At 54.5% G+C, this 57254-nt stretch carries 50 protein-coding genes, 2 tRNA genes and 1 pseudogene (1 of these 53 running past the window's edge); 32 read left to right on the top strand and 21 right to left on the bottom strand.

Features of this window, described 5'->3' with window-relative positions; all coding sequences use genetic code 11:
• Positions 1-265, bottom strand: a 265-nt coding sequence (locus DPQ25_RS06455) for a hypothetical protein (protein ID WP_207657297.1), incomplete at its 3' end; no start/stop codon positions are given.
• Positions 266-764: 499 nt separating this feature from the next.
• Between DPQ25_RS06455 and rnhA the strand changes: the two genes are divergently transcribed.
• From rnhA to nifU, 3 genes are all read left to right on the top strand, one after another.
• The gene (gene rnhA / locus DPQ25_RS06450) at positions 765-1217 is read left to right on the top strand and encodes a ribonuclease HI (protein ID WP_112332333.1); all 453 of its coding nucleotides are present in this window, start codon (positions 765-767) and stop codon (positions 1215-1217) included.
• A 303-nt stretch (positions 1218-1520) separates the two neighbouring features.
• Positions 1521-2732, top strand: coding sequence for a cysteine desulfurase NifS (gene nifS / locus DPQ25_RS06445; protein WP_112332332.1), 1212 nt, complete (start codon positions 1521-1523; stop codon positions 2730-2732).
• A gap of 194 nt (positions 2733-2926) precedes the next feature.
• Positions 2927-3355, top strand: a complete 429-nt coding sequence (gene nifU / locus DPQ25_RS06440) for a Fe-S cluster assembly scaffold protein NifU (protein ID WP_112332331.1) — start codon at positions 2927-2929, stop codon at positions 3353-3355.
• Positions 3356-3416: 61 nt separating this feature from the next.
• Here the strand turns inward: nifU and DPQ25_RS06435 are convergent, their stop codons facing one another.
• The gene (locus DPQ25_RS06435) at positions 3417-4175 is read right to left on the bottom strand and encodes a helix-turn-helix domain-containing protein (RefSeq protein ID WP_177576876.1); all 759 of its coding nucleotides are present in this window, start codon (positions 4173-4175) and stop codon (positions 3417-3419) included.
• A 220-nt stretch (positions 4176-4395) separates the two neighbouring features.
• On the bottom strand, positions 4396-5442 hold the full coding sequence (locus tag DPQ25_RS06430) for a cadherin-like beta sandwich domain-containing protein (protein ID WP_112332329.1): 1047 nt from the start codon (positions 5440-5442) through the stop codon (positions 4396-4398).
• Between the two features lie 283 nt (positions 5443-5725).
• On the opposite strand from DPQ25_RS06430, the gene DPQ25_RS06425 reads away from it, so the two are divergent.
• Complete coding sequence (locus DPQ25_RS06425; protein ID WP_112332328.1) at positions 5726-6760, top strand: SDR family oxidoreductase; 1035 nt, start codon at positions 5726-5728, stop codon at positions 6758-6760.
• Positions 6761-6936: 176 nt separating this feature from the next.
• On the opposite strand, the gene thrS is transcribed toward DPQ25_RS06425, so the two are convergent.
• From thrS to DPQ25_RS06415, 3 genes and pseudogenes are all read right to left on the bottom strand, one after another.
• Positions 6937-8847 (bottom strand): threonine--tRNA ligase, encoded by a 1911-nt coding sequence (thrS, locus tag DPQ25_RS06420; protein ID WP_112332327.1) that lies wholly within the window; start codon positions 8845-8847, stop codon positions 6937-6939.
• Positions 8848-8952: 105 nt separating this feature from the next.
• A complete protein-coding gene (locus DPQ25_RS15225; RefSeq protein WP_256557054.1) occupies positions 8953-9078 on the bottom strand; it encodes a hypothetical protein in 126 nt (41 codons plus the stop codon).
• 162 nt (positions 9079-9240) lie between these two features.
• A pseudogene (locus tag DPQ25_RS06415) lies at positions 9241-9611 on the bottom strand (VOC family protein).
• Between the two features lie 258 nt (positions 9612-9869).
• Between DPQ25_RS06415 and rny the strand changes: the two are divergent.
• The 5 genes from rny (at position 9870) to DPQ25_RS06390 (ending at position 13956) form a co-directional block, all read left to right on the top strand.
• Positions 9870-11450: a ribonuclease Y gene (gene rny / locus DPQ25_RS06410; RefSeq protein WP_112332361.1), complete on the top strand. Its 1581-nt coding sequence runs from the start codon at positions 9870-9872 to the stop codon at positions 11448-11450.
• A 189-nt stretch (positions 11451-11639) separates the two neighbouring features.
• Positions 11640-12407, top strand: a complete 768-nt coding sequence (locus tag DPQ25_RS06405) for a TIGR00282 family metallophosphoesterase (RefSeq protein WP_112332326.1) — start codon at positions 11640-11642, stop codon at positions 12405-12407.
• An 88-nt stretch (positions 12408-12495) separates the two neighbouring features.
• A tRNA-Gly gene (locus DPQ25_RS06400) sits at positions 12496-12569 on the top strand.
• Between the two features lie 452 nt (positions 12570-13021).
• A complete protein-coding gene (locus DPQ25_RS06395) occupies positions 13022-13285 on the top strand; it encodes a matrixin family metalloprotease (RefSeq protein WP_112332325.1) in 264 nt (87 codons plus the stop codon).
• 17 nt (positions 13286-13302) lie between these two features.
• Complete coding sequence (locus tag DPQ25_RS06390; RefSeq protein ID WP_112332324.1) at positions 13303-13956, top strand: hypothetical protein; 654 nt, start codon at positions 13303-13305, stop codon at positions 13954-13956.
• 485 nt (positions 13957-14441) lie between these two features.
• Here the strand turns inward: DPQ25_RS06390 and DPQ25_RS06385 are convergent, their stop codons facing one another.
• On the bottom strand, positions 14442-15830 hold the full coding sequence (locus DPQ25_RS06385) for a sodium-dependent transporter (protein ID WP_112332323.1): 1389 nt from the start codon (positions 15828-15830) through the stop codon (positions 14442-14444).
• A 273-nt stretch (positions 15831-16103) separates the two neighbouring features.
• Here DPQ25_RS06385 and DPQ25_RS06380 point away from each other — a divergent pair, with 273 nt between their 5' ends.
• Both DPQ25_RS06380 and DPQ25_RS06375 read left to right on the top strand, forming a co-directional pair.
• Complete coding sequence (locus tag DPQ25_RS06380) at positions 16104-16442, top strand: sporulation initiation factor Spo0A C-terminal domain-containing protein (RefSeq protein ID WP_177576874.1); 339 nt, start codon at positions 16104-16106, stop codon at positions 16440-16442.
• 591 nt (positions 16443-17033) lie between these two features.
• Positions 17034-17858, top strand: coding sequence for a helix-turn-helix domain-containing protein (locus DPQ25_RS06375; protein ID WP_112332321.1), 825 nt, complete (start codon positions 17034-17036; stop codon positions 17856-17858).
• A gap of 173 nt (positions 17859-18031) precedes the next feature.
• On the opposite strand, the gene DPQ25_RS06370 is transcribed toward DPQ25_RS06375, so the two are convergent.
• Together DPQ25_RS06370 and DPQ25_RS06365 are read right to left on the bottom strand one after the other, a co-directional pair.
• On the bottom strand, positions 18032-20182 hold the full coding sequence (locus DPQ25_RS06370; RefSeq protein ID WP_112332320.1) for a glycosyl hydrolase: 2151 nt from the start codon (positions 20180-20182) through the stop codon (positions 18032-18034).
• Between the two features lie 184 nt (positions 20183-20366).
• A complete protein-coding gene (locus DPQ25_RS06365) occupies positions 20367-21023 on the bottom strand; it encodes an SGNH/GDSL hydrolase family protein (protein ID WP_177576872.1) in 657 nt (218 codons plus the stop codon).
• A 166-nt stretch (positions 21024-21189) separates the two neighbouring features.
• On the opposite strand from DPQ25_RS06365, the gene DPQ25_RS06360 reads away from it, so the two are divergent.
• Together DPQ25_RS06360 and DPQ25_RS06355 are read left to right on the top strand one after the other, a co-directional pair.
• Positions 21190-21540, top strand: coding sequence for an N-acetyltransferase (locus tag DPQ25_RS06360; protein ID WP_112332318.1), 351 nt, complete (start codon positions 21190-21192; stop codon positions 21538-21540).
• A 114-nt stretch (positions 21541-21654) separates the two neighbouring features.
• The gene (locus tag DPQ25_RS06355; protein ID WP_112332317.1) at positions 21655-22029 is read left to right on the top strand and encodes a desulfoferrodoxin family protein; all 375 of its coding nucleotides are present in this window, start codon (positions 21655-21657) and stop codon (positions 22027-22029) included.
• Positions 22030-22098: 69 nt separating this feature from the next.
• On the opposite strand, the gene DPQ25_RS06350 is transcribed toward DPQ25_RS06355, so the two are convergent.
• The 6 genes from DPQ25_RS06350 to DPQ25_RS06325 form a co-directional block, all read right to left on the bottom strand.
• Entirely contained in the window at positions 22099-23358 is a 1260-nt protein-coding gene (locus tag DPQ25_RS06350; protein ID WP_112332316.1) for a glycosyltransferase family 4 protein, read from the bottom strand.
• Positions 23359-23379: 21 nt separating this feature from the next.
• A complete protein-coding gene (gene wecB, locus DPQ25_RS06345; protein WP_112332360.1) occupies positions 23380-24489 on the bottom strand; it encodes a non-hydrolyzing UDP-N-acetylglucosamine 2-epimerase in 1110 nt (369 codons plus the stop codon).
• 102 nt (positions 24490-24591) lie between these two features.
• The gene (locus DPQ25_RS06340; protein WP_112332315.1) at positions 24592-25695 is read right to left on the bottom strand and encodes a Gfo/Idh/MocA family protein; all 1104 of its coding nucleotides are present in this window, start codon (positions 25693-25695) and stop codon (positions 24592-24594) included.
• 61 nt (positions 25696-25756) lie between these two features.
• Positions 25757-27076, bottom strand: coding sequence for a nucleotide sugar dehydrogenase (locus DPQ25_RS06335; RefSeq protein WP_112332314.1), 1320 nt, complete (start codon positions 27074-27076; stop codon positions 25757-25759).
• A gap of 59 nt (positions 27077-27135) precedes the next feature.
• Complete coding sequence (locus DPQ25_RS06330) at positions 27136-28263, bottom strand: DegT/DnrJ/EryC1/StrS family aminotransferase (RefSeq protein ID WP_330409840.1); 1128 nt, start codon at positions 28261-28263, stop codon at positions 27136-27138.
• 5 nt (positions 28264-28268) lie between these two features.
• Positions 28269-28859, bottom strand: coding sequence for an acyltransferase (locus DPQ25_RS06325; protein WP_112332313.1), 591 nt, complete (start codon positions 28857-28859; stop codon positions 28269-28271).
• A gap of 547 nt (positions 28860-29406) precedes the next feature.
• Between DPQ25_RS06325 and DPQ25_RS06320 the strand changes: the two genes are divergently transcribed.
• The 4 genes from DPQ25_RS06320 to murI all read left to right on the top strand — a co-directional run bounded on the left by DPQ25_RS06320 (position 29407) and on the right by murI (position 32997).
• Positions 29407-30390: an ABC transporter ATP-binding protein gene (locus DPQ25_RS06320; protein WP_112332312.1), complete on the top strand. Its 984-nt coding sequence runs from the start codon at positions 29407-29409 to the stop codon at positions 30388-30390.
• Positions 30387-31205: an ABC transporter permease gene (locus DPQ25_RS06315; RefSeq protein ID WP_112332311.1), complete on the top strand. Its 819-nt coding sequence runs from the start codon at positions 30387-30389 to the stop codon at positions 31203-31205. Before DPQ25_RS06320 ends, DPQ25_RS06315 begins: the two co-directional genes overlap by 4 nt.
• 4 nt (positions 31206-31209) lie before the next feature.
• Positions 31210-31986 (top strand): ABC transporter permease, encoded by a 777-nt coding sequence (locus DPQ25_RS06310; RefSeq protein ID WP_112332310.1) that lies wholly within the window; start codon positions 31210-31212, stop codon positions 31984-31986.
• A gap of 201 nt (positions 31987-32187) precedes the next feature.
• On the top strand, positions 32188-32997 hold the full coding sequence (murI, locus tag DPQ25_RS06305) for a glutamate racemase (RefSeq protein ID WP_112332309.1): 810 nt from the start codon (positions 32188-32190) through the stop codon (positions 32995-32997).
• 93 nt (positions 32998-33090) lie between these two features.
• On the opposite strand, the gene DPQ25_RS06300 is transcribed toward murI, so the two are convergent.
• Positions 33091-33300, bottom strand: coding sequence for a DUF378 domain-containing protein (locus tag DPQ25_RS06300; protein ID WP_177576870.1), 210 nt, complete (start codon positions 33298-33300; stop codon positions 33091-33093).
• Positions 33301-33638: 338 nt separating this feature from the next.
• Here DPQ25_RS06300 and DPQ25_RS06295 point away from each other — a divergent pair.
• Positions 33639-33715: transfer RNA gene (locus DPQ25_RS06295), tRNA-Met, on the top strand.
• Here DPQ25_RS06295 and DPQ25_RS06290 read toward each other — a convergent pair.
• Both DPQ25_RS06290 and DPQ25_RS06285 read right to left on the bottom strand, forming a co-directional pair.
• Positions 33694-35148 carry a recombinase family protein gene (locus DPQ25_RS06290; protein ID WP_112332308.1) on the bottom strand — a complete coding sequence of 485 codons (1455 nt, stop codon included), beginning with the start codon at positions 35146-35148 and terminating at the stop codon, positions 33694-33696. The genes DPQ25_RS06295 and DPQ25_RS06290 overlap by 22 nt on opposite strands.
• 561 nt (positions 35149-35709) lie before the next feature.
• Positions 35710-36240, bottom strand: coding sequence for a helix-turn-helix domain-containing protein (locus DPQ25_RS06285; RefSeq protein WP_112332307.1), 531 nt, complete (start codon positions 36238-36240; stop codon positions 35710-35712).
• Between the two features lie 97 nt (positions 36241-36337).
• On the opposite strand from DPQ25_RS06285, the gene DPQ25_RS06280 reads away from it, so the two are divergent.
• Complete coding sequence (locus DPQ25_RS06280; RefSeq protein ID WP_112332306.1) at positions 36338-36535, top strand: helix-turn-helix domain-containing protein; 198 nt, start codon at positions 36338-36340, stop codon at positions 36533-36535.
• Between the two features lie 5 nt (positions 36536-36540).
• On the top strand, positions 36541-36714 hold the full coding sequence (locus tag DPQ25_RS14635; RefSeq protein ID WP_177576868.1) for a hypothetical protein: 174 nt from the start codon (positions 36541-36543) through the stop codon (positions 36712-36714).
• An 800-nt stretch (positions 36715-37514) separates the two neighbouring features.
• On the opposite strand, the gene DPQ25_RS06275 is transcribed toward DPQ25_RS14635, so the two are convergent.
• The gene (locus DPQ25_RS06275; protein WP_112332305.1) at positions 37515-38132 is read right to left on the bottom strand and encodes a flavodoxin family protein; all 618 of its coding nucleotides are present in this window, start codon (positions 38130-38132) and stop codon (positions 37515-37517) included.
• Positions 38133-38295: 163 nt separating this feature from the next.
• Between DPQ25_RS06275 and DPQ25_RS06270 the strand changes: the two genes are divergently transcribed.
• From DPQ25_RS06270 to DPQ25_RS06220, 10 genes are all read left to right on the top strand, one after another.
• On the top strand, positions 38296-38697 hold the full coding sequence (locus tag DPQ25_RS06270; RefSeq protein ID WP_112332304.1) for a MerR family transcriptional regulator: 402 nt from the start codon (positions 38296-38298) through the stop codon (positions 38695-38697).
• Positions 38698-38997: 300 nt separating this feature from the next.
• Positions 38998-39408 (top strand): Fur family transcriptional regulator, encoded by a 411-nt coding sequence (locus tag DPQ25_RS06260; protein WP_112332302.1) that lies wholly within the window; start codon positions 38998-39000, stop codon positions 39406-39408.
• Positions 39409-39499: 91 nt separating this feature from the next.
• Positions 39500-40066, top strand: coding sequence for a 6-carboxytetrahydropterin synthase (locus DPQ25_RS06255; RefSeq protein WP_112332301.1), 567 nt, complete (start codon positions 39500-39502; stop codon positions 40064-40066).
• Positions 40067-40476: 410 nt separating this feature from the next.
• Positions 40477-42564: an ADP-ribosylglycohydrolase family protein gene (locus DPQ25_RS06250; protein WP_177576867.1), complete on the top strand. Its 2088-nt coding sequence runs from the start codon at positions 40477-40479 to the stop codon at positions 42562-42564.
• A gap of 56 nt (positions 42565-42620) precedes the next feature.
• Positions 42621-43766 (top strand): uroporphyrinogen decarboxylase family protein, encoded by a 1146-nt coding sequence (locus DPQ25_RS06245; protein ID WP_112332299.1) that lies wholly within the window; start codon positions 42621-42623, stop codon positions 43764-43766.
• A gap of 66 nt (positions 43767-43832) precedes the next feature.
• A complete protein-coding gene (locus DPQ25_RS06240; RefSeq protein ID WP_207657296.1) occupies positions 43833-44108 on the top strand; it encodes a nucleoside triphosphate pyrophosphohydrolase in 276 nt (91 codons plus the stop codon).
• A gap of 411 nt (positions 44109-44519) precedes the next feature.
• A complete protein-coding gene (locus DPQ25_RS06235; RefSeq protein ID WP_112332298.1) occupies positions 44520-45734 on the top strand; it encodes a hypothetical protein in 1215 nt (404 codons plus the stop codon).
• 97 nt (positions 45735-45831) lie between these two features.
• On the top strand, positions 45832-46716 hold the full coding sequence (locus DPQ25_RS06230; RefSeq protein WP_112332297.1) for an L-ribulose-5-phosphate 3-epimerase: 885 nt from the start codon (positions 45832-45834) through the stop codon (positions 46714-46716).
• Positions 46713-48236: an FGGY-family carbohydrate kinase gene (locus DPQ25_RS06225; protein ID WP_112332296.1), complete on the top strand. Its 1524-nt coding sequence runs from the start codon at positions 46713-46715 to the stop codon at positions 48234-48236. The genes DPQ25_RS06230 and DPQ25_RS06225 overlap by 4 nt, the downstream gene beginning before the upstream one ends.
• 252 nt (positions 48237-48488) lie before the next feature.
• Positions 48489-49628, top strand: coding sequence for a DUF4317 domain-containing protein (locus tag DPQ25_RS06220; protein ID WP_112332357.1), 1140 nt, complete (start codon positions 48489-48491; stop codon positions 49626-49628).
• A 55-nt stretch (positions 49629-49683) separates the two neighbouring features.
• Here the strand turns inward: DPQ25_RS06220 and DPQ25_RS06215 are convergent, their stop codons facing one another.
• On the bottom strand, positions 49684-50661 hold the full coding sequence (locus DPQ25_RS06215) for a glycosyltransferase family 2 protein (protein WP_112332295.1): 978 nt from the start codon (positions 50659-50661) through the stop codon (positions 49684-49686).
• Between the two features lie 416 nt (positions 50662-51077).
• Here DPQ25_RS06215 and DPQ25_RS06210 point away from each other — a divergent pair, with 416 nt between their 5' ends.
• Positions 51078-54863: a phosphoribosylformylglycinamidine synthase gene (locus tag DPQ25_RS06210; RefSeq protein ID WP_112332294.1), complete on the top strand. Its 3786-nt coding sequence runs from the start codon at positions 51078-51080 to the stop codon at positions 54861-54863.
• 18 nt (positions 54864-54881) lie between these two features.
• The gene (gene alr / locus DPQ25_RS06205; RefSeq protein ID WP_112332293.1) at positions 54882-56072 is read left to right on the top strand and encodes an alanine racemase; all 1191 of its coding nucleotides are present in this window, start codon (positions 54882-54884) and stop codon (positions 56070-56072) included.
• A 254-nt stretch (positions 56073-56326) separates the two neighbouring features.
• On the opposite strand, the gene DPQ25_RS06200 is transcribed toward alr, so the two are convergent.
• Positions 56327-57254, bottom strand: the 3' portion of a protein-coding gene (locus DPQ25_RS06200) for a uroporphyrinogen decarboxylase family protein (RefSeq protein WP_112332292.1). Its footprint extends 134 nt past the window's final position; the window shows 928 of its 1062 coding nt (coding positions 135-1062); the start codon falls outside the window, past its right edge; it ends in the stop codon at positions 56327-56329.

Raw genomic sequence — 57254 nt, 5'->3', positions numbered from 1 at the left:
GCTGCGACGGCTGCTTGGCACGCGGCGCGCGCCCTCTTTGCGGCGCTGATTGCGGCGCTGTGCCGGGCCGGGGGGCCTGCTCGCTCCGCTCCCGCGCCTGCGGCGCCGTTTCGCCGCCAATCACCTGGTCCGCGGGCTTTTCCCGCGGCGGCTTCGCCGCAGGGCGTCTCCTTGTTTGCGTGCCTGTAGACGGGGCCTTTACACGGCCATACAAGCCGGCGCCCTCCTTGCTTTCATTGTTCTTATTATTGTTGTCGTTTGTCAAATAAAAAACCTCCATAATTTGGACATAACCAGCAAAGCCCGCCTGCAAACGGTGCGGCGGACAGGGCATGTCTATCATAAAATATATTTAAATGGTCAAATATCATTCTTTCTAAACAAAGGCCTCGGGCAGCTTCAAGCGGAAGCGCCCCCTCCGCCCAGCCCCCGGCAGCAAAAATCAACGCTCCATTTTTGCCGCTGAACCGGCCTGCCAAGCAACCACAGACGTCCGTTTTCTCATGAAAGAACAATTTCCCATTAAACAAACTAAATAAACTATTGTTTTATTGTACCCTGATTCCCCATGCCTGTCAAGATGTGTGGATCGGACTTCTACACAGTTTCCTGTTCTGTAAAATTATTCTGCCAATCTTTGTAAAACTTTATCCACCCGGATGCAATTCATGCTATAATAAATTATAAAAACCGGTTTGCAGCGGACAGGCCTCCAGCTGTATCCGGCGCTCGAAATTTACATATTATTGGAGGGAAAGCCCCGGATGGCTCTAAAAAACGTAGATATTTTTACCGACGGCGCCTGCTCCGGCAACCCCGGCCCCGGCGGGTGGGGTGCTATTTTGCGCTATAACGGCGCCGAAAAGGAAATACACGGCGGTGATGCCCACACCACCAATAACCGCATGGAGCTTTCAGCGGTGATTCACGCGCTGAAGCTGCTGAAGGAAAGCTGCCATGTAGACCTGTACAGCGACTCAAAATATGTGTGCGACGCGATTCAAAAGGGCTGGGCCCTGGGCTGGCGCCGGAACGGCTGGCGAAAAAGCGACAAATCCCCGGCGCTGAACGCCGACCTGTGGGAGGAGCTGCTAACCCTTTTAGAGCGCCACCAGGTGGCCATCCACTGGGTGAAGGGGCACGCCGGCCACCCGGAGAACGAGCGCTGCGACCAGCTCGCTGTTCTCGGCGCGGAAGAGGCACGCGCTCGCCTCTAACCGGCGCGCGGCGGGCTTAGCGGGCTTAAATTGAAAATTTTCTGAATAAATCACCCGTATGCTATTGAAATGTATACTAAAATGGTGTATATTAAAACCAGCCTTAAAGCTACAGGGTTCTCTGTTCTCGCAGCCAAACCGGCACGCTCCGCGTGAACGCCTTTGCCGGGCCGTACGCCGTACCGCCGGCAGCCCCGCCAGGGTTTTGTCCACGCGAAAAAATCACCTTACTGCTGATATTACGCCTTCCGGTGGTGATAATGAGAAACAGGGGCGTTGAAAATAAAGTTAGGATGTGATTTAATGACAGATCAGGAAAAGATAATCTATGCGGACAATGCAGCGACCACGCCGGTCTCCGCCGCGGTCTTTCGGGCCATGGAGCCCTATCTCACTACTTACTACGGCAACCCGTCGAGCATCTACTCAGTAGGCCGTAAGGCAAAAAGAGCCCTGGAAGAGGCGCGGGACGAGGTTGCCCGCTGCCTGAACGCCGAGCCCGGCGAGATTTATTTTACTTCCGGCGGCAGCGAGGCCGACAACTGGGCCATTAAAGGCGCCGCCCACCAATTAGCCAAAAAGGGCAAACGACATATCATCACCACACAATTCGAGCACCACGCTGTTCTGCATACCTGTGCCGCCCTGGAAAAAGAAGGCTTTGAGGTCACCTATTTGCAGGTGCACAGCAATGGCCTTGTCCGCCCGGAGGAGCTCAAGCAGGCCCTGCGGGACGACACGGCGCTGGTCACGGTTATGTATGCAAACAATGAAATCGGCACGCTGCAGCCCATCGCTGAGATCGGCGCCATCTGCCGGGAGCGCGGCGTACTGTTTCACACCGATGCGGTGCAGGCTGTCACCAACGTGCCCATTGACGTCAAACAGCAGCAGATTGACCTGCTCTCTCTGTCGGCTCACAAATTCCATGGGCCCAAGGGCGTCGGCGTCCTCTATTGCCGCAAGGGAATTCTCCTGCCGAACCTGATTGACGGCGGCGCGCAGGAAAGAGGCAAGCGTGCCGGTACAGAAAACGTAGCGGGCATTGTTGGACTGGCCCAGGCCATGAAAGATGCCTGCGCCGGCATGCAGGAGCGGAGCGAACGCCTCACCCGCATGCGGGACCGCCTTATCGGGGAGGTTCTAAAAATTGAACGCAGCCGGCTAAACGGCGATCCTGACCAGCGTTTGCCCGGAAATGTAAATTTTTGCTTCGAGGGCATTGAAGGAGAATCCCTGCTGCTGTTGCTGGACATGCACGGCATCTGTGCATCCTCCGGCTCCGCCTGCACCTCCGGGTCGCTGGACCCCAGCCACGTGCTGCTCTCCATCGGCCTGCCGCACGCAGTCGCGCACGGCTCGCTGCGGCTGTCCTTCAGCGACCAGAACACCGAGGATGACATCGACGCCATTCTCGCGGTTCTGCCCGGCATCATCTCCCGCCTGCGTGCTATGAGCCCGCTTTGGGAGGAGATCCAGACAGGAGCGGTGCAATACGATATTCAGAAGTTTTAAACCCCACACGGCATCTGCCCGGCAGTCCGCCCGGCAAGCTGCCCGGTAATCCGCCCGAAAGGCCTTCTCGAAAGACTTTATAATTGAGCCGCGCGCCGGATAAGATCGAAAAACATCTATTGTAACAATATGTAAGACTACAAAGCCCTATGACAAAGCGCAGGGCCTTAAACAAAGAGGATGGAGGCAACAGTATGGCATATAGTGAAAAGGTAATGGATCATTTTGCAAATCCACGGAATGTCGGTGAAATGGAAAATCCGAGCGGCGTCGGCGAGGTGGGCAACCCAAAATGCGGTGATATTATGCGCATGTATGTTCGCATTGAGGACGGCGTTATCACCGACGTTAAATTTAAAACCTTTGGCTGCGGCGCTGCCATTGCGACCAGCTCCATGGCTACGGAAATGATCAAGGGCAAAACTATTGAGGAGGCGCTGAAGCTCACCAACAAAGCCGTTATGGAGGCGTTGGACGGCCTCCCGCCCGTCAAAGTACACTGCTCTGTTTTGGCGGAGCAGGCAATAAAGGCCGCAATTGCCGACTATTATAAACGGCAGGGAATTGACCCCACCCCCTTGGTCGGGGAGATCCCGGAGTGTGAGGCCTGTTGTAATCTCTGAACTTTATTAAAGAAATGAGGACCTGCTGAATACGCAGGTCCTCATTCTTTTGCCCCAAAGCTTATTCTTCTCTATTTATTGCCAAGCGCAGCAGTCTTCCCAGGTTTTCCTTATTCAGAAACGGCGCCAGCTCCGCGACGGTCTCCAGCGACGCGCTTCCCGCCTCCACACGGCCTACCAGTTCTCCCAGCTGTCCCTGGTCCAGAAATGGAGCCAGGTCCTCCAATATTTCCCCTGCTATCTCCTCGTCCTTCGAGGCCAGCTCCAGCAGCCTGTTCAGGTTTTCCTTATTCAGAAATGGCGCGAGTTCCGCGACGATCTCCATGGTAACAGTCCCTGCTTCCACCCATCCAACCAGTTCAGCCAGCTGATCCTGGTCCAGAAACGGCGCGAGTTCCTCCAGCACCTCTACATTAATCTTCTTTTTTGGGCCTTCTCCTGCAGTTTCATTGGTCCAGCCCGCGGTATTCACCAAATTATCCACAATTTCTTCCACCTGAGACGGCTTCAGCAACGGCGCGACCTCGGCTATCTCTTCCAAAGGAGCCGCGCTCCTTTGGATATAATCTTCCACATCGCCGCTCAGGACGTGCTGAATCATTTCCTCCCCACTATTCCCCGCCAGCAAACTGTCAACGGACACTCCAAAAATTCCGGCAAGCTCCGGCAGCTTGGAAATATCCGGCATCGAGCTTCCCCTCTCCCAGTTGCTGACCGCCTGATAGCTGACCCCCATCCGGTCCGCCAGCTCCATCTGCGTTAAATTACATTTTTTCCTCAGCTTTCCGATTTTTCTGCCGACTATCTGTACATCAAACATTAGCACTGCCTCCCAATTGACTAATTTAGACCGCGCCCGGGCCTGCCGGTGCATTTCTCCGGCGCCACCCTGTACCGGCAACCTCAGTATAGCAAGAGCGCAAAAAGGAATCAATCAAGCGGCTCTTGAGTTTATTTTTATTTTGCCCCGCAGTCCTGCAAAAAACAGAAGCGCCCGCTCAAGCGTTGCTTGAGCGGGCCGCGGCACAGCCGCTCGGCCTTTAGGGCTGCTTCTTTTTCTTCAGCATGGCATACCCTACAAAAAACAGGGCGGCCGCCAATAGTACCACCGCGCCGACCAGCAGATAGTTGGCCATTGTGTTTCCCTCTACAAAAAGCTCACGGTTTCCACCTGGGCTCTGCACACCAGCTTGACTGCCGGATACCGCGGTGCCCGGCGCCAGGGAGCCGCTTTTCTCCGAATGTTCCTCCCCATCCGTCCGGATACCGGAGGACGCATGCGGCCCCTTCCCCGTATTATGCGAGGCCGTCCCCGCGGGGCCGTTCGCTGCGCGTCTCACTAAAATTTGATAGACCGCTTTATCCTTCTTGTCCGCGCTTAAAACCGTTATGCTGATGTTGGTTTCCTTTCCTGCGGCGCTCAGCTTCTTCCGGCTTGCCTTAACCGTACAGCCGCCGGCTGCCTGTGCCTGAAATTCCACCGTGGAAACATCGCTTCCCACCGAAAGCTCATATGAAAAGCATTCCGGTGAAAAGGGCGGCTGAAGCGCCCCCGCGGATGGTTCCAGCGCCAGCAGCCGAACGCCGGCCGGCGGAATATTGCTGATTTCTACTTCATGAACGGACGAAAAGCTTCCGCCCACCGGATGGACCGCACCGTCATATGCCTGGTCGATTGTAACCGTAATCCTCGCTTTTCCCGGGGCGGGCAGGGCCTTAAACAAATAGACCGCCACTGCGCCTGTTCCCGCCACGGCTTTTCCGCCGGACAAATCCGCCGCGTAGACGCTGCGCACTACGCCGCTGCCGGAGGAATCCGTATAGTAATCCGCCTTAGGAAGCCAGCCCGCAAGCTCAACCCGCTGGAAGGCCAGCTTACCTGCATCATAGGCAATACTTGCCCGAAACCCCGCCAGGTCCGCTCCGTCTTCCATAAAGACGGCAACACGAATTTCCTGCCCCGCCATCGCGCTTTCCGCCGTCTCCACCGCAAAGCAATCCTGGGCACGGGCGGAGACAGCCGGCATAGGCAGCAATAGAATCAGCAGCAATGCCGCTAGGCACAAACGGCGGCACAGGTCTTTCATCGGATTCCCTCCCCCTGCTCTATGGTGCAAAAACAGCCTGTCCTTCTGTATAAAAGAGCCGTTTCCGGCCTAAAATAATAAATCCGTCCCGCTTTGTTCCGTGTTCAGAGCCCGGTGGCCTCTCACCGGCAGCGGACATTTTAAGAATACATATACTAATTTTTAAAATTGTGATATGATACAGACAGGCTTTATTCTCAGATATGGCCTGCTGTCATAGCACAGAGCTGCCAAATGGAAAAATTTACCTTTATTATAATACAGAACAGAAGGAGCGTGCAAGATGAAAGCATTATTTTTAGGCGGCACCGGTACAATCAGTTCCGCCTGTGTTCAGCTCGCATTGTCCCAGGGCTGGGACATCACCCTGATGAACCGGGGCAACCACGCCGGAGACGTGCCTGCGGACGTCGAGCTTCTCAAGGTGGACTGCAATGACTCCGAGGCCGTCCGCCGGGCCGTATGGGGAAAAAGCTACGATGTCATCGCGGATTTTATCGCTTTTACACCGCTACAGGCCAGCCGCGACATTGAGCTGTTCCGGGAAAAATGCGGACAATATATTTTTATCAGCTCCGCATCCGCTTATCAAAAGCCAATGAACCACTACCAAATCCGGGAGGACACCCCGCTGAAAAACCCTTACTGGCAATACTCGCGGGACAAAATTGAATGTGAGGAGCTGCTGACAGCGGCTTACCGCAAGCTGGATTTTCCAGTCACCATTGTGCGCCCCAGCCACACCTATGGGCTCAAAAGCATTCCTGTGCCCATTCACGGCGCTAAGGGAAGCTGGCAGGTGGTTCGCCGTATGCTGGCGGGCAAGCCCATTATTGTGCACGGGGACGGCCTCTCCCTGTGGACCTTCACCTACAACACGGATTTTGCCAAGGGCTTTTGTGGCTTGATGGGCAACCCCAAAGCCATTGGGGAGGCCGTCCACATCACCAGCGACGAATCGCTGACCTGGAACGACGCCTGCCGCTCCATTGGGCGGGCATTTGGGGTAGAGCCGCACTTCGTCCACATTTCCAGCGACTTTCTCGCCGCCTTCAACGCAGACCTCCTCGGCGCTCTGCTCGGCGACAAGGCGCATTCCGTGGTCTTTGACAACAGCAAAATCAAACGCCTGGTTCCCGGGTTTTGTGCCAACATATGCTTTGACGAGGGCGTACGCCGGTGTGCCGCTTATATCCAGGCCCACCCGGAATACCAGGCGGAGGACCCCGGCTTTGATGCCTGGTGCGACAGCGTGATCGCCGCCTATTTTTCGGGGCTGACGGCCCGGCCTTCCACCGGCCCGGCGTCCGGCGCTTAAGCTGCCGCGCGGAAAGCCCGTTTCCTCCCCGGTGAACAGGTAAATCCGTCTTAAAAACTTCATAAAAACAGGCAGGCGAACAAATTCGCCTGCCTGTTTCTTTTAACCCAGCTCACAGCCTGGCCGGTAACTATGCAAAAGCATCCGGTAAGTGAAAGCCGAACGGGCTTTACCGCTTAGTCCACCGCCTTACCGGCAATTTCCTTCCGCGCCTGCTCCACAAAGGCCTCCAGCGCCATGCTGCCGGCATCCCCGCCCTTACGGCGGCGGACGGAAACCGTGCCTTCCTCGACCTCCCGGTCGCCGACCACCAGCATATAAGGCACCTTTTGCAGCTGGGCCTCGCGGATTTTATAGCCAATCTTCTCACTGCGTGAATCCAGCTCGGCACGCAGCCCTGCCGCCGCCAGCCGTTCGCTGATCTCCCTGGCCCTGCCCAGCTGATGCTCACTGATGGGCAGCACCTTGACCTGAACAGGCGCCAGCCACATGGGGAAGGCGCCGGCAAAGTGCTCGGTCAATATGCCGATGAAGCGTTCTATACTGCCAAACACCACACGATGAATCATAATCGGGCGGTGGCGGCCGCCGTCCGCCCCCACATATTCCAGCTCGAAACGCTCAGGCAGCTGGAAATCAAGCTGAATGGTTCCACACTGCCAGGTGCGGCCAAGGCAATCCGTCAGGTGGAAGTCCAGCTTCGGGCCGTAGAAAGCGCCGTCGCCCTCATTGACCTCGTACTCATAGCCCAGCTCCGTAATAGCGGCGCGCAGCGCGTCCGTCGCATGGTTCCAAACCGCCTCGTCGCCCATGTGGTCCTCCGGCATGGTTGAAAGCTCAATATGGTAGCTGAAACCAAAGGTGCTGTAAACCTTATCGATTAAGCGGACAACGCCCTTGATCTCGTCCTTGATCTGGTCTGGCATCATGAAGATATGCGCATCATCCTGTGTAAAGCAGCGCACGCGCATAAGGCCGTGCAGGGCGCCGGAAAGCTCATGCCTGTGCACCAGGCCCAGCTCGCCAATACGCAGGGGCAAATCCTTGTAGGAGTGCATCTTCGTCTTGTAGACCAAAATGCCGCCCGGGCAGTTCATCGGCTTAATGGCGTAGTCCTCTTCATCAATGACCGTCGTATACATATTGTCCTTATAATGATCCCAGTGCCCGCTTCTCTCCCACAGCTTGCGGCTCAAGATGACCGGCGTGGAAATTTCCTGATAGCCGGCCTCTCGGTGGATTTCACGCCAATAGTCGATCAGCAGGTTTTTCAGCACCATACCCTTGGGCAGAAAGAATGGGAAGCCCGGCCCCTCATCCATAATGGTAAACAGCTCCAGCTCACGGCCCAGCTTGCGGTGATCGCGCTTCTTAGCCTCTTCCAGCATGTTCATATAAGCGTCCAGGTCCGCCGCCTTGGGGAAGGAGATGCCGTACACGCGCTGCAGCATTTTATTATTGGCATCTCCGCGCCAATAAGCGCCCGTACAGTTAGTAAGGCGTACAGCCTTGACGTTGCCGGTACTCATCAGATGCGGGCCGGCGCACAGATCCGTGTACTCGCCCTGGCGGTAAAAGCTGATTTTCTCGCCCTTGCCGGAGTGCTCGGCGATTAGTTCCACCTTATAGGGCTGATGCTCCTGCTCCATCAGGGCCGTGGCCTCCTCCGGAGAAAGCTCAAACCGCTCTAGGGGAAGGTTTTCCTTGATGATCTTCTTCATCTCTGCCTCAATGGCCGTCAAATCCTCCGGTACCAGGGTTCTCGGCAGGTCGATGTCGTAATAAAAGCCGTTCTCAATGGCCGGGCCGATTGCCAGCGCCGCCTCTGGGAACAAGCGCTTGACTGCCTGCGCCAGAATATGCGCTGTGGTGTGCCAATAGGCATGCTTGCCCTCCGCGCTGTCAAACGTCAGAATTTCCAGCTTGCTGTCCTCCGTCACCGGGGTCCGCAGGTCCACCGCCTTACCGTTCAGCCGCCCGGCGCATGCCGCCTTATATAAGCCCATGCCCAGCGACTTGGCGACTTCGGCAACCGTTACGCCGCTTTCAAACTCCCTGACATCGCCCTTTAAATCAATTTTTACCATCCTCACGCGCTCCTTTTCTAAAAAATAACAAGCCCCGCCCCTGCAAATGAGGGGCGGGGCTGAATGCTCCGCGGTTCCACCCTGATTTCCCACAAAAAGTGGCTCTCAGCAGCCCTTAACGCGGGCCGGACGGCACACCTTATACTCGGTACGCACTCCAAGGCGGTTTCCTGCTTTCAAAATCTCACCCGCGTTTTCAGCCCATGGCGCAGGCTCTCTGCCAGATTTCATGAAAGAGGCTTCCTTTTCAACATTTTAATGTTATCCAATTTTTTATCAAACGCCACACACGTTCCCGCTGCACGCGCACCGGGCATTGATGGCTTTTGTGCTTGTTATTATCATAGCACGCCGCCGCCGCTTTGTCAAGGCAGCCGGAGGCGCCCGCGGGCGCTACCCCCTGCCGGGAATAATTTCAATCCAATAACCGTCCGGGTCCTCAATAAAATAATACCCCATGGCCTCATTTTCAAAGCAGACGCAGCCCATGCTCTTATGCAGGCGGTAGGCCGCCTCATAATCATCCGCCTGAAAGGCCAGGTGAAACTCATTGTAGCCTAAGTCATAGGGCTCCGTGCGGTCTCTCAGCCAAGTGAGCTCCAACGCACAGCCAGCGGCGCCAGCGCCGAGAAACGCCAGCACAAAGCTGCCGTCCGCCGGTTCCTTACGGCGCAGCTCCCGCAGCCCCAGGGCTTTTGGTAAAATTCCAGCGAGCGCTCCAGGCTGAGCACGTTAAAATTATGATCGTTAAAGGTAAAATGCATAAGATATACACTCCTCTTTTATATAAAATACAGAAATATTTCATTTTTATGATGCCCTCCCTGTCTCCTTTTGCAAGCACTTCACCGCTTCACACCTAGAAAAAACTTCCTTTACCGCCAATTTTCAGGGCTTATATGAGCCGTCTAAATTCCTTGACATCCGGGGTAAAAAAGTAATACAATTAATATTACGGTGCAGCCGGTGCTGCGCCCTGGGAATAACGCGCCCATCAATATTTAAATTTAACATTGATAAAAATGAAAGAAGAGGAGGTGCCAGCAGATTTGGACCCGGTTCTTGTTGTAATAATCGGAGTGGCCTGTGCCGCGGTTGCCGGTGCAATCGCATTTTTCGCAGGGATCCGCTACCGTAAAAAGAAAGCTGAGTTTTCCATCGGCTCCGCAGAAGAAGAAGCCAAACGGATTGTCGGTGATGCCATAAAGACCGCTGAAGCAAAGAAGAAGGAAGCCGTCTTAGAGGGTAAGGATGAAATTCACCGCCTGCGCGACGAAAGCGAACGTGAGCTGAACGACCGCCGCAGGGAAGTCCAGCGGCAGGAACGCCGTATTCAGCAAAAAGAAGAAACACTCGACAAAAAGCTCGAGGGTCTTGAAGCCAAGGACGAGGCGCTGGCCAACAAGGTAAAACAGGCGGAGGAACGTCTCAACGAGGCGGAGGCCGTCAAAAAAAGCCAATTTGAAATGCTGGAACGCATTTCCGGTTTTACTTCCGATCAGGCAAAGGACTACTTGCTTCAAAAGCTGGAAAACGAACTGGCCCATGAAAAGGCCGTTAAAATGATGGAGTTTGAGCAGCAGACCCGTGACGACGCTGAGAAAACCGCCCGCGAGATTATCTCCATGGCCATTCAGCGCTGTGCAGCCGACCATGTGGCGGAGGCCACCATCTCCGTTGTTCCGCTTCCCAACGACGAAATGAAGGGCCGCATCATCGGCCGTGAGGGCCGCAATATCCGTGCGATTGAAACGATGACCGGCGTAGACCTTATCATTGACGACACGCCGGAGGCCATCACGCTTTCCTGCTTTGAACCCGTGCGCCGCGAGGTGGCCCGCATTGCGCTGGAGCGCCTGATCTCTGATGGACGTATTCACCCCGCCCGCATTGAGGAAACAATTGATAAAGCCCGCCGTGAGGTGGAGGCGACGATTAAGCAGGAGGGTGAGCGCGCCGTCATTGAGGCCGGCGTCAATGGAATTCATCCCGAACTGGTTAAGCTTTTGGGGCGGCTGCGTTACCGCACTAGCTACGGCCAGAATGTTTTGAACCATTCGCTTGAGGTTGCCTACCTGGCCGGTATTATGGCCTCTGAGCTTGGGCTTGACCCCACCACCGCACGCCGTGCCGGCCTGCTGCACGACATTGGCAAAGCGCTGGATCATGAAATTGAAGGTTCGCACGTAGACATCGGCGTTGACGTTGCCCGTAAATATAAGGAGAGCGAGACGGTAATCCACGCCATTCAGGCGCACCACGGCGACGTGGAGGCCCGCACCGTGATTGCCTGCCTGGTTCAGGCCGCCGACGCCATCTCTGCTGCACGGCCCGGCGCACGCCGTGAAAACCTTGAAAATTACATTAAGCGCCTTGAAAAGCTTGAGGAGGTCGCCTCTTCCTTTGAAGGCGTGGAACGCTGCTTCGCGATTCAGGCCGGCCGTGAAATCCGTATTATGGTTAAGCCGGATGTCATCACGGACGACAAGATGATCCTTCTTGCGAAGGATATCTGTAAGAAAATTGAAAACGACCTCGAATACCCCGGCCAGATCAAGGTTAATATTATTCGTGAGAGCCGCGCGATTGAGTACGCAAAATAGCAGCCTCACGGCCAGAACCGGCACAGAGATGTGCCGGTTTTTTGTTGCCCGGTTTCGGCACGCGGACATTGCCGGCCCCTATTGTCAAGCCGGCAAAAAGAAGCTATAATAAATAAGGATTAGCGGTGTAACCCTACCCTATTGTAAACGAAGGAGGGATGCGGCCGGGCAGCTACCCCGCCGCTTTTTATGAACTTAATGATGATTGGCGATGTTGTGGGCAGTACCGGCTGTAAATTTCTGCGCGCCCACCTCCCTGCCTTTAAAAAATTAAAACAGATTGACGTGGTGGTTGCCAACGGCGAAAACTCAGCGGATGGCAACGGCATCACGCCCGCCTCCGCCGATTATCTTTTTAAGAGCGGCGTGGACGTCATCACCGCGGGGAACCACACCTTTCGCAGAAAGGAATGCTACGAGCTTTTCGACACCTGCGAAACGCTTCTGCGCCCGGCTAACTTCCCCCCCTCCGCGCCTGGGCGCGGGCTGTGCATCCTCGACCTGGGCCGGCTTCAGGTTGCCGTCATCAACCTGATGGGCGTTGTCTACATGGAGCCCATGGACTCCCCCTTTGATACGGCCGACCGCCTCCTCAGCCAGGATCTCCCCCGAGTGATCCTCGTAGACATACATGCTGAGGCCACGGGCGAAAAACGGAGCTTGGCCTACTACCTGGACGGGCGCGTCTCCGCCGTCATCGGCACCCACACCCACGTGCAAACCGCCGACGAATGCATCCTCGAAAACGGGACCGCCTATCTCTCCGATGCAGGTATGACCGGCCCCCTTCACTCCGTGCTGGGCGTAAAGCCGGAACTGGTCATTCAGAAGATGCGCTCTCACATGCCGGTGCGCTTTGATTTGGCAAGCGGTGACTGTGGGCTGGACGGCGTCTTATTAGACATTGATGAACGGACCGGGAAAGCCCGATCTATCGAGCGTGTACAAATTCGTTGATTTTATAAGAGAGCTAAAAAGCAGGGAGATTTTCTTCTTGCTTTTTTAATTTTGTTATGCTATAATACTTCTTGCAAAATAGAAATCTGCGGGAATAGTTCAGTGGTAGAACATCAGCTTCCCAAGCTGAATATGGGGGTTCGATTCCCCTTTCCCGCTCCACATCGGAACGAGTTGTGCTCGTTCCGATTTTTTATTTCACAAAAAATCAGTCACCCGCTTCACTGTTCTTCCTTTTCCGCAAAAAAGTCACATTGTGCCTTGCTGTTTGCTTGTAAACGCGTTCACAACGCTTCGGCCTGCTGAACAAGTTTTGCGGGGTGCGAGCGTTTAGCCCATCGTCTAAACTATGGAACAGCACGTTTTCGGTTCAGCTTTTTATCGTGAAAAAGACCATTTCCCAGGCAAATAGTCATAAAACGAGCCCAGTGCCAAGCAAAAAGAAAAATTTTTAGAAACTAAAAGCAGGTTACCGTACAACCTGCCCACACAAAATGATTGATAAACAGCTTTAGACAGCAAGGAGATAATGCATAAAAAAAATAAATATGTTTGTATAAAAATGAAATTGAATACTATGCCGAAGAGGTATAAATTAAAAAGAAGGGAGGGCAATGTATTCTTATTCTACCTATGATGCGAATGCTTATTTTGCAAAGGCCACCTGCCATTTGAACATTCATTATACGAACGGATATGTGCAGGCAAAACGCCAATCCGTGGCAATGCATGAAATCGGGCACGCGCTGGGCTTGGCGGATATTCGCGACCCAAACAGCAAAACGATTATGAATTACAGTCCGGCATATCGTTATGATCAGATTAAAATAAGCAGGATACAGCAGGATGATATAAGTGGTATCAATGCGATTTATTAAGAAAGGAGCGATTTTGTATGAAGAGAGGGTTCAAAGCCGCCATGCTGGCCTTGGTGCTGGGATTGTGCAGCTCTTTTGCGCTCAGCGCCTGCTCTGCGGGCAGCAAACCAGCGCCTGACCCGGATGCGGGCCTGCGCCGCCAGGTGATGCATGCCAGCTGGGCAAAAGGCTACGCTTCTGTAGAGGAGCTGATGGCCGACACGGACTTTGCCGGATTGATCGAGGTGACCGGTGTGGTGCGTGTGGAAAACAGCGGAGCACATCTTTCAGAGGGTTCCATGGCAATGCCGGCAACCGTTTTCTCCGCGCGTGTGTTGGACGCTGCCGCCGGCGGCCAGACGGAGCTGGAAATTTATATGACGGGAGAAAGAACGGACGAAGAGGTCTTTGAGCTTGCCGATGATCCATTGATGGCTAGCGGTGAAAAGTGGTTTATCTTTGCGCGCCAGAACGATAACGGTACGCATACGATTCTCACCGGCCCATGCGGACGCTTTGCTTATGATGAAGCGCAACAGCGCCTGACGCAGTTGATGATTGCGGTGGATCAGGAAACAGGCGCGGTCAACGCAAAGGCCAAGGTGAACGCGGACGAGATCCCAAACGGCGCCATCCCGCCGATGACACTGGCAGAAATGAAAGATAAAATTGCCGAAGCGCAGGCTAAATAAAGCAGCAGCTGTTGCGCGAGCCCATTTCGCCCTCAGCTTGGGCCTTTTGCGGTTTATTTGCTGTTTATATGAATGCCAAAAGCTTCGGCGGGCGAAAGCCTCGTCTTCTATGCACGCCCTGACAAACCCGGGAAGCAAGCTTTTGTCCGCCCGCCTGCAATACGCTCTACCCGGGCGCGCAAGAGACGGGCATTCTCAAAAGACCGCCCGTTTTCGTAAAAAAGAGCAGCAGCCGGTATAGAAAAAATTCTTTTCCGGCTCTGTGAATACCTTCGTTATCGGGGAGCGAGGAACACGATCCGCAAGCACAGCTCTGCCTCGCCGGATGTACTTTACCGCCGGTTTATAACGACAAGGCCCTGCACTTTAAAAAGTGCAGGGCCTTCATCATTTGCATGCAGAAATTTACGTCCGAAAAGGAAGGGGCGGCCGCCCCCTTCTTTACCAGCTGCCGCCGGAGAACAGCGGCCTTTAAGCGTCTGCTGTCAACCCGCGCCAAAGAGCTGCGGGAAAAACTTGGCGAGGTATCCTTGAATAAAGATCAGTAAAACAATGACTGGTAAAATATAGGTGACATAAACACGAATCCAACGCGGGAAGCGCAGCCCCTTGCCGGTATTGGCCTCTGCGAGAAAATTATTCCAGCCCCAGCCATAACGGGAGGTGCAGAACATCAGATAAACCAGCGAACCAAGCGGCAGCACATTGTTGCTGACCAGGAAGTCCTCAAGATCCATAATCGTGCTGCCCGCACCCAAAGGCTGAAAGCCGCTCAGCAGGTTGAACCCCAGGACGCAGGGAACCGAAAGTACCAGAATCAGTCCCCAACTGACCAAAACCGCTTTTTTCCTGCTCCATCCCAGCATGTCCATCCAGCAGGAAATAATATTTTCAAATACGGCAATAACCGTGGACAATGCCGCAAACAGCAAAAACACAAAAAAGAGAAAACCCCAAATCCGGCCGCCCGGTATGGCGGCGAACACGTTCGGCAGGGTTACAAAAATCAAGTTGGGCCCGCTGTCCGGCTGGATGCCAAAGGTGAAGCACGCCGGGAAAATAATTAACCCGGCAATCAGCGCGACGCTTGTGTCCAAAACCGTCACCCGCACCGCCTCGCTCGTCAGCGCGTGCTTTTTATCAATATAGCTGCCAAAGATGGCAATGGACCCCATACCGATGCTCAGGGTAAAAAACGCCTGGCCCATCGCATCGAAAATAGCGTTGAAAATACCGTTTTCCGTCAGCTTGGAAAAATCGGGCAGCAGGTAAAACTCCAGCCCCTCCGCTGCGCCGGAAAGCGTCATAGAGTGTACCGCAAGCACCACCATAATCCCCAGCAGGCACAGCATCATCACCTTGGTAATTTTCTCCACGCCGTTTTTCAGGCCGAAGGAACAAATGGCAAAGCAAAGCGTGACAACAACAACCATGGCAAGCCCCATCACCAATGGGTCCGCCTGCATCTGGGCGAAAATCTCTTTCACCTGCTCGGTGTTTTTCTGCTCAAATTCACCAAAAAGCATCTTACCGCAATAGAGCAACATCCAACCGCCCACTGTTGTATAGAACATCATCAGCAGGATATTGCCCGCAATGGAGGTGTATTTATGAAGGTGCCATTTGCTCCCCGCCGGCTCCAGCGCATCAAACGAGGCCGCCACACTGCGCTGGCTGGCCCGGCCTACCGAGAACTCCATGACCATAATCGGCAACCCCAAAATCAGCAAGAACACCAGGTACAAAAGCACAAAAGCCGCCCCGCCGTATTTTCCCGTAATAAACGGAAACCGCCAGACATTTCCCAACCCAATTGCACAACCAGCCGAGATCAATAAAAACCCCAGCCTTGACGAAAATTTTTCACGCTGCATGGCGCGACCGCCTTTCTGAAATTAATCTGCGGAGATAAAGCATGTGTTTATGTTAACAAATTTTTCATATTTATACAAGGGATTCACAAAAATATTTTAGGCTCCTTCTGACCTTCCACAATTTACAGGCAGCCCTTGACCGTTTCTTTTTCAAATGAGCGCCCGCAAAAAGATGTCTTTTTTAGATGAAACAAGTAGTATTGTGACCAAAATTTACCATTTCGTTCCATTATGTCTTATTATGTTTTTAGCCTAAATTGGAGGAGGATCAAGATGACTGAAACAATCGAAATTCGCACCCTGCTGATGTCCCTGGGAATCGGGCCAAAATACCGTGGATTCCAATACACCATTTATGCGGTTACCCTGACCCTTGAGGATGAGGAACGCCTCTTCTCCGTAACGCGTTCCCTTTATGGAGATGTCGCCGCCCATTTTTCGACGACCTGGAACTGCGTGGAGCGCAACATCCGTACTGTAATTGCCGTCTGCTGGAAAAATAACCGGGAGAAGCTGGAAGAAATTGCCGGCTACCATATGACAAAGCAGCCCACTCCCGCAGATTTTATCAGCATTCTCTATAACCACCTTTACCGGAAAATATCCGCTTAATAGCCCCGGCCAGTCAACTTTGGGCGGAACGAACAGCGTAGCCCACTGACCTCTTGTGTTCTTAACGCCCGCTGTAAAAGCCTGCTCCTGTTTTGAACAATCCCTTTCCGAGGCGTAAAAAAGCTCCGCGGCTAAAGAGCGCATTTATAAAGAAGTAGTGCTATTTCCACAGAACGCCATGGCCAAAAGCGATGACGTTCTGTTTTTTGACTGCTTTTCTGCTTCTGTAAACCTCTGCCGGTAAACCATTTTTGGGAACCCTGCATATCGTCAAAAAATATTACCGTTATATCAAAAATACCCTTTACAAGACGAACCCTTGAAGCTTTCTTCTCAAATAAAATGGCGGCGTAAACGCCGGAACGGCTTATCCCTTCCGTAAAATACGCCGCATTTTCGGTTAGGAAATTTGTTCAGTCCTCTTTTTCCCTCCCACCACCTACAACACCGCAACCGCACAGGGCGATTTTGATGAAAACTTCGCTCGACTATCGGTTTACTTTCTCATTATAAACTCATGGTTGGTTGTTCTTGCGTTGCGGCATGATATAATATAATCAGCAAACACGGTGGGAGAAAGGAGTCCACAATATGGACGAAAACAAAATTGGACAATTCATTCTTGAATTACGAAAAGAACAGAAAATTACCCAAAGGGATTTGGCGGCTCAATTACATATTACCGATAAAGCTGTTTCAAAATGGGAACGAGGCTTAAGCTGTCCCGACATTTCCCTCTTAACTTCTCTTGCAGATATTCTTGGCGTGACAACAAGCGAATTGCTAAATGGACAAAGAAGCAACATGCCGTCTAATGATATTGAACAAAGCGTTGATCATGCTTTAGTTTATGCCGAAAAGACCGCGAATAGGAGGGCAACCTCTTGCCGGAATATTTTGGCAATCGCCTTTTCATTATTGTTACTGGTTGGCATGGTCGTGTGTTTGATTTGCGACATCGCAATATCCGGAAAATTTACTTGGTCTTTGTATCCAATCAGTTCCATATTATTTGCTTGGGTTGTAATGGTTCCATTTGTAAAATGTGGCAGAAAAGGGTTGCTTGGTTCTTTAGTAGCGCTTAGTATTTTTATCATTCCATTTTTGTATGTGATAGATAAAATCATTGGCAAAGCTTCCATTATGCCGGTAGGTACTGCAGTCTCTCTGTTTTCCGTGTTTTATCTGTGGTGTATCTACGGAATTTTTAACAAACTGAATTCAAGGAAGTTCTTAGCCTTTGGATTATCATTATTATTGATAATACCCTTGTGTTTAGCAATCAACATTACCATTGCAAAATTATTTTCAATACCAATCCTTGATATATGGGATATCTTATCGTTTGGGATCGTTATGATAATTTCCGTTTCTTTATTGGTTACCGATTATATCAGGAATAATAAAAGATCATGAAAATGAAATCGTCGGGATAGAAAAACAGAGAGGCTACTGCTTTTAAAGTGGTTCCCTCTCTGTTTCTGTTTGCAATCCTGTCTATCGGCCGTTAAGTCCGTCTGTCTGTGATGTTACTTCCCCAGCGGCGTTTATCTATCGCCAAGAGCCTTTTATTTTATGCAGAACGCCTTTTAGCGGGCCTCATTATCCACAATAAAGATGCCGTCCCGCGCGGGGATGACCGCCCGCACATGCAAGCGTTGTGCCGCCGTCCCAGGATAGGCCTCCTGCTGTCCTTCAGCCGGGCCAGACTCTCCGGTTTGTAGATCCAGGAGCAGTGGGGAACAGCAATCCCGCAAGTAAAGATCCACCGTCAGCGGTTCGTCGCCGGAATTGCCGAAGAACCAAACCGGAACGCCGTTTTTCAGCCGGTGTGTGTAGGAAAGGTTGCCGTTTATGGGCTCTTTCTCCGTAAAAACCTCCGTGTCGGGGCAGAACGGCAGCGCCGCCAGCGCGCGGCCAAGCTCCTCCAGCGGATTGGGCAAAAATTGAACCCGCTGAGGGCTGCCGTGCTCCATCTCATACAGCAGTTCATGAAATTCCTTTTCCTCGCATTCCTTCAGCGCATGTTCCGGCCTGTGAGTCGTAAACAGCACACTGCCGCCGGACCGGCAAAAGGCGGCCAGCTTTCTCAGAGAAGCGCAGGATAAGAACACACAGCCAGGGACAATTACCACCCGCAGCCGTATCTGCCTATTGAGCGCCAGCGCCCCCTTCTCAACCGTACAGCGCTGCTCCAGCGCCTTGGGGTGAACGTAGACAAAATCCCGCCGCAGCTTCAGGCTCAGGTGCTCAGCAACGGCGAAATAGTCCGAATGCGCTGGATTGACGCCGCCGGTATAGGCGTTTTCCCCATTAAACCAATACTGGGCATGCAGGTCCTCAATCGGATATAAAACGCCGATATCACATTGCAGCTGCCCGCCCTGCAAAAGTGCGCCGGCACGGCAGGCCATATCGTTATATTCCCGCAGCGGGGCGGCAAACCTTTCGCTGCGATAGGAGAGCTCCGGCGGGAAGGTCACCCGGGCCGGGTCGTTGCTGTACCAGGTGCCGTGCGGCACATAGAGGCTGACGCCCTTCGCGCATTGATCCACCAGTTCCCGGCGCAGCACCTCTGGCGGCATCTCCTCGCCCATAGCCCCAAACACCTCGCACATGACGGCTTCCTTTTCAAAGTTTTCCGCCGCACTGCTGATGAGCTTATAGGCACAGGCTCCGCGCCCGTAAAAGCTGATCTCATCCACGCCGGGAATATCCTGCTGCTCCATCACCAGCATGGGGTCGCCGGAAATAGCGGTGGGGTTGACGATTTCCTCCTGATCCATATGCCCGGTCAGGCGGATGCGATGCTCCCTGCACCAACGGTGAAGCGTACCCACATATTCCCCGGCATACAGCCTGGAACGGAAGCCAAAGAGCAGCGCCCGCGCACGGGCATCCTCGATCGTCGCTTCCTCGGGCCCCTTCCAAAGCGACAAATAAAGCGGCACCGGAGAAAAGCCATGGGCCTGTGCAAACTTTTCGGCAAAGGAGGGCGTCCACATCTCGCCGCCGTCCACGTGCCAGATAGAGGGCTCGTCGTAGAAAGCACAGACAATGGTTTCACCGAAAAACTCCGCAAAGTGGCGGTAATAAACCGCGTATGTACGGGCCAGCAGGCGCTCGACCGCCTCATGGTCCAGGTAGTCCACCAGGCGCATCTTGGTTGCAGAAAGGCCCACCTGGCAGGGCGGGGCAACCGGGGTCGTGAACAGCGTCAGGCAGTAGGAACCCTCCGGCAGGGTAAGGCAAACACGGCCCTCCCGGTAGCAGGCGCTATAGTCCTCGCTGGTCCCCCTGTTCAGGTCCTCAACCAAAAAACCGGCGAAATCCCGGCTGGCAATTACCTCGGAGCAGTACTCGCCCCCGGTAAAGGCCCGCGTGTCCTTTTTCAGGAAGCGGTAGGCATAGTCCAGCTCCTCCCCGTCAAAGGCGCCGCCGCCAATTCCGCTGGGGAAGCCGTTTTCATCCCACAGGAAGATTTTCAACCCCTGGGCCCTGGCCTCCTCCAGCGCCCACCGGTAACGCCGTAGAAAGGGCTCCTTCAGGTAATCTTCCGGGTCATTTCCCCACAGCACAATCATCACGCCCGCATAGTGGTCCCTTTCTTTAAAGCCGCGAAACTCCCCGGCAATTTCCGCGCGCGTAATTTCCGTGAGCGAAACGTTCCACACCCACTTGGGCACCGTACCATATTGGGGATGCTCAAAGGTTGAAATTAAATATTCCGCTGCATTCATAACCGTTCTCCCCCTCACAGCCAGGGCCGGCCTTTCCTGCCCCGGCACGATGTTTTTAATCCGGCTTTACTATACCATGTATTCCTGCGCCCGGCAATCCCTTTTTCTGATTTTACGGCGCCGCCGGTACCATACAGGCCGAACCTCAAGGCCCTATGCTTTGAACCAGAAAAACGGCAGCAATTTACAGCGCCTCTAAAAATCGAATCAATTTCCGCGCAAGCACCCTGTGCCCAGCATCGTTGAGGTGGAGGCCGTCCGGCATGTAGCGTTCCCGGATCACCGGGACCTTAGGCTGTAGCCCGCTGCCTGCGAACAAGTCCAAGACCGGAAGCGCGTAGTACTCTGCGACCTCGCGCATAATGGCCACATAGGTTTTCAGGTCGCCCACATCCTGAGCTTTGAAGCCGTCGCCCCGCAGGCTGTCCTCATTGCAGCGGTGTAGCGGCGTCAACAGGACAATGTCGGCGGCGGGGTACCTTTCAATCAAACCGGTGCAGAGCACGTGCAGCGCGCCGTAAAAGGTGCCGCTGGTCCGGTCCTTCATTGTGCCGAGCGGTGCATCCCCATGCCCGAAATCATTTGTCCCGCCAAACACGACCACCGCGTCCGCGTCGGGGTCCATTTGCGCAAAACGCGCGCAGAAATCCTGGTCCTTGGGGAACTCTGGGAACTCTGTAATCTGTCTGGCAAAGCGGGTCGCGCCCACGCCATAGTTGCGGCACAGTGCGCCGGTTTCCCGGGCAATCACCTCTGTAAACCGATGCTCGGGGGCGCTGGTTCCATGCCCCTCGGTGATACTGTCACCGATAAAATTAATTTTTACACCTTTTAAATTCATTACAACCGCCTCTTTTTCAGGATTGATTTCTTTGCCGTTTCCAATATAAACCACTGCCCGGCACAACATGAACTCTTGTGATTATTACACACTTCGGATAAAATAACAACCTTCTTTTTATCACCATAATTATTATATTATAAAATTTACAAAGGAAGGCCATAAAATGAATCTCGAGATTAAAAAGCTTGTGCCGGAATTAGCTGAGGAATACCTGCGTTTTTTTGACACGACGCCGCATTCAACCAATCAAGCAGAGCACCGCTGCTACTGCGTGTGCTGGTGCGCCGCCAACTGCGAGCTTGAAAATTTTTCAAACGCCGAAGACAGGCAGCTGCTTGAACGCGTTTGTGAGGATGCGAAGGCCGATGGCTTTGACATTGTCGAAGCCTACCCAAACAAAGAATTTATCAATACAGAAGATGATTTTATGGGGCCAATCCAGCTGTATAAGCGCCTTGGCTTTTCTGAATGCTATGAAACTGAAAAGAAATTTGTAATGAGAAAAGAGCTATAAACAGATCTTCAAAACTTTTATAGGTCCACATGGAAAATTCTTCATTTTTTGTGTTAAACTAAGAGTGGCACTGATTCAGGCCAATTAAACGGACAACGAGAAAGGAAGCGTAAAATGAAATTTTACATTTGCAGCCACTGCGGAAACATCATCACCTATGTCAGAGACAACGGCGTACCCATCGTCTGCTGCGGCGAAAAGATGAAGGAGCTGGTTCCCGGCAGTGTTGAGGCGGCCCACGAAAAGCATATCCCGGTCATTCGGGTAAACGGCGGCGAGGTCACCGTGCATGTCGGCAGCGTTGACCACCCAATGCTGGCTGAACACTGGATCGAATGGATTGCCCTGGAGACCACGGCGGGCGTTCAGTGCAAAGCGCTGGCCCCCGGCATGGCGCCGGAGTGCAAATTCATGCTTGCGGACGGGGACGCACCTGTCGCCGCTTATGCATATTGCAACCTGCACGGCCTCTGGAGCGCGGAAGCATAAGCTGGGCAAATCCAAAATAACAGACAAAAAATAAACAGCCATAACAGTTATGACAATTGTTACGGCTGTTTATTTTTTATGAACGCCACCGATCTTGGGCCTCGAAAACACCTCTAAAAATTCCTGTGCCAGAACATCATATTCATGGTGCGCCAGGATATATTCTCTGCCGCGCCGCCCCATTGCCTCAAGCTCCCCCTTCGGCATTTTGGACAGCCGCACCGCAGCGGCGGCGATGGCACCGCTGTCCTCCGGCGGAATGGAGATGCCGCAGCCCGCGTCGGCGACCATGTCGTTGCCGGCCTCAATGGCAAACAGGACCGGCTTGGCGGCCATCATATAGTCCATGAGCTTATTGGGGCTCACGCCGAAACGAAAAAGGGGTTGGCGCTGCAGGCCTACGTAGAGCGCATCGAATTGTGCCAGCAGGCCGGGCATCGCATCCCGCCGCACCGCGGGCAGCATCACCACCTGTTTCTCCAGGTTCAGGTCCTTCACCTTTTGCACCAGGCGCTCCCGCTCCTGCCCCCGGCCCACCAAAACCAGCTTAATCCTTTCTCCGCGCAGCTTTTCACCGGCCTCCAGAAAGCTGTCCAGCGCGTTGGCCACGCCATGCGCGCCCGTATAACCGATGAGGAAATAGCCGTCCCGCTTAAAGCCGTCGAACAGCTCCCGGTAAACGGGCGGTTCCTCGGACTGAGGCCGCTCCCAGTCCTCCTTGACAATACCGTTGGGAATACAGACAAATTTTTCAGGCTTCATGCCGTGTTCAATGAAATGCTCCTTCGCGCAGGGAAGAATGGACACAATATAATCGCAGTCGCGGCAGCAATCATTTTCCGCGCGCTGCATCACCCGGATGTAGGGGTGGCGCGGGCTCATGCCGCCCAGCTCCATGGGGCTGAGGGGCCACAGGTCGTGCACCTCATAAATCAGCATAGCGTTATAGCGCCGGGCTATTTTTCTGGCCGGGTAAAAATCGAGCGGATAGGTTGACGAGGCAATCACCACATCGGGGCCGCCGTCTGCCAGCTCCTCCTGGTAACGGTTGAGCCCGCGCAGGAAAGAAAGCATATTGCGAATGCGCCCCATGCCGTTGCCCTGGTAGGCATTCCCGGCAATCCAGAAGTAGCGAACGCCTTCGATTTCCTCCACCATATACTTTTTACCCTGTAAATCCGGATTTTTTGTACGCAGATGAGAAAAAGAGCTGGCTGCCAGCGTTACCCGGTGGCCCTGGGCTACCCAGCGCTTAGCCATATAGAACGGGCGAAATTCCATCCCCTGCGTCGTGCCCCCGGCATAATGATTGATGAGTAAAATGTTCATGTATTCCCTCTATTCAGAAATTCATCCTTTTGAACGCCCGCGGCCTTCTTCGAGCTCACGTGAAACCAGCAGCCCCGCTATTTTTTCAGCGGCCCGGCCGTCCCCGAAGGGACGCCTGGCCAACGCGGCGGGGTCCGGGGCAGGCCGGCGGACCTTTTGCAGGATGTCGTCCCGGTCCATTGCCGCCAGCACATTCCAGCCGCCCTCCAGCGTTTCAAGCCACTCCGTCTCACTTCTCAGCGTTACGCAGGGCGTTTCCATAAAATAGGCCTCCTTTTGCAGGCCGCCGGAATCCGTCAGCACACCGCGGGCCCCGCTGGTCAGCAGCAACATGTCGAAATACCCCACGGGCTCAATCAGGCGGATATTATGGAACGCCTGCCCGGCAATCACCTGCTGGGCCAACGGGCGGGTGCGCGGATGCACCGGAAAAACCACCGGGCAGTCCAGAGCCTCAAAGGCTGAAAAAATCTCGTGCATCACGGCCTCGCCGCCGTCGGTTGTTTCCGCGCGATGCAGCGTAGCCAGGTAATATGCCTTCGGCTGTACGCCGTTGTCCGTATATATCTTTTGAAAGCCGGGCATCTGCCGGGCCTTTTTCAGGTAATGGGTAACGGTGTCCAGCATCACGTCCCCCGTCATCGCCACACCGCCGCGGATTCCCTCCGCTGCGAGCTGTTCCACCGCCGTCAGCGTCGGGCAGAACAGCTGCGTAGAAATATGGTCGGTGAGGATGCGGTTTTGCTCCTCCGGCATCCGCCGGTTATGCGAGCGCAGCCCCGCCTCCACATGCGCTACCGGAATGTGCAGCTTCGATGCCGCCAGCGCGCCGGCAAGCGTGGAGTTGGTGTCGCCGTACACCATGACTTTATCCGGCTTTTCCTTGAGCAGGACCTCCTCTGTACGCATGAGGATCTCACCCGTCTGCCGGGCGTGGGTACCCGAGCCCACATTTAAGTGGTAGGCGGGCGCAGGCAGATCCAGCTGCTGGAAAAATACATCCGACATGTTGGCATCATAATGCTGGCCGGTATGCACCAATATTTCCCCGCATTTTCCCCGTAGGGCCGCGGAGACAACAGAGGCCTTGATAAATTGCGGGCGTGCGCCTACAATGGTTACAATTTTCATAAACCGGCCATCAACCGTCCTTTCTGTTTGAGGAAGCCCCTCTTTGAAACGCACAGCCTGTCCGTTTCCCCTGTCCGCCGGGTTTGGCGGGCCGCCCTGCTCTTAGTCTTTGACCCGCACATCCCTGTTATCCATGTCCAGCGTCGAAAAATTCAGGCCGTCAAGCGCTACGGGCAGGCCTGTTTTCTGGCTTTGATAGGCCGCCAGAATTATCTTCATCGCCTTCATACCCTCGCGCCCGGTCACAAGCGGATCACGCCCCTGCTGTACCGCGGTAAGATAGTCCCGGTACAGGGCCGTGTGCCCGCTGCCGTAAACATCGCTGGGATCCTTTCCAGTAAGCGCCGCGACCGCCTCGTCCTGCGGGGCCGCCTCGGCAAAATTCCAGGTCTGCACACGGTTGACAGCCAGGCCGCCGATCACCGCGGCGCCCGTTTCTCCAAAAACAGAGAGCGTCTCCTCCAGATTTTTTGGGTAGACGCAGGCCGTCCCCTCAATGATTCCGATCGCGCCATTTTTAAAGCGCACCAGTACCGCGCCGAAGTCCTCCGCCTCAATGTCGCGGAGAAAATTGCCCGTCATCGCCATGACGGTTTCCGGCTCGCCGCCCAGGGACCATTGCAGCAGGTCAATGCCATGGATGCACTGGTTCATCAGGGTACCGCCGTCCTGCGCCCAAGTGCCGCGCCACGGCGCCTGCTCATAGTAGGGCATGGTACGGTTCCACAAAATGCGCGCCGTACCGTTGACCAGCCGCCCAAAGCGCCCGGCATCCAGCGCGCGGCGCAGCTCCTGCACCGGCGGGTTAAAACGGTTTTGGTGGCAGACGCCGAGCGTTACCCCCTTTGCCTCCGCCTCACGCACCATGGCCTCCGCATCGGCGGTGCTTAGGGCAACCGGCTTTTCCACCAGGACATGCCTGCCCTGGGCAATACATGCGCGCGCAATCTCCGCGTGCAGGCCGCTTTCCGTGGCAATGACGCACACGTCGGGACGCACAGCGTCCAAGGCTTCGCGGTAGCCGGCGAAAACCGGCGGGCGGCTGCCGGTAAGCTCCCGGTAGCGCTCCGCTTGCTTCTCCGCGTTTTCTACCACCGGGTCGCACAGGGCCGACAGCTCGCAAAGCTCATTGTTGGCGGCGGCCGCGGCAATATGGTTTTTGGAAATCCGGCCGCAGCCGATCAGCATCAAACGGAACCGATTCATCCATTCTCTCTCCCTTTCGCAAAACGCGCCGGGGCGTTTTCACCTAAATTTTGCGGGGCTTTTACAGCAGTTCGATATTGGAACGGTCTTTGACGTCCCGCATGGCGTTGCGGGTGTCAAAAACCTCCTTTGAAAGCCGCTGGATTCGTTCATAGTCAAACGCCGCGTGCGCCGTACAGATGATGGCAATATCCGCGCTCTGCAGCAGCTCATCCGTCAAGGCCGCCTCCCCCCGGTAGATTCTGCCCTTATGGCGCACCTCGGGGATGTAGGGGTCGTAGTAGGACACCAGCGCCCCCTCCCGCTCCAAATGCTCCAGCACATGGAGGGCCGGGGATTCACGGCAGTCGTCGATATCCGCCTTATAGGCAACGCCGAGCACCAGCACCCGGGCGCCGTTCATGGCGGTTCTATTTTTATTAAGGACCTTCATGGCACGATCGACCACATATTCCGGCATCGCAGTATTAATCTCTCCGGAGGTCTCAATCAAGCGGGTATGGTAGTCATATTCCCTGGCCTTCCAGGTAAGGTAGAACGGGTCCAGCGGAATGCAGTGCCCGCCCAGGCCCGGGCCTGGGTAAAAGGCCTGAAAGCCGTAGGGCTTTGTTTTCGCCGCATCGATGACCTCCCACACATTGATCCCCATCCGGTTGCAGATGATGGCCATTTCATTGGCCAGGCCGATATTGATGTTGCGGTAGGTATTTTCCAGCAGCTTTTCCATCTCCGCCACCGCGGGGGAGGACACCTCATATACACCGCCGGAAAGCACGTTGCGGTACAGGGCCGCCGCGACCGCGGTAGCCTCCTGGCCCACACCGCCGACAACCTTAGGGGTGTTTTTGGTGCGGTAGGTCTTGTTGCCGGGGTCCACCCGCTCCGGGGAGAAGGCAAGGTAAAAGTCCTCGCCGCACCTGAGCCCGCTGCTTTCCAGGATCGGCTTCAGCAGCTCCTCCGTCGTTCCCGGGTAGGTGGTGGACTCCAGCACCACCAGCATACCCCGGTGCAGGCGCCGGGCCACCGACTCGGTGGAATTTTTGACATAGCTGATGTCGGGCTGCTGGTATTGATCCAGCGGAGTCGGGACGCATATCAACACAGCGTCCACATCGCGGATAAAGTCAAAATCAGAGGTTGCAGAGAGCTTGCCCTCCTCCACGACCTCCTTCAGCGTATTGCCTACAATATCGCCGATGTAATTCTGTCCCGCGTTTACCGCGTCAACCTTTTTCCGCTGGACATCGAAGCCAATGGTACGGTAACCGGCCTCCGCCATTTCCACTGCCAAGGGGAGCCCCACATAGCCCAAACCGATGACGCCCACCACCGCTTCGCAACGGCTGATCTTATCTAAAATGACTGTTTTTAAACCTGTCATACGCTTTCTTTCCAATCTATCATTATTTCAGCTTCGCAGACATTCAGCGCCGCAGAAGTTCAGCGCCGCAGAAGCGCCGCAGCCACCTGGCGGACAGCCTCGGGCGCCAGGTAGCCATGCATAGGCAGACTGAACACCGTTTTACAGAGGCGCTCGGCAACCGGACAGTCACCCGCTTTTCCACCGAGGCCGGCATAGGCCTTTTGCAGATGCAGCGGAACCGGGTAATAAACCATTGTGGGAATTTCCGCTGCCTCCAAGCGGCTGCGCGCTGCGGCCCGCTCCTCCTCGCTGCCGGCCCGCACCGTGTACTGCGCCCAGCTGGAGCGATAACCGGCCGGCACGCCCGGCGGGGAAAAGGCGCTGCCCGCAAGCAGGCTGCTGTAAAGCGCCGCGGCCCGGTTGCGCGTTTCATTTTCCGCGTCGAAGGCCGCCAGCTTCGGCAGCAAAACGGCCGCCTGCAGTGTATCCAAGCGGGCGTTCAGGCCCAAACGGATATTCTCGTATTTATCGGCGCCCTTTCCATGCACGCGCAGAGAGCACAGGAGCCGGTACAGCGGTTCCTCATCGGTAAAAACTGCGCCGCCGTCTCCATAACAGCCCAGCGGCTTCGCCGGAAAAAAGCTGGTGCACGAAAGCTTGCCAAAGCCGCAGGCCTTCCGGCCTGCCAGTTCTCCGCCAAAACCCTGCGCGGCATCCTCTATGAGGATCAGCCCCTCCTCCCGGCACACCGCCTCAATCGCGGGGTAATCGGCCGGCAGCCCGTAAAGATCTACCGCTATGACCGCGCGCGGCTTCAGTCTTCCCGCCTTTTTGGCCCGGCGCACCTGAGCCCGCAGGGACTCCGGGTCCAGGTTAAAGGTGTCCGCAAGCACATCGCAGAAAACCGGCTCCGCCCCCAGCAGGCTCACTGCCTCACTGGTGGCGAAAAAGGTGAAATCCGGCACAAAGACCGCATCCCCCGGCCCGATCCCCAAGGCCATCAGGGCCATCAGCAGCGCCGCCGTACCGCTGCTGACCGTAACGCAGTAGCGCCGTCCCGTATAGCGGCAGAGGGCCTGCTCCAGCTCTTCAACCTGCGGGCCGGAAATGAACTGTGTATGTTCAATGACCGCTGCAATCCCTGCATCGATTTCCTTTTTCAAGTGCTGATATTGCGCGGAAAGGTCATTATAAGCCATCTTCATTGCTCTCAACCCCTTCCGTCCGTTTCTTCCGCCAGGCCGTGCGCCGCTCTCGCATACCGCCGCCCGCAGCGCGGACAGTACAGCGCCTGCGTGAGCAGCTCCCCGCACGCGCAGACCCAGCCCTTCTGCCGCGCCGGGACGCCCACCATCAGCGCATGGTCCGGCACGTCTGCCGTCACCACACTGCCCGCGGCAATAAAGCTATTTTTTCCGATCCGGTGGCCGCAGACCACGGTGGCGTTTGCCCCGATGCTCGCGCCCTCCCCGACCGGGGTTTTCTGATAAAAGGCATGGCCCGCCTGCGGAAATTTACAGCGGGGCCGCAGCACATTGGTAAAAACCATGGAGGGCCCGCAAAAAACGTAGTCGGCCAGCTCCACCCCGTCATAAAGGCTGACATTATTCTGAATTTTACAGTAATCCCCCACCACTACATGGGGAGCCACATAAACATTTTGGCCAATGTTGCAGTGCGCGCCGATTTTCGCCGCCGCGCTGACATGGGAAAAATGCCAGATCTTTGTTCCGCTGCCAATTACGGCGCCCTCGTCCACACAGGCGCTTTCGTGCACAAAAAAAGCTGGTTCCTCCGGCAATGCGCAGCCTCCCTTTTATATATTTTTTATGATACCACACGCTTATGTCCTGATAAATCACATTAATATTAACATTATAGCTCTTTGGGGAATTATAGTCAACAAAAGGACCGGAACGAATTCTTACAAATCTGCAAGGCCTTTCAAAATACAGATTGACAAGCTCCCCCAAAACAACTATAATAAGGACCTGACTCTAAAAATAAGAGGAGGGGTTTCCAATGCTGAAGAATATAGACAAGCAGCTTGTTTTTCTTTCATTCGGAAGCCCTCCTTCCTTTTTCCCTTGAAATTTTATTCGTGTGTGGAGAGAGCATTCCGGTTTTTCTGGAATGCTCTTTTTGTCGTTGCCGAGGGTTTATCAGAGTTTACCGGTAAACAGCAGTCAAAACAGCATTGCCTCATACGCCTTCCAACGGCGTTTCCGGACCGGCGCACCTCTTTTTCTGCTAAAAAGCCGGACAAGCCCACTCCTCCCCGCTTTATATGCCGCCGGAAGCGGCTGGAATAAATATTTTTACAATATTAATTGCAGGAGGGATTCAAAATGATTCAGTTGGAGCACATCTGCAAAAGCTTCCGCGTTTCGCGGAGAAAGGCCGGCTTCGGCGCGGCGGCAAAGGCGCTGTTCCGGCGGGACACCGAGACCGTCCGTGCGCTGGACGACGTTTCCTTTTCCATTAAAGACGGTGAGATGGTTGGCTATATTGGCCCCAATGGCGCCGGAAAGAGCAGCACCGTCAAGGTTATGAGCGGCATCCTTACCCCGGACAGCGGAACCTGCCTGGTTAACGGCCGCGTCCCCTGGCGGGAGCGCACCGCGCATGTACGGGAAATCGGCGTTGTTTTTGGCCAGCGCAGCCAGCTTTGGTGGGATGTTCCGGTTGAGGATTCCTTTGAACTACTGCGCGACATCTACCGTGTTCCGGAAGCGCTCTACCGCAAAAACGTTGCCGAGCTCACAGAACTGCTCAGCCTGCAATCTATTTTGCAAACGCCCGTGCGCCAGCTCTCTCTGGGGCAGCGCATGCGCTGTGAAATCGCTGCTTCCCTGCTGCACAGCCCTAAAACCCTCTTTTTAGATGAGCCGACCATCGGGCTCGATGCCGTGTCCAAGATCGCTGTGCGGGAATTTATCCGCCGTCTCAACCGGGAACACGGCACCACGGTCATCCTCACCACGCACGACATGCAGGATATTGAGGCGCTCACCCAGCGCATTCTGCTGATTGGCAAGGGACATATACTGCTAGACGGCAGCCTTGAGGAGCTCCGCCGCCGGTATGCCGGCGAAAAAACACTGACGGTCTCCTACAGCGGCGAGGCACTTCCCGTGTTAACCGGCCTTTCCGGCGTGTCCGTCGCCTCCGACCTTCCGGGCCGGGCCACGCTGCGGATTGAGGCCGGCGGCCCCAACGTCTCGGAGATTATCACCCGGCTTTCCGCCCTCGTTCCCATTAAGGACCTTGCCGTGGCGGATGAGAGTCTGGAGGAAATGATGGTTTCGCTCTACAGGGAGTACCGGATATGAAAAAGATTGAGCTCCGGGCATATCTGTCCTTCTTCCGCATCCGCTTTGCAGCCGGACTGCAATACCGCGCCGCCGCTTGGGCGGGTATCCTGACGCAGTTCTGCTGGGGCGCGCTGGAAATTCTGCTGTTCCGCGCCTTCTACCGTGCCGGCGCCTCTGCCTTTCCCATGGAGTTCAGCCAGCTTTCAAGCTATATCTGGCTGAGCGAGGCCTTCCTTAGCATGCTGGCCACCTACTTTTTTGAAAACGAGCTGCTGGACTCCATCTCAAACGGCGGCATCGGCTATGAGCTTTGCCGGCCTGCCAGCCTGTACGGCATGTGGTTTACCCGCAATGCCGCCGCGCGCGTCAGCCGGGCGCTGCTGCGCTGCCTGCCCATTCTGCTTGTCTCCGCGCTGCTTCCCGCCCCTTACGGGCTTTCCCTTCCAGCTGGGCCGGGCGCCCTCCTCCTATTTCTGCTCTCGCTTATCTCGGGCCTGCTGGTGGCGGTTTCTTTGTGCATGCTGGTTTGCGTTTTGACCTTTTTTACCGTTTCTCCCGCTGGGCTGCGAATTTTTTACATAGCCATCGGGGACTTTCTCTCCGGCGGCCTAATCCCGATCCCTTTTTTCCCGGCAGTAATCCAGCCGCTGATAAACCTGCTGCCCTTCGCGTCTATTCAGAACACCCCCTTTTTTATTTACAGCGGCTATATTTCCGGCACAGATGCGGTTTGGGGAATCCTGCTGCAGATCGGCTGGATCGCCGTGCTGAACATGCTCGGTGTATTCCTGATGCGCAGGGCGCTGCGCAGGGTCGTCGTACAAGGAGGTTAAAGCCATGCGTCTTTATTTAAAGTATTTTTCCATGCACCTTCGTGCCGCCATGCAGTACAAGGCCTCTTTCTTCCTCACCGCGGCCGGGCAGTTCATCGTCTCCTTCTCTGCCTTTCTGGCTATTTATTTTCTCTTCCAGCGCTTTCACGCGGTGGAGGGGTTCCGGTTTGAGCAGGTGCTGCTGTGCTATGCCGTGGTATTGACCGCCTTTGCGCTCAGCGAATGCTTTTTCCGCGGCTTCGACACCTTTGCGGGCATTATCGGCAACGGGGAGTTTGACCGCATTCTGGTCCGCCCGCGCAATGAGATTTTCCAGGTGATCGCCACAAAAATCGAGTTTACCCGCATCGGGCGGCTTCTACAGGCTGTTGCCGTGCTGATTTACGCGCTGCCCGCCAGCGGCGTCGAGTGGAACGCCGCCCGGATCTTCACCCTAGTGCTGATGATTCTCGGCGGTGTGGGCCTATTCAGCGGCTTGTTCATCATCTATGCCGGAATTTGCTTTTTTACGCTTGAGGGCCTTGAATTTATGAACATCTTTACCGACGGCAGCAAGGAGTTTGGCTCCTATCCGATGGCCGTCTACGGAAAAAAGCTCCTGCGCCTGTACACCTATGTCATTCCCCTCGCCTGCGTGCAGTACTACCCCCTGCTCTTCTTGCTTGGGCGGGAAAACAGCCCGCTTTACATGCTCGCCCCGCTGGCAGGGCTGCTGTTCCTAGCGCCCGCGCTGTTGGTCTGGCGCATCGGTGTGCGGCATTATAGGTCTACAGGCTCCTAAGCCCTTCATAAATTTGCACGGTTGAACGTATGCGGCGCCGATTCCGGGAAAATATAACAACGGCGAACGGCCCGCGCCTGTGCAGGCGTTTTCAGGCCTATAAAAGTTTACCGATTGAAAAAAGGGCGGTTCTATAGTAAAATGAAAAGCAACCTTTTAATACTTCCAGCATTGGCTGTACAAAGAAAAGAAGGAAATGCAATGGCTCAGCAACGCAACATACAGAAACCCCGCCCCTCGCAGCCCATCGCCGTCTTTGACTCCGGCTTCGGCGGCATCAGCGTCTTAAAGGAGCTGGCGCGCCTGATGCCGGGCGAAAATTACCTTTATTACGGCGACTGCAAAAACGCCCCTTACGGCACAAAGTCAACCGCAGAGGTCCGCGATCTGACGGTTTGGAATATCGGCCGTTTGATTGAAAACGGCGCCAAGGCCGTGGTCATCGCCTGCAACACAGCCACCTCGGCCGCAGCTGAGACGCTGCGGGAAAAATACCCGGATATTCCCATCATCGGCATGGAGCCCGCCCTTAAGCCGGCCGCGCTCAGCATGGACCACGCCCAGGTACTGGTCATGGCCACGGCGCTGACGCTGCGGGAGGATAAGTTCCACCAGCTTTTACAGACCTTTGAGAACACGGCGGACATCTATCTGCTTCCCGCGCCGGGTATTGTGGAATTTGTCGAGCAGGGCGTTACGGAAAGCCCCGGGCTGAGCGCGTACCTCTCTGAGCTGCTCGCGCCCTACCGGCGGCAAAGGGTGGACTGCATTGTGCTGGGCTGTACGCACTTCCCCTTTGTTCGGGAGAGCATCCGCCGGGCGCTGGGGTACCCCGTCCGCTTTTTTGAGGGCGGCCGCGGCGCCGCCAGGGAAACGCGGCGCCGTTTGCAGGCGCAATGCCTTTGCAATCCCCAAGCCAAGCCGGGCACGCTGAACTTTGAAACAAGCTGCGGCGCCAGTGAAAAGAAGCGCCTTTGCCAAAAGCTTTTCGGCCTGTATCAGCCTATGTAGCAAAAACCTTGCTGATTTTACTAACGAAATCGGCAAGGTTTTTATTGAACCCTGTGCGGTAAGGTTCGGGCATAGAGAATCAGGCCCGCATGCTCAGGTTTCGTGCGTCACATTGTTGTCGCGGAACAATAGGGAGATGCACCACAGCGCAGCCAAGCCTACCAGCGTATAGATGATTCTGCTGACAATGGCGCTCTGTCCACCGCAGATCCAGGCGACAATGTCAAACTGGAAAATACCGATGGAGCCCCAGTTAATGCCCCCTATGATCGTCAGGATCAGCGCTATTTTATCAATGATCATAAAGACCTTCCTTTCTTAGCATAGGCGTTCAGGCAGATTTCATAAAGCTATGAAATGCCATTCCCTATTCTTCCCGCGATGGCTGCTGTTATACACGGAGCGTTTCACCGCATGGCGAATAAAAAATTTTACATATGCATAGCAGACACTAAAAATGCCAACACAATCCGAGGCTGGCCGTCTTTGTGCAGCACGCCGGCCGATACTTTATATTCCCCTTTGACAAACTGTGTTCCGCAAGCTTATTTTATGTTTTGAAAAATTAAAATAAAAAGGGCTTGCAATTTTGCTTTTAATATGGTATAGTAATAAACACATTAGGCATTACCTTAAAATATCGCGGGGTGGAGCAGTCCGGTAGCTCGTCGGGCTCATAACCCGAAGGTCGTAGGTTCAAATCCTGCCCCCGCAACCATGAATTCCCAAAACCGTTTTCAGTGTACTTTGTATATTGAAAACGGTTTTTTCTTTTTCCTCATCTTCTCCCACGTCTATACGCTCGATCAACAAGCGCACAGCGTCGCGATCCGGCGCCGCCTTAATACTTTCCAGCCATGCTTTGATAGTGTCAACGGTGAAATCCTTTGGTGGCTCCGTTGCCTCCAGTACGGCAATTTCTGCCTTGATTTCCTTCATTTGCTGTCCAACGTCTGCCACGACTTCATCGGGCAGCACGCCGCTGGAAAGGTTCTTCATCAATGCGTCATACTGCTTTTGCTTGCCCTGTATGCGCTGTTTTAATACCTGCTTAAATTCTGTCATGCGTGAGCCTTCCCCGGCCTGATATTGGCGCAGGGCGTCAGAAATGGCCTTCTGGTTTTCATCAGAAAGCAAATCTTTTAAATACCTAATTGCGGCGTCATCCACTTCCTCCATCCGAACAACCGGCGCACCGCATTTTTTAGAGCAATAAAAATAGGGGTACTCGTGCCCCTTTCTCTTTGAGGTCATGCCGTGCATTTTAGCCCCACACCGGCAATATACAAGGCCGCTGCACATGTAGTTTGCTTTTCTCCCTGTCTGATTCCGTTCATCCATGATCTTCTGTACCTCCATAAACTGTGCCTTGCTGATAATGACCGGCAAGGCATTTTCTATTTTTATCGCGTCCGGTTTTGTGCGCCTGTCTGCCCTGTTTTCGGCCTCTGTAGGGCTGTAAGCATATAAGCCGGTATATTTTTCATTTCTCAGTATCTCGTAAATTTGGGGGTATTTTATGGGCTTTCCACGCTTTCCCCGAACACCAGCGGCAGCCATTTCCTCTATCAGCTTCGTGAATCCCTTTCTATCCCGGGCGGCGTCAAACATTTTGCGGACGAAGACGGCTTCAAATTCATTGACAACATATTTTTTATTAACAATATCATAACCAAACGGCGGAAAACCTCCTGTATGCTCCGCCCTTAATGCTGTTTCACGCAGCCCCTTTTTGGTTTCAGCCGCCAAGTTGTCAATATAATATTCCGATAAAGACCACATAAGCGCCCGCATGATCTTCGCTTCATTGCTGTTGCCAAAATCCTGCGCGGCAGCAATCAACTGGATCCCCTTATCCTTCAGTTTTGCCTCCAGATTAACATGCTCGCCAAGATTTCGGGCAATGCGGTCATATTTATGAATTAGGATGGTATCGAACAGGCCCTTTTCACAGTCGCGCAGCATTTTCTGATACTGTCGGCGCTGGGCCGTTTTGGAGCCCTTGCCGCTGACCGCCTCATCTACGTATATATCCGCTATTGTCATACCGTGCCAGGCAGCATATTCCCGGCAGGCGCGCACTTGTGCCTCTATGCTGTCCTCCGTCTGCTTGTCCGAAGAAAAGCGGGCGTATATGACCGCGCTGGGCATGGCTCCACCTCCTTATTGATTTTATGGATTGGATATGATATATATTAACCGTGGGTACTGTCACGAACGGCAGGCGGTTAGACCCTCTCATTCGCAAGGGAGGGAGCCTTTCTTTTTTCCCTCCCGTAGAAGGGAGGGGGTGCAAATGATTACATATACAGAGCTTTTTCAGTTCTGCACATTGATCGTAAGCATTATAGCCCTGGTAATTCAGGCGATAAAAAAGAAGTAACCGCCCAGCCTCCAAGCAAGCGGTTACTTCAACTGCAAACGAGGGGCTAACCGTCGGCTGACAGTGCCCTTCTTATATTTTAAGTATAGCCGCTTTCCACGCACTTGTCAATATTCTATTCCGTCCCTTACGGTTCTATGTAGCCGTAAGGGCTTTTATTTTGCCCTAATGCGTCTGAGGGGGCCACTCTAACCGAGCCCTTCTGGAAACGGAAAAATGTCCGTTTTCACTTTTGGCGCCAGCGGGCCATTTTGTCCAGCAGCAAAATCAAGTTGTCATTTTGACGTCCTGAGCGCGCCGGTCATGCCCTTCTTTTAGTCTCCAGGGGGTTATTTGGGGGACGTTTCTTTCTGGTAGTCCGGCACCTTAGCAAGGTCTTGAATTTGGGCTATGGCACGCTCTTGGCCTTTAGAATTTAACTGGCCTAAAAGCTCGAATATAGCCTTAACATCGTCGGAGGCGAAAGCGGGCGGAATGTCAACACTTTTGCGCGACATCATGCTTAATGTGGTCACTTGCCCTGTAAATTTTTCTTTCTCGGGAAGGATTTCCTTTATTTGTTTTCGGGTGTCTTCGGGTGTACCGGGATTTTCCACTATTACGTTTAATACAGAATACATCTGCACAAGAGTTTTTGCGAAATCGGTGACTTCTTCCACAAAAATATCTACATCGTACAGAAGAAATACCGGCACCCCGAGCGCGTCAGCTATCTTTTGCAGCATATCAAGCGTTATGTTATGTCCTCGCTCCAAGGCGGATTGAAGACTTGACGGAGGAATACCGGCTTTTATTGCTAATTGTCGCCGACTTAACCCACGTTCCTGCAATATGGTGTCTATCCTATCCGCTACGGCCATTTTATCACCTCAATGGTCATTATAACATTTTTAAACGAAATTTCAATTATTCTATTGACAGTAAACGAAATATCGTTTATAAAAAGGAGGTAAGCAAATGCAAATTAGCAAAGAAAAAATTGAACTCATCATGGCGATGAAAGGACTAACCGCTTCAGAGGTAGCAAAGGCGTGCGGAATCTCCCGGCAAAATTTCAGTACCGTTAAGCTTCGGGGAACATGTGCACCAGGAACCGCCGGAAAGCTTGCCCGCGGGCTTGGCGTAGACGTTGCCGACATTATCAAGGAGGAATAAAAACCGTGGAGCCAAAAATGTGCAGAATCCCAATACAGGCAAGGTATGAGATCATCGACGGCGAGGCCGTCATGGTTTCTGCAGAATGGGCCGATATTCCCGCCGATGACATCGCATTATACCTGATTCAAAAGCTAGGCCCGAATTTCTGGGAAAAAGAGCGGGAGGCGATAACTTGACAGAATCGGAGTTTCAAAATTTCCTCAAGGGCTTACATAAATGGGCATCTAAACCGTTCGCCCCTTCCAAGTAATGTGGCCGATTTTACTGTCGTCCACATTTTTTATATTTATGCAGGTTTTCGGGCTTTTTTATCCTATAAAAAAGGGAGCAAGCAATAGTTTTTAGCTAGAAAAAATCGCTCACAGATTCATGTGTAAAGCAAGATAGTGATGGAATTCTTGTGCTTGAAAGAGCACATTATCAGTTCGCTAAGGTGCTGTAATGCGATATTGAAGTGGTAGTCAGTTGTTTTTGACTACTAGCTTACTATAATCGTGGTAGAGACTATTTTTATGGGAGGGGTTTGATGAAAAATATCCTTTGATGAGCTTTTGAGATTAAGGAAATTGGTTCACAGAAACGCAAGGCCACTTGGCTATACAATGTGGAAATCTTCATCCAGATGGTAAACGGTGGTGTGTCGCTGAACAAACAATTGGAAATTATTATTGGGGGTACTCATTTTATTACTCGTGATTTGAATATACTGAGGAAATTTAGTAGATTGGATTTTCATTTACCTGTTCATGTAAGATAAATACAATTGCCCAGATAATATTGTAAACATCTTCTGAAATCATCTTCTTGGGTGATATGCTTTCGGGAGGCAAGCAATAAAAAATATGAAAGCAGCCAATTTGGCTGCTTTCATATTCTAACTTTTGTTATGACATCTTATCCATTTGCCAAATCTCTTTTTGTTTCCATAATGTATTCGCCTCTTCGCCGTTAGTCGTAGATTTTTGAGTTTACGCTCTCACCGCACAAAATTGGTCAAGATCTTCTGGTTTTCCGGAGGATGCAAGCCATGCCGCTTTCCTAAACCGATACATTTCAGCATCCATGCCATGTTCTTTCCAAGGTTATACATGGTCATCAGACCTTCTTTGTCCTCGGCCACCTCCTCCGGCTGCGCTCCATAGACATGATTCCAGTAGGTCGAAGAAACCACCGGCATGGAGCAGATTGTAAAGTATTTATTGATGACGTCAAAGGAGGCCGTCGTACCTGCCCGCCTGGCCGAGAGAACAGCTGCCGCCGGCTTATATTGAAAAGCTGTGCCGCAGGAATAAAATGCCCTATCCATGAAAGTCAACAGTCTGCCGCTTGGGTGAGCAAAATAGACTGGAGAAGCAAAGATAAACCCATCGGCTTCTTTTGCCTTTTCTACAAACTCATTCACAACATCATGGAAGATACAGCTTCCAGTTTCTTTACACTTGCGGCAGGCGATACAGTCCGGCAGGGCTTCATTCCCGATAAAAAACTGCTCGGTTTCAACACCTTCCTCTTGTAAAGCTCGTTCCACCTCGCACAATGCGGCATGGGTACAGCCTTCCTTCCGGGAACTGCCGTTAATAAGTAACACTTTCATGCGTAATTCGCTCCTTCTCTCTATTGTTTTTTGGGATTTTTCATGTTATAATCCGATTGTTTTAACCGCTTGCTACAATCGATTATAATTTACGGTAGTTACTACCGGTCAATAGTTTTTTAAAATCCAAATTTTTTTGTGTACGCAACAGGAGGCAATGATGATGTACACCATGATGCAGGTCTGCCGGAAACTTAACATGACGTATCAGACTTTAAAATATTACTGCAATGAGGGTCTCGTACCTAACGTAAAACGCGATGAAAACAACCGCCGGATTTTTGATGAAAAAGATGTGAAGTGGATCAAGGATCTGACTTGTCTAAAAAAATGCGGTTTAAGTATTCAGGAAATGAAGGAGTATTTGGAATTATGCTTACAGGGGGAGTCCACTATTCTTCCACGGAAGAAAATGCTGGCTGAAAAGCAGGAGGCGCTGAAAGCCTCCATTCAGGAGTTAGAGGACAGCGTTGCATATATCGACTGGAAGCAAAATTTTTATGACGAAGTGCTTTCGGGAGCGCGGCCTTATGTCAGTAACCTAATCCGGGCAGAGGAAGCATAAACGGCAAAAACGCCACACATCCAAAGTGATGCGTGGTGTTTTTTATTGTTTCGTCAGCGGCATACCATTTTGAGGGGATGTCGCGTTGGAGCGCTAAATCTCATTATTTTTACGGTATATCGGGATCTATTCCGGTAACGGCCTGCTCCTCGGAGCGGGCTTTTACCTTTTTATTCTGCAATATAACCAAAATGAATACGATCAAAAATATAAATAAAAAAATTCAAAATCTCTATTGATAATAAATATTAATTGTGATATACTCCTTATTGAGAAATAATACTATTAGGAGCTTTTTATATGTTTACCAAACGCAACACCATCCAGCGCTCCCTTGTTCTGGAAGCCGTCAACAAACTGAAATGCCACGCAACCGCAGATGAAATTTACCAGGAGGTTACCCGGGAACACCCCAATATCAGCAAAGGGACGGTTTATCGAAACCTAAACCAGCTTTCCGACAGCGGGGAAATCCGAAAAATAGAAACTCCGGGCGGGGCCGACCGGTTCGACCACCGGTGCCATGACCATTACCATGTAAAATGCCTGCGATGTGGACGGGTCTTTGATGTGGATATGGAATACATCACGGGCCTGGAAGGGCAAATCCGGGATGCCCACGGCTTTGAGTTCAGCGGACATGACCTGATGTTCCGGGGGATTTGCCCGGAATGCCAAAAGCAGGCTCCGTCCAGCCATGACAAGCCGTAACCCCCTGCGGAGTTTCCGCAGGCCTGCCCTTATACTGGCGCGCAATGCGGGCTGCATGCCCGTAAATTATAGATTTTAGGAGGATGTTACCATGAGAAGTATCACAACTTTAGACCTGCAGTATGCACACCGCTTTTACGGCTTCAAGGGGGAGGCCCAATATTTACACGGCCACACGGGCGTATTGACCATTGAGGTGGAGGATTCTGTCGAGCCCGGCGTGAATATGGTATTCCCCTGTAATGAGATCCAGAAAACCGCTTGGGAAGTGCTGAAAAACTTTGACCATGCACTGATTTTACGAGAGGACGACCCGCTGCTGCCCGCAATTCTCGATGTCTATGAAAAGCAGGGCATCCGCAACGGCGCGCCGACCAACAAGATGAAGGGCCGCGCCTTTAAGACGGAGCTTGCTACCGCTTATCCCGATTGCCGTCTGGTCGTTACAAAGGAGACCATGACGGTAGAGGGCATGATTAAGATGGTTTACGACCTGCTGAAAGACAAGCTGAATATTGCCAAGCTCACCTTTACCAGCGGCGTTAACGCGGCTTCTGCGGAATTTCAGACAAACAATAAAATCGACCGCTGCCCGCTGTGCGGAATTGCGCTGAACGAAAACGGCGTATGCCCCAAATGCGGGTACAAAAAGCCCTAACGGAACACCGCGGCTGAAATTGAGCTGAACCCTCGCCCCAGCTACCGGCTTCGGCGGCAATTGCCGAAGCCTATGCACTGTTTTACCTTAAAAACCGTTTTCAGTATAGCTTATCCCGGCATACTGAGGGCGGTTTTTCTTTATTATTTTTTAGGCCGTTCGCCTACCCGGACCCCCTACAGCCTTTATTTCCATCCGCCCGCAAGGGCTCTTTTCCTGAAAGAAAGCCACAATATGAAAAGGTTTCCATGCAACGGCTGAACTTTCTATTGATTTCCATATGCCGCTATGGTAAAATGCGGCTGAAAAGACTGCCCACAGCGAATATCAGGGCACTGTCCCCAGTTTAAAAAAACGGTTTTCTCGCTTGCCGCATTCAAAACAGGATTGCCGACGAAAGGATGATTGCCATGACAAAAGCCGTTCATAGGGTTGAGTCCCTCCTGCGGGGGATGATTCTCGGACATCAAATGGGTCAATGGAGCGAACGCCGCTGGTGGGGCCAGCGGCTCCCCGGCGAAGAGGCCGCCCAGACGGCTATCGGCCCCGAGGCGCTGCAAGGCCAGCTTGAGGTCCTCATCAAGAACCCGCCTGCCATTACCACCCCAGGCTGGCCGCCTACCTGCTTTGTGGACACGGTCCCGCACATTCTCGGCCTGGGCATGGAGTACGCCCGGCAAAACAGCATGCTCTCTCCCGAGCAGTTTCGTGATTTCATGCTTGGCGCCCGGGAGTGGCTGCTGCCGCAGGGCGTGCAGCGTTCCTGCCTGGAGCTGATGGCAGAGGGGATGAACCCCCGCATCAGCGGCCTTTACGCCGCCTCGGTCGTCTCCGGCTGCTGGGTAGCCTGGCCCGCGGGAATTTACTGGGCCGTACATGCGGACGACGCCTATGAGGAGGGGGTCAAGCTCTGCCGCACGCTGAACGGCGGCGATATTGTAGAGTTGACCGGGGCGCTCGCTGCGGCAATCTCTCAGGCCATATTGCCCCGGGCCAGCTGGGACTGCGTTAAGGCCGCTATGCTTCGTAAGCTCGAAAAGCGCAATGAATCCGCCTTCCGGCTCTTGCGCGATGCCATCCAAACAGCGGAGAACTGTTCCGGCACACAGGAGCTGCTGGCCTACCTGCGCGCCCCGGAATTTTTTGCAAGCACCTGTACCGTGGACTGCGACTGGATGCAGTCCTTCTACAGCGCGGCCGCCTGCCTGGGCTATGCGTTTGTACACCAGATGGATTGGGCCGCCTTCCTCTGCCTGCTGCTTGAGGCGGCGGACAGCCGCTTTGCCGCTATGATTGGGGCCAGCCTTTACGCCGCCGTCAATGGCTACGACTGGGGAGTCGGCTGGGACGAGGCGCTGGACGCCGTCCATCACCAGGAGCTTGAGGCGTATCTCTCGGCCTGCGGCCCCATGCTGGCCAGCCGGGCGGCCCGTGAACGCCGGGTTGCCAGGGAAATTTACACGCTTACCGCTGGTTGTAGGACGGCGGAAGAGGCCGCGGAAACCGAATTGTATGACAGAATTCTGGCGGGCCTGTTGGCGGGAACCGCCGCCAACGTGATGGGCAGCCCGGTGGAGGACCGGAGCTACGGCTGGATTGCCGCGCATTACGGTGTGGTTACCGAAATCCTGGATGCAAAACGGATCGACACAGAGGACGACGCCGCCATGCTGATCATGTGGATTGAGACCATCCTCAACTGTCAGGGCAGAATCTACCCGGAGGATCTTGCAGACACCTTCCTGCAAAAGATGAACCCTAAAAAATTCTATTATGACTCCCAGCACGGCCTTGATGTGCTGAAGAAGGGCCTGAAGCCGCATGCCTGCGGGCACTGGAACGTGGTCACGGGCAGCGCTCTGATGGGCTGCGACGGCGTGGGCATGTACCATGTGGGCGACCCGTTCACCGCAGGACGCGACGGCCTGGAACTGGCCTACCAGTATCAGCGCGGCTTTGACGTTCACGCGGCAGCCATGCTCTGTGCCGCCACAGCACAGGCGCTGCGCCGGGATGCCACCGTCGAAAATGTGATTGCCGCCGCACTGGACGCCGCGCCAAGGGAACCCCTATGCCTATTTGATCATCTTGAAAAACGGGATGCCCGCGCCTATTTTCAGGAGGTCCTCGACGCAGTCGAAGGCTACCGCGACGTCCTGGAAGTCCGGCAGATTTTATACGACCGCTTCCTGTCCTACAACGGGCAGGACCCGTGGGAGGTCATCGCCCTGACGCTGGCAATCTTCAAGGTGGCAAACGGAGATGTCTGGCAGTGTATGGTCGGCGGCACCAACATCGGCCGTGACAGCGACACCATCGCCTGCCAAACGGCCCTGCTCTCCGCCTGTATGGGCGGAATGGCAAGCGTTCCCGATTATGTACTGACCCTGTATGAGGAAAAATCCCTGCGGCAATACAAGGCGCTCGCGGCTGAATTGACCGCGCTCATCTGCAAAAAAGCAGCCGGCGCCCAAGCGGCAGCGGCTGCCCTGCAATAGCATCGCCGCATGAAACGGCGGGCGCTGATCCCCACCGAAATTGACGGAGGTTTACGATGATGAATACGCAAGAAACCGGCCGGCTTATCTCTGAGTTACTCGACCGCATCGACCGCGTCTATCCTGAACAGCGCAAAAAGGCGATTCGGGACCGCATGACCAGCTTTTGGAACCACACCGGCCGTGGGGAACACATTCCCTACACGGCTTTCCACCTGGACAACAGCCTCCCGCCTGAGCAGCTGGCGTCTCTCTCCCCTTATGACCGCGAGCTGGCCTGCCAGCTCGCGGGGATTGCCCGCCACGGGGAGCAATGGGACGACGATTTTTACCCCGCGCTTTCCCCCGGAATTCGCCAGCTCACCCTGCCCTCCTATTTCGGATGTGTGGAGGAATTTGCTGAAAATTCCGTCCGGGTCAAGCCGGCCATCAGCGCCCCCCAGGACGTCTACAGCCTGCCGGAGGCCGGCTTTACCCCCGACACCGCCGGCGGGGAAATGCTCGATAAAATTAAGTACTGGCGTCAAAAAACACAGGGCCGGATTTCTTTTTATGAGACCGATATGCAAGGCCCCTTTTCAGTGGCAAGCCAAATCTGGGGTATTGAGGACTTCCTCATCGCCTGCTACGACTACCCGGACGAGGTTCATTACCTGATTTCCAGATGTACGGATATTTTCATAGATTACTGCAAAAAAATGGATGAGGCCGCTGGGGGCGACATCACCTTTTTTCACTGTCTGCCCTGCCTGTGGCTTCCACAGGAAAAGGGCGTCGCGCTGAGCGAGGACTTGGTGGCTGTAGTCTCGGCGGATATTGTCCGCGAGTTTATGAACCCCTATCTGCAAAAAATCGGCGAGGCGTTCGGCGGCGTTCTCGTTCATACCTGCGGCTCCATGAACCATGTCCTTCAGGCGCTGGGCGAGGTAAAGCCGCTGATCGGCGTCAATTTTTCCAGCTGTGAGACCGACCTCCCGCTCGCCGCAACCCAGATTCGGGACGACATGTCCATCATCTGCCACAACAGCCCGGTCGCCACACAGCATCTTTGTGTTTTAAACGCCTATGAGCACGCGGAGCTTATCGGGCGTGTCACCGCAGAAACGGGCCGTTTTATCTATTCCACCTGTGTGAATTTCGACGGATCGCTGGATCCGGACCGTGAAGGAGATCTGCGCGCCGCCCTGCGCCTGCAACGCTAAAAAGCCTGTGGGGGCTTCTCAGAGCAAAAAAGAGATCCTAAAACGAAGGAAACACCGCATCAGAAGTTGGTCCGCGACCGGATTCCGGAAATCATTGCCGCTAACAGACAACAGGCCGTCTGCTCCATGCTGGACGGCAAGGCTTACCAAGAAGCCCTGAGGCAAAAGTTCCGTGAAGAAACGGAGGAACACCTCAATAACCGTACCCTTGAGGAACTGGCCGATATTCTTGAGAGCATCCATCCCCTCGCCCAAACCCACGGCTACAGCAGCGAGGAACTGGAACGGCTCCGGGCGCACAAGGCCAGGAGCGGGGCGGCCTTGCCCACAGATTATTTTTAGAAAAGGCCCTGGAGCTCTCCTCGTAATCCTGCCGATTAGCCCAACGCCATGGAGCCATCATGACTTTCGTTTTATGCCCCAGCTTATGGGGGCCATCAGGCAATATCTATAATTAAAGCTCCCCGGCTTTACAGGTAAATTTTTCTCACGACAGCCAAAAAGTGTTTTCATCTTGACAAAACCTGTATTATCGGGGTATGATTTTAAATAGCAAGTAAGAAAAACGTTTTTATATCTTATTTTTCATTGCTTAATGTTTTACCGGCAACGTTTTCTTTAGCGTCCCTCGTATTGTCAAGGGGTAAAGCCCTTTGGCAATGGCAGAAGGCCGGTTCTCACCCGTTGCGGGTAAAGCCTTCATTCACCCGGCGTTATCTTTTACCTTAGCCTACATATTTGGGAGGAATTTATATGAATCAAAGTCAAATTATCCGTCAGACTTATGACCGAAACGGCGGCATCCTCAAGCTAATTCCCGTTTTTGTCCCCCGTCAATTTTCCAGCCCGGGCCACCGGCTCCGCCTTCACCCGGACGATTACTTCGCGCTGGGGACCATACGCGGCGGTATGAAGGAACGCTGGTTCAGCAGCACCATCGCGGCGAACAACGGCCCCCTGGCTCCGGCGGACGAGGGCATGAGCTATGTCTCCTGCGGAACGGCGCCGGACGAGAGGTTTCTCCTCAAAGACGCGGTTGACGAACTCCGAGAGGTATTGGTGGGCAAGGAAATGATGGAAAAATTCGGCGGCTGGCCAATGTATGCCAAGTTTTTTGACAACGCTGTGCCGCTGTTCCACCACTTGCACCTCACCTTTAAGGACGCCGCCAAGGTCGGCCGCCTGGGCAAGCCGGAGGCCTACTATTTCCCGCCGCAGTACAACAATTATGAGGGTTCCTTGCCAGCTACCTACTTTGGCTTCGACCCCGACTGCACCAAGGAGGAGGTGCGCGAGCGCCTGCTCGCCTATGAAGCCGGCGACAACCGCATCACCGAGCTCTCTCGTGCCTACCGCATCCAGCTGGGCACTGGCTGGTACACGCCGCCCGGGGTCGTTCACGCGCCGGGCTCCTACCTTACCTATGAGCCCCAGTGGAATAGCGACGTCAACTCCGTATATGAAAATGTAGCCTCCGGTGAAGTCTATAACCGCGGCTTCCTGGTGGAAAACCTGCCCGAGAATGAAAAGGACAGCATCGATGCCGTAATGGAGCTGATGGATTGGGAGGCCAACACCGACCCGCATTACAAAAAGCACTACTTCCGCCCGCCGCTGCTTGCTTCGGAGCAGGAGGGCGTCTACGTGGAAAAATGGGTGGTTTACGGCAATGACTACGTCGGCGCCAAGGAGCTTACCGTTTTGCCGGGCCAGACCGTCACCATCAAGGATAGCGGCGCTTATGGCTGCATCCTTACCCAGGGCTTCGGCACCCTCGGCGGCTACCGCTGCGAGACTGCCGGTATGCTGCGCTTCGGCCAGCTGAGCGCAGACGAGTTCTTCGTGGGGCAGGAGGCGGCTGAAAAAGGCGTTACCATTACCAACAACTCCGTATGCGAGCCGCTGGTAATGCTCAAGCACTTCGGCCCCAACCACCCGGAGATGCCCATGCCCTCCTTTGACGATTAACCACCTGCCCGTCACTGAATGAACGCTGCTCCGGGCCGTTCCCTCCGCCACCGGAAGGGCGCGTTCCGGTGCGTTTTGTAGAAAAAGGAGTCTGACAATGTTACATCAGCATGATCTCGGCCTCTACGAAAAGGCGCTCAACCCCGCGCTGAGCTGGCTTGACCGCTTGAGCACTGCCAAAAGCCTGGGCTTTGACTTTGTGGAAATCTCCATTGACGAATCCGACGAACGGCTGGCGCGCTTGGACTGGAGCCCGGCCGAGCGGGCCGCGCTGCACCAGGCCATCCGGGAAAGCGGCGTGCCGCTGCGCTCCATGTGCCTTTCTGCTCACCGCCGTTTTCCCTTCGGCAGCGCCGACCCAGACATCCGCGCCCGCGCCTATGACATCATGGACAAGGCTGTGGACTTCGCGCTGGAATTTAACATCCGGGTTATTCAGCTGGCCGGCTACGACGTCTATTATGAGGACTCCACCGAGGAGAGCCGCCAGGCTTTCCTGGAGGGGCTGCAATGGTCCTGCCGCTTGGCTGAGCAAAAGCAGCTCATGCTGGCCATGGAGATTATGGACACCCCATTTTTGAACTCCATTACCAAAAACCTTTGGTATGAGCAGCAGCTTCGCTCGCCCTGGTACGCGGTTTACCCCGACCTCGGCAATCTTTCCGCCTGGGGCAACGATGTGGAGCGGGAGCTCGAAAAGGGCCGCGGCAGCATCGTAGCGGTGCATGTTAAAGAGACGCTTGCCGTCCGGCCCGGCTTTCCGGGAAAGTTCAAGTGCGTTCCCTTCGGAACCGGCTGCGTGGACTTTTCCGCCTGTTTCCGCAAGCTGGAGGAGCTGCAATATAAAGGGCCGTACCTGATTGAGATGTGGTATGACCCCCAGCAGGACAACCTGCACGAAATTACGGCCGCCAGGAAATTTGTAGAGGATCAATACCGGAAAGCGCTGGCTGCATTGAAAGAGGAGGGTAAAAAGCCATGAAATATTACATGGGCATTGACAACGGCGGCACCACTACGAAAGCCGCCCTTTACCGCGAAGACGGCTTCTGCGCGGGCGTCGCCTCCACAGAGACCGCCATGCTGGTTCCCCGCGCCGGTTTTACAGAGCGCGACATGGAGGAGATGTGGCAGGCCAATTGCACCGTTATCCGCGATGTAATCGCACAGACAGGCATCGATGCCGCCGACATCGCAGGCGTCGCCTGCTGCGGGCATGGAAAGGGCCTCTACCTCTGGGGTAAGGACGGCAGGCCCGCGCGCCCCGGCATCATCTCCACGGACAACCGCGCCTGGGAATACCCGCTTCGGTGGGAAAAAGACGGTACCGCTGAAAAGGTGTTCGCCAAATCCTGCCAGCATATTATGGCCTGCCAGCCCGTCTCGCTGCTGGCCTGGCTGCAGGACCACGAGCCGGAGTGCCTGGAGAAAACCCAGTGGATTTTTGAGTGTAAAGATTATGTGCGTTTCCGCCTGACCGGGGAGGCCTACGGCGAAATCACCGACTACTCGGGCGCCAACTTTGTCAACCTGAAAACACGCCGGTATGATCCCGAGCTTCTGCGTCTGTTCGGCCTGGAGGCCTGGCTGGATAAGCTGCCTCCACTGCGCCAGTCCACGGATATCTGCGGCCGCATCACCGGCGAAACCGCTGAAAAAACCGGGTTGAAGGCCGGCACACCGGTCGCGGGCGGCATGTTTGACATCGACGCCTGCCTCATTGCCGTCAATGCCGCGGACGAGGAGCACATCTGCATGATTGCCGGCACCTGGAGTATAAACGAGTACATCCGCCGGGAACCGGTTCTGGACGGCAAGGTATTGATGAACTCCCTGTTCTGCCTGCCGGAATACTACCTGATTGAGGAGAGCAGCGCCACCTCGGCGGGTAACCATGAGTGGTTTGTCAAAACCCTGCTGCCGGAGCTGAGAGAACAGGCTAAAAAGGATGGGACCTCGGTCTACAAGCTGACCGACCAGTGGGTGGAGGACATTCCCGCCAGCGAGTTTTGCCCTATTTTTACTCCATTCCTCATGGCAAGCAACGTTCACCCCAACGCCAAGGCATCGTTTACCGGCCTGAGCAACTACCACACCCGCAAGCACCTGATGCGCAGTGTCTTTGAGGGTATTGCCTTCTCCCACCGTTACCACCTTGACAAGCTGCTGGCTACCCGTTCCGCGCCGCCGGCGTCCATCCGCCTGGCAGGGGGCGTAGCACGTTCTGCGGTCTGGACGCAGATTTTTGCCGATCTCATGGGGTATCCCATCGAAACCGTCGATGTCAAGGAAACAGGCGCGCTCGGCTGCGCCATGGCGGCTGCTGTTGCCGCAGGCGATTACCAGGACCTTTCCCAGGCCGCGCAGAGGATGTCCACCGTGAACCCTGCCGTTTATCCCAATGCGGAAAACCGGCCCTACCTGGAACAGCGCTATCAATTGTATTGTAAAATACTCGATGCGCTTGATCCTGTCTGGGATGACCTGCAAAAGCTCCTGTAAAGCGTTTTCCATCCGTTCAAAAGGCAGCGTTTATGCTGCCTTTTTTGTATTTTACAACCGGATTCTATTTAAAAATATTGCCGGTGCTTTTCACTCCCGGGAAAAACATTTTATCGCCGCAGCCTCGACGCAATCCCCCCGCTTTCCGCTCTATCCTACAGCAAGATTATTTTGAAGCAGGCGCGCCCATGTGCTATAATGAATAAAAATTCCAACGATTTCAATGAATGGAATCAGAAAAGGACTGTGAATATGAATGAAAAAGAAATAGCGGAAATCCGCCGCCGGTTCCGCCCCGATAAAAGCAATATCACCCATGTGCGCGGCTGCTATGTCAACGATAAACGGGAGATTGTCTCTGAGTTTGATCAATCGCTCGCCCTGATGCCGCAGGAAGAGGGGGAAAAAATCCTCACCACCCTGAAGCGCACCCTCTCCGGGACGCTGGGCAAAAATCTGGTCGGCCTCGCCTTTGCCACCGAGCAGGTGGTGGACGGCGAGGAGCACAAGCTGTTGATGGCGCTGCGGGGCTCCTCCCTCAAGGAGGACGATGCGGTGCGGGCCTTCTACCAACGCGTTATCGATGCGGTCAATTTGGAGGGGCCTTATCTGATTCTGCTTGCCCATGACACCTATGACGTCCCCTTCCGCTCCAAGGACGGGGAAACGCTGGACGATGCCTCATCAGAGATTTATTCTTACATTTTGTGCAGTGTCTGCCCGGTAAAAATGACCAAGCCGGCACTCTGCTACTATGTTCCCGAAAATTCCTTCCACAGCTTAAGGCCGGACTGGCTTGTTTCTCCGCCGGAGCTCGGTTTCCTCTTCCCGGCCTTTGACGACCGAAGCACCAACATATACAATGCCCTGTACTATACCCGCAACCTCACAGAGAACCACCCGGAGTTCATTGAGGCGGTTTTCCGCCTGGAGGCCCCCGTTCCCGCCGCTGAGCAAAAGGAAGCCTTCCAGAGTATTTTGAGCGAAACGCTTGCCGAAGAATGCCATTACGATGTGCTTCAAACGGTTCACGAGCAATTCCGCGAGATGATTGAGGAGCATAAGGCGAATAAAGAACCGGAACCGCTGGTCGTCTCAAAGGATACGGTCAAGAGCGTGCTGGAGCACAGCGGTGTGTCCGGGGAACACGTCGCGGCCTTCGACCGGAAATATGACGCCGAGTTTGGCGCGGACACCTGCCTCAGCCCGCGCAACCTCGTCGATGACCGGCAGTTTGAGGTCCGGACGCCCGACGTCACCATCCGGGTGAACCCGGAACGCAGCGACCTGATTGAAACCCGCATCCTCAATGGCGCCAGATACATCCTTATCCGCGCTGACGAGGGTGTGGAGGTCAACGGCATCGATATCCGCATCACCGGGGAGGCGTAACCGGATAAAGGCACGAAATCGGAGGCGGGGGTAGCCCCGCCTCCGATTTCGTGCTCTAAATATTTTTTCTTCTGTAGCTTTTTTGCTTAAGGGTAATCCTCCGATATAGGTTCCAATTAATCATCAGGGTTAACGCCACTAATTTACGCTTTTTACTGAAATAGGGGTTTCTCAGAACACGCCCCATCTTCTTCCGCAAAAAAAGAATGATCTTTTTTCGATCCCCGTCATACTCCATTTTTGTACTGAATACCATTTTCTCTAAAATATACCAATAAGACCACAGCCACCGAAACTCCGCCTGCTGCTCCAACGACGGATAAGCCTTCCTGATATATTGAAAATTTTGTTCATAGGCCTCTATTACCGCTAGGTCACTTGGGCGGTAATCCTTCGTTGTAATACTATCTTCCCGATGAATATAAAAATATTTTGGGTCTGTCGTAATTGCAACTGTAGCCGCCAGGCCAAAGAGCTTAATCATTACGAAAGCGTCTTCGCTTGTCTTACCGACAGGGAAACGAATATTATCAAATAAACTCTTTTTATATAATTTATTTACTGCATTTACAGACAGCTTCTCCCCCGCTAGAATAATACGGATCCCCTTCTCGGCATCGCAAATAATCGTTTGCCCGGCAGGGCAGCGAAGCGTTTTCCGTTCCCCAAAGCAGTCCATTATTCCACAGGCGGAAATATCTGCCTGATTGTCCGTTATCAAGCGGTAAAGCGTTTCCAGCATATCGGGCGCGATAAAATCATCGCTATCAATGAATGATAAATACCTGCCCTTTGCCTGCGTTATTCCAACATTACGTGCAGCGCTTAACCCACCATTTTCACAATGAACCGCCTTAATAAAAGGATACTTTTTTTCGAATGCATCACATATCTCGCCGCAACTATCCGGTGAGCCATCATCTATCAATAAAATCTCATAATCCGTAAAAGTCTGCGCCAATATTGAATTAACACAGGTCTCCAAATAGGGTTCCACCTTATAAACCGGGACAATCACCGTAATTTCAGGCATTACGTCCACCTTTCCATATTCAGGGATGCATTTCCCTTATTTTATAAAATTAATTATAGCTAAGATTAAATTCATTGTCAAATACCCGCCGGGGCAATTAATCCCTGGCAGTTGCTTCGGCCTCCGGCACAAGGCACACGGTTGCATACCGATCTGGGCGCGGTGCGCTATGAAGCCGGGAGATATCCGTGTATCGATGACAATATCGCTGTATAAGTTTTCCACAGCAGACCCTGGGAACCTCGCTGCAACGGACGTAAGCCGCATCTCTGCAAAAATCCGCCACAAGGGATCGGAAAAGCCGGCGCGGAAATTGTGCACCTTATCCCCTTTATTCCCACCTCATAATATGATAAAATATAAAACAGAATAAATAGGAATTTTACAGTTGGCCTTTTGGCCGGAACGGGGGAAATATGTCTGACGTTATCAGAGTATTTGTAGAAAAAAAGCCCGGGTTCGATGTAGCGGCCCGGCAGGTCTGCGACGACCTGCGCCAAAACCTAGGCCTTCTCGGCGTTACGGATGTAAAACTGCTCAACCGCTATGACATTTCCGGCCTCAAGCCGGAGGAGTTTGCCGCGGCGCGCACCACGATTTTTTCTGAGCCTAATGTAGACGACGTCTATGATGAGGTCTATCCGGTTCCGGCGGGCTACCAGGTTTTTGCCATGGAGTACCTACCCGGCCAGTATGACCAGCGCGCAGACTCCGCCGCGCAGTGCGTGCAGCTGCTCACACAGGGGGAGCGGCCCACTGTGGTGACCGCCCGTGTGGTAGCTGTCGCCGGAGATGTTTCTGCCGGGGAGATGGAGAAAATCAAATCCTACCTGATCAACCCGGTAGAAAGCCGCCTGGCTTCTTTGGAAAAGCCCGAGACACTGGAGCAGCAGGCAGACGTCCCTGCCAGCGTTGCACGGGTAAGCGGCTTTATTACCTGGAATGCGGAGGAGCTGAAGCGGTATTATGACACCATGGGCTTTGCCATGAGCCTGGAGGATCTTGCTTTCTGCCAGCATTATTTTTCCGATCAGGAGCACCGCGACCCCTCCGTGACGGAGCTGCGCGTCATTGACACCTACTGGAGCGACCACTGCCGCCATACGACCTTTTCCACCCGCCTGAGAACCATTGAAATTGAAAAAAGCCGGCAGCAGGCCGTAAGCGGCGCCATTCAGCAGGCGCTGGACGCCTATATGGACGCCCGCGGCGAGGTGTATGGCGGCCTCGCGGAGCAAAAGCCTGTCTCACTGATGGATATGGCAGTCATTGGCATGAAGCTGCTGCGTAAGCGCGGCCTGATTCCCGACCTAGATCTCAGTGAGGAAATTAACGCCTGCTCCATCGAGGCGCCGGTTACCATCGACGGCAAAACCGAGCCCTGGCTGATTCAGTTCAAAAATGAAACACACAACCACCCGACGGAAATTGAACCTTTCGGCGGTGCGGCTACCTGCCTTGGCGGCGCAATCCGCGACCCGCTTTCCGGACGCTCTTATGTTTACCAGGCCATGCGTGTGACCGGCTCCGGTGACCCGACCGTGCCCTTTGAAAAGACGCTGGAAGGCAAGCTGCCCTCACGCAAAATCACCACAGGGGCCGCGCAGGGCTACAGCTCCTACGGCAACCAGATCGGCCTGGCCACCGGACAGGTCACGGAGCTCTACGACCCCGGCTATGTGGCAAAACGCCTGGAGATCGGCGCGGTAATCGGCGCCTCGCCAAAGAGCAATGTTGTACGTGAACGCCCCGCCCCCGGCGACGTGGTGGTTCTGCTTGGCGGCGCCACGGGCCGCGACGGCATCGGCGGCGCTACGGGCTCCAGCAAGGCGCACACCCTGCAATCGGTTGAAGTTTGCGGCGCGGAGGTTCAGAAGGGTAACCCGCCGACCGAGCGCAAGCTGCAGCGCCTGTTCCGCAACCCGCAGGTTTCCCAACTCATCAAGCGCTGCAACGATTTTGGCGCAGGCGGCGTCTGCGTTGCCATCGGCGAGCTGGCGGACGGCCTTGCCATTGAGCTCGACCGTGTTCCGAAAAAATATGAAGGCCTGGACGGCACTGAGCTGGCAATTTCCGAAAGCCAGGAGCGCATGGCTGTGGTGCTGGCTGCCGCAGATGTAGACCGTTTCATCGCGGAGGCGGCCAAGGAGAACCTGGACGCCTGCGTTGTGGCCGAAGTCACGGAAAGCCCGCGCCTGCGCATGACCTGGCGCGGCGACCGCATCGTCGATATTGCGCGCTCCTTCCTGGACACAAACGGCGTCACACAGGAGGCCGACGTGCGGATAGAGGCCCCAGAGGCCGGCGCCTATTACCGCAACCAGGTGCCCGCCGTGCTGAGGGATAAGCCGCTGGCGCAAGCCTTCCGGGAAAACCTGGCCCGCTTGGAGGTCTGCGGACAGCGCGGGCTGGTGGAGCGCTTTGATGCCTCCATCGGCGCGGCAACGGTGCTCATGCCCTATGCCGGCAAATACCAGTTGACTCCTGAGGACGCCATGGTTGCCAAGGTTCCCGTGGACCACGGCGAAACCGATGACGCTACCGCCATGAGTTATGGCTTTATTCCGGGCATTTCCCGCTTTTCTCCTTTCCACGGCGCGGCTTACGCCGTGGTGGAAAGCCTTTCTAAGCTCGCCGCCGTGGGCGCGGATCCTATGAAGGCGCGCCTTACCTTCCAGGAATATTTTGAGCGCCTGCGCGACAAGCCGGAGCGTTGGGGCAAACCCGCGGCAGCCCTGCTCGGCGCTTTAACCGCCCAGCTGAAGCTGGGTCTGCCCGCCATCGGCGGCAAGGACAGCATGTCCGGCAGCTTTGAGGATTTGGACGTCCCTCCGACGCTGGTCAGCTTTGCCGTTACCATGACCAAGGCCAGCAAAACGCTGAGCGCGGCCCTGCAAAAGGCGGGCTCCCGCGTTGCGGCGTTCCCGCTGCCCGAGGACAACGGCACGCTGCTGCCAAAGTGGGAGGAGCTGCCCGCCTGGTATGAAAAAATCCGGACCTTGATTGAAAATCAATCCATTCTCTCCGCTTCTGTCGTCAAGGAGGGCGGCATTGCCGCCGCCGTCGCCAAGATGGCCTTCGGCAACCGCCTGGGTGTCCGGCTGGAGAAAACCATGCGCGACCCGCTCACGCTGTTTGCGCCGGTATCCGGATCTCTGGTCGTTGAGCTTGCGGCGGATGCCGGGCTGCCTGCGGAGGCCTTCCTAGTCGGCACGGTCACCGAGGCCCCGGAAATTGTGCTGGACGGCGCCGTACTGCCGCTGGACGATCTGGCTGCCGCCTGGGACTCCACACTGGAAAAGGTATTCCCCACCCGGGAAAAGGCGGTACCGTTGAGCGAGGAAATTCCGCTTTACGGCGAACGCTCCGCTAAAGCCCCGTCGGTTCATTTGGGAGCAGCGGCCCGTCCGCGGGTCTTTATCCCGGTTTTCCCCGGCACCAATACGGAATATGACACCGCGCGCGCCTTTGAGGCAGCCGGCGCCGACCCGCAGATCCTTGTGGTGCGAAACCTGTCTCCCGAGGGCATCGAAGAGACCATTGGCCGCATGGAGCAAATGATCCGGCAATCTCAAATTATCATGCTGCCCGGCGGCTTCTCCGGCGGCGACGAGCCCGACGGTTCTGGCAAATTCATCGCCACCACCTTCCGCAACCCGCGCATCTCCGAGGCGGTCGCCGGCCTGTTGGAAAAACGCGACGGCCTGATGCTCGGCATCTGCAACGGCTTCCAGGCTTTAATCAAGCTGGGCCTGGTACCCTATGGCAGAATTACCGAACCGGCTGACAACGCCCCCACGCTGACCTTTAACACGCTGGGCCGCCACGTTTCCCACATGGCCTATACGCGCGTCACCAGCGTGAAATCGCCTTGGTTCTCCGGCGTCCAGGCTGGCGATGTATTTGCGGTTCCGGTCTCCCATGGCGAGGGCCGCTTTGTCGCGGACGGGCGGACCATGAAGCAGCTCATTGCCAATGGCCAAATCGCTACCCAATATGTAACGCCTGAAGGCATACCAAGCGGTGAAATCCCCTGGAACCCCAACGGATCCGTCTGCGCTGTTGAGGGCATCACCAGCCCCGACGGGCGCATCCTCGGCAAGATGGGCCACTCGGAACGCAAGGGCAGCCATCTTTATAAAAACGTTCCCTTTGAAAAGGATCAACGTATTTTTGAATCCGGCGTGGCTTATTTCCGCTGAGTAAAGGAATGCAACCGAATGAGTATCATTGATTTAAAGCGCACCTGGGCCGAAATTGACCTGGAGGCGTTGGCCCATAATTTTCATGAAATTAAGGCGCGGCTGAAGCCGCAGACAAAAATCTGCTGTGTAGTCAAAGCGGATGGTTACGGGCACGGAGCGGTTGTGCTCTGCAAGGAGTACGAGGAGCTTGGCGCCGACTGGTTCGCCGTTTCCAATCTGGAGGAGGCCTCCCAGCTCCGCGCAGGCGGCATCCGGCTGCCGATTCTGATTCTCGGCTACACGCCCCCCGCCATGGCGGGGCAGCTGGATGCGCTGAAGGTTTCTCAGGCGGTCTATTCACTCGATTACGCCAGGGAGCTCTCACGATGTGCGGTGCGGATGGACGTACAGATTAAAAGCCACATCAAGGTAGATACCGGCATGTCGCGCATTGGTTTCTTTTACCAGCACCCGGATCAGGACGGCAAGGCACTGGAGGAAATGGCGGCGGCCTGCCGCCTGCCCGGCCTGGTTTCGGAGGGCATCTTCACACACTTTGCCGCCGCGGACGAGGGCGAAGCCGGGCGGGCATATACCCAGGCGCAATACCATGCTTTTTGCGGCGCCATCGATGCGCTCGCCGGGCGGGGAATCACCTTCACCATCCGCCACTGCGCCAACTCCGCGGCGGTGTTGGATTACCCCGAATACCAGTTGGACATGGTGCGCCCCGGCATTATCCTTTACGGCCTCAGCCCCTCTACGCAAATGCGGTGCAGGATGGACTACCGGCCCGTTATGACCCTGAAAAGCGTCCTCTCCATGGTCAAGGAAATTCAGCCCGGCGTATCTGTCAGCTATGGACGCCGTTTCACCGCCAGCCGCCCAATGACCGTCGGTACCGTTCCCATCGGCTATGCCGACGGTTACCCCCGCGCCCTGTGCGACCAGGGCGCTTATGTGCTGGTACACGGGCGGCCCGTGCCCATCATCGGCCGCATCTGTATGGACCAGCTGATGGTGGACCTCACCGGGCTTCAGGACGTGCGCACAGAGGATGAGGTCGAGCTTTTTGGGCTTGGTATCTCTGCCGGGGAGCTGGCGGAAAAGCTCGGCACTATCTCCTATGAATTACTATGCAACGTCAGCAAGCGCGTTCCGCGCGTCTACTGGAAAAACGGCGCCTCCGTCGAACGGCTTGATTATATCTGCGACGGATTTGAATAAGCAATAGTCAAAAAGGCAGGCGGAACCAAATGGTTCCGCCCGCCTTTTTTGATATGGCTGAACAAAAGCATACCGGGCAGCTCCGGTATACTTGACTTTGCAGCCTCCCTTCAGCCTAATCTGTATACAGGGGCTGGCGCTTAGGTGAAAGCTCAAGCAGCCGCCCTCCCCCAGGCCCAGCCGGTAATCTTCCGCCACCCTTAATGCGTTCAAAGAACCAGTCCTCTTCAATCCATTTTTATCTATTCTCCTGTTTAATTGCGCCAGGCCAGCTCCTCATAGCATTGGTTATAATAAATAGCGTTCTCGACCGGCACGTTAGCGGGAATATGGTTGCCCACCGCCAGGAAGAAGCCCGGGCAATCGCGCCCAATATTCATACAGCGCTCCACCTCGCGGCGAATATCCTCCTTGGTTCCCATGGTCAGGATTCTACAATCCGCATTGCCCACAAAGCAGTGTGTTTTCCCATATTTCCGCGCGATATAGGCCATATCCGTGGTAGGCTCCATGACAAAGCCGTTGACGCCGCAGGCCGCAATATCATCTACAAAGGTGTCAAAGGTACCGTCCGAGGTATAAAGAATCTTCTTCCCAGCCCGGTGCAGGGGCTCAAAAAGCTTTTCATAATTGGGGAATACATACTTGCGGTACCACTGCGGGTTGACAAAGGGGCCCGAGGTCCAGACAATGTCGTCATGGATCATGACGACCTCGGATTTACTGGCTGCCAACGCCTCAAAATATTGGAGAATCCAGTCCGCGTAGCGGTTTGCTACCGCCCCGAAGCGATCGGAATCCTCTCCCAGTCCCTCCAGCAGCATCTCCCAGCCGAAAATCTCCAGCAAGCCAGAAATCATGGTAATATAGATACCGGTCATATTGACCTGGTCCGGGTGTTCTGCACACAGAATATCATAGTGCGCGTCGTACTCCTGTGTCAACAGCGCCCGGTTCCGCTCCCCGTAAACCGCATACGGGTCAAAGGACAGTACCTGTCCCACCTCTGTAAACGGGCATTCCACGCGGGTATCATAGTCGGTGCCGCCCTCCGCGTAAACGGCGTGCCCCATCCGCGTGCGGCATTGGTCCAGCACCGGCGCGCCGGTGAGCACCGACCAGGTAAAGCCAAAATCCCAGGCCTTCTCAAAGGCCATCATCGCCCGTCTTTTGACAGCCTCG

This window comes from Hydrogeniiclostridium mannosilyticum (assembly GCF_003268275.1).
GTDB lineage: Bacteria > Bacillota > Clostridia > Oscillospirales > Acutalibacteraceae > Hydrogeniiclostridium > Hydrogeniiclostridium mannosilyticum.
The sequence above is the reverse complement of the archived record's forward strand: the minus strand, read 5'-3'. Positions and strand labels throughout refer to the sequence as shown.

Bases quoted from the DNA above. Each gene is read 5' to 3' on its own strand.
- DPQ25_RS06355 (WP_112332317.1), top strand. From the start codon at position 21,655: ATGAAATTTTACATTTGCAGCCACTGCGGAAACATCATCACCTATGTC.
- DPQ25_RS06340 (WP_112332315.1), bottom strand. From the start codon at position 25,695: ATGAATCGGTTCCGTTTGATGCTGATCGGCTGCGGCCGGATTTCCAAA.
- DPQ25_RS06270 (WP_112332304.1), top strand. From the start codon at position 38,296: ATGTACACCATGATGCAGGTCTGCCGGAAACTTAACATGACGTATCAG.
- DPQ25_RS06230 (WP_112332297.1), top strand. From the start codon at position 45,832: ATGTTACATCAGCATGATCTCGGCCTCTACGAAAAGGCGCTCAACCCC.
- DPQ25_RS15225 (WP_256557054.1), bottom strand. From the start codon at position 9,078: ATGAAATCTGGCAGAGAGCCTGCGCCATGGGCTGAAAACGCGGGTGAG.
- murI (WP_112332309.1), top strand. From the start codon at position 32,188: ATGGCTCAGCAACGCAACATACAGAAACCCCGCCCCTCGCAGCCCATC.
- DPQ25_RS06220 (WP_112332357.1), top strand. From the start codon at position 48,489: ATGAATGAAAAAGAAATAGCGGAAATCCGCCGCCGGTTCCGCCCCGAT.
- DPQ25_RS06210 (WP_112332294.1), top strand. From the start codon at position 51,078: ATGTCTGACGTTATCAGAGTATTTGTAGAAAAAAAGCCCGGGTTCGAT.
- DPQ25_RS06255 (WP_112332301.1), top strand. From the start codon at position 39,500: ATGAGAAGTATCACAACTTTAGACCTGCAGTATGCACACCGCTTTTAC.
- DPQ25_RS06300 (WP_177576870.1), bottom strand. From the start codon at position 33,300: ATGATCATTGATAAAATAGCGCTGATCCTGACGATCATAGGGGGCATT.
- wecB (WP_112332360.1), bottom strand. From the start codon at position 24,489: ATGAAAATTGTAACCATTGTAGGCGCACGCCCGCAATTTATCAAGGCC.
- DPQ25_RS06395 (WP_112332325.1), top strand. From the start codon at position 13,022: ATGTATTCTTATTCTACCTATGATGCGAATGCTTATTTTGCAAAGGCC.
- DPQ25_RS06390 (WP_112332324.1), top strand. From the start codon at position 13,303: ATGAAGAGAGGGTTCAAAGCCGCCATGCTGGCCTTGGTGCTGGGATTG.
- DPQ25_RS06315 (WP_112332311.1), top strand. From the start codon at position 30,387: ATGAAAAAGATTGAGCTCCGGGCATATCTGTCCTTCTTCCGCATCCGC.
- DPQ25_RS06310 (WP_112332310.1), top strand. From the start codon at position 31,210: ATGCGTCTTTATTTAAAGTATTTTTCCATGCACCTTCGTGCCGCCATG.
- DPQ25_RS06215 (WP_112332295.1), bottom strand. From the start codon at position 50,661: ATGCCTGAAATTACGGTGATTGTCCCGGTTTATAAGGTGGAACCCTAT.
- DPQ25_RS06380 (WP_177576874.1), top strand. From the start codon at position 16,104: ATGACTGAAACAATCGAAATTCGCACCCTGCTGATGTCCCTGGGAATC.
- DPQ25_RS06405 (WP_112332326.1), top strand. From the start codon at position 11,640: ATGAACTTAATGATGATTGGCGATGTTGTGGGCAGTACCGGCTGTAAA.
- DPQ25_RS06285 (WP_112332307.1), bottom strand. From the start codon at position 36,240: ATGGCCGTAGCGGATAGGATAGACACCATATTGCAGGAACGTGGGTTA.
- DPQ25_RS06375 (WP_112332321.1), top strand. From the start codon at position 17,034: ATGGACGAAAACAAAATTGGACAATTCATTCTTGAATTACGAAAAGAA.
- nifU (WP_112332331.1), top strand. From the start codon at position 2,927: ATGGCATATAGTGAAAAGGTAATGGATCATTTTGCAAATCCACGGAAT.
- rnhA (WP_112332333.1), top strand. From the start codon at position 765: ATGGCTCTAAAAAACGTAGATATTTTTACCGACGGCGCCTGCTCCGGC.
- nifS (WP_112332332.1), top strand. From the start codon at position 1,521: ATGACAGATCAGGAAAAGATAATCTATGCGGACAATGCAGCGACCACG.
- thrS (WP_112332327.1), bottom strand. From the start codon at position 8,847: ATGGTAAAAATTGATTTAAAGGGCGATGTCAGGGAGTTTGAAAGCGGC.
- DPQ25_RS06290 (WP_112332308.1), bottom strand. From the start codon at position 35,148: ATGCCCAGCGCGGTCATATACGCCCGCTTTTCTTCGGACAAGCAGACG.
- DPQ25_RS06275 (WP_112332305.1), bottom strand. From the start codon at position 38,132: ATGAAAGTGTTACTTATTAACGGCAGTTCCCGGAAGGAAGGCTGTACC.
- DPQ25_RS06225 (WP_112332296.1), top strand. From the start codon at position 46,713: ATGAAATATTACATGGGCATTGACAACGGCGGCACCACTACGAAAGCC.
- DPQ25_RS06370 (WP_112332320.1), bottom strand. From the start codon at position 20,182: ATGAATGCAGCGGAATATTTAATTTCAACCTTTGAGCATCCCCAATAT.
- DPQ25_RS06430 (WP_112332329.1), bottom strand. From the start codon at position 5,442: ATGAAAGACCTGTGCCGCCGTTTGTGCCTAGCGGCATTGCTGCTGATT.
- DPQ25_RS06330 (WP_330409840.1), bottom strand. From the start codon at position 28,263: ATGAAGATGGCTTATAATGACCTTTCCGCGCAATATCAGCACTTGAAA.
- DPQ25_RS06250 (WP_177576867.1), top strand. From the start codon at position 40,477: ATGACAAAAGCCGTTCATAGGGTTGAGTCCCTCCTGCGGGGGATGATT.
- DPQ25_RS06425 (WP_112332328.1), top strand. From the start codon at position 5,726: ATGAAAGCATTATTTTTAGGCGGCACCGGTACAATCAGTTCCGCCTGT.
- DPQ25_RS06245 (WP_112332299.1), top strand. From the start codon at position 42,621: ATGATGAATACGCAAGAAACCGGCCGGCTTATCTCTGAGTTACTCGAC.
- DPQ25_RS06235 (WP_112332298.1), top strand. From the start codon at position 44,520: ATGAATCAAAGTCAAATTATCCGTCAGACTTATGACCGAAACGGCGGC.
- DPQ25_RS06260 (WP_112332302.1), top strand. From the start codon at position 38,998: ATGTTTACCAAACGCAACACCATCCAGCGCTCCCTTGTTCTGGAAGCC.
- DPQ25_RS06350 (WP_112332316.1), bottom strand. From the start codon at position 23,358: ATGAACATTTTACTCATCAATCATTATGCCGGGGGCACGACGCAGGGG.
- DPQ25_RS06365 (WP_177576872.1), bottom strand. From the start codon at position 21,023: ATGAATTTAAAAGGTGTAAAAATTAATTTTATCGGTGACAGTATCACC.
- DPQ25_RS06385 (WP_112332323.1), bottom strand. From the start codon at position 15,830: ATGCAGCGTGAAAAATTTTCGTCAAGGCTGGGGTTTTTATTGATCTCG.
- alr (WP_112332293.1), top strand. From the start codon at position 54,882: ATGAGTATCATTGATTTAAAGCGCACCTGGGCCGAAATTGACCTGGAG.
- DPQ25_RS06320 (WP_112332312.1), top strand. From the start codon at position 29,407: ATGATTCAGTTGGAGCACATCTGCAAAAGCTTCCGCGTTTCGCGGAGA.
- DPQ25_RS06280 (WP_112332306.1), top strand. From the start codon at position 36,338: ATGCAAATTAGCAAAGAAAAAATTGAACTCATCATGGCGATGAAAGGA.
- rny (WP_112332361.1), top strand. From the start codon at position 9,870: ATGAAAGAAGAGGAGGTGCCAGCAGATTTGGACCCGGTTCTTGTTGTA.
- DPQ25_RS06335 (WP_112332314.1), bottom strand. From the start codon at position 27,076: ATGACAGGTTTAAAAACAGTCATTTTAGATAAGATCAGCCGTTGCGAA.
- DPQ25_RS06360 (WP_112332318.1), top strand. From the start codon at position 21,190: ATGAATCTCGAGATTAAAAAGCTTGTGCCGGAATTAGCTGAGGAATAC.
- DPQ25_RS06435 (WP_177576876.1), bottom strand. From the start codon at position 4,175: ATGTTTGATGTACAGATAGTCGGCAGAAAAATCGGAAAGCTGAGGAAA.